Raw genomic sequence first — 56,588 nt, 5'->3', positions numbered from 1 at the left:
CGTCATTCGGGAGGCGACAGGAGGGCTGCGCCGGTCGTGCCCGGTGCCGCCGCGGAAGGGAGTCGCCATGCCGGACGGTCACGCGTGGGTGCGCGCCGGGTCGTCGACCAAGCTCGATACGAGCCTCGCGCACGAGGCGCGGGTCTACGACTACTTGCTCGGCGGCAAGGACAACTACCCCGCCGATCGCGCGCTCGGTGACACGATCGCCACGCACATTCCCGGCATCCGCGACATGGCCCGCGCCAATCGCGCCTTCCTCGGCCGCGCGGTGCGTCATCTGGCCCGCGAGGCGGGCATCGATCAGTTCCTCGACATCGGCACCGGCCTCCCCGCCGCGGGCAACACCCACGAGGTGGCTCAGCGGATCGATCCGGCCGCGCGCGTGGTCTACGTCGACAACGACCCGCTCGTGCTCGCCCACGCCAGAGCCCTGATGGCGAGCACACCACAGGGCAGGATCGCTTTCGTCGACGCCGATCTGCGCGATCCGCACTCCGTCCTGGACGCGCCCGCCCTGGCCGAAACCTTCGACCGGGACCGGCCGATAGCGATCCTGCTGGTCGCGATCATGATGTTCTTCCGCGACAGCGACGACCCGTACGGCGCCGTCGGGCGGCTGCTGGACGCGGCGCCGTCCGGTAGCTATCTCGTGCTCACCCATTCGACCGCCGATTTCGACCCGCGGGCCATGGCGCGCGCGGCGGCCGCCGCCGAGCGGGCCGGCATCGGATTCCAGCCCCGGAGCCGCGCGGACACCGAATCCTTCTTCGCCGGAACCGAACTCGTCGAGCCGGGCGTAGTACCGATCGCCGCCTGGCGTCCGGACTCCGATGCCATCCCGGCCGAGCCGCGGTCCGCCTGGTACTGGGCGGGCATCGGGCGCAAACCCTGAGCCCGGAACGGCGGCGTTTGAGCCGCTGCCGTTCGGCAATCACGTCCGGGAGACCCGGCGGCCAGGGACGGCGAGGTGGTGGACATGGTCGAAGACGTCGAGAAGCGCTGGCACGATCCGCGTGGCTTCCGCCGCGCGGCGACCTACGTGGCCTCGGTGCTCGCCACCGCCGCGCTGGTCTTCCTGCTGGCCCTGCTGTGGGCCGCCCAGCGGGAGTGCGCCGGCGCGGACCGGCTGCTGTGTAACGACGCGGCGCAGGTCGCCATCGTGCTCGGACCGTCGGTGGTGCTGCTGATCGGCGGCATCGGCGCTTTCGTCGAAACCTACGTCCAGTGGCGCCGCGGGCGGACCTGGCCCATCTGGCAGGGCGCGGGCTGGTTCCTGTTCATCCTGATGGTGGTGTATCTCGGCATCGGCGGCGGCGCGGTCGCGAGCTGATCACTCCGCGACGCGCACGACCACCTTGCCGAAGTTGCGGCCCTCCAGCATGCCGATGAACGCCTCGGGAGCGGCGGCCAGGCCGGACACGACGTCCTCGAGATACCGCACGCGCCCGTCGGCGACCCACTCTCCCATCTCGCGCAGGAAGTCCGGGTACAACTCGCGGACGAACTCGGTCTGGATGAATCCGCGCACCGTCAGGCTCTTCGTGAGGATGCGGCCGTAGTAGGCGGGCAGCCGGTCGGGGCCCTCCGGCGCGCCGGCCGCGTTGTAATTGGCGATCAACCCGCAGACGGGCACCCGCGCGTAGGTGTTCAGCAGCGGATAGACCGCGTCCGCCACCGCGCCGCCGACGTTCTCGAAATAGACGTCGACGCCGTCGGGAACCGCTGCCGCCAGCTGCTCGGCGAAATCGGGGGCGCGATGGTCGAGCGCGACGTCGAAGCCGAGTTCGTTCAGGTAGGCGACTTTGCGCGGGCCGCCCGCGATGCCGACCGTGCGCGTGCCGCCGATCTTGGCGATCTGGCCGACGGCCGAGCCCACCGGTCCGGTGGCCGCGGCGACCACGAGCGTCTCACCGGGTTGGGGCTTGCCGATCTTGCGCAGTCCCGCGTACGCGGTGAAGCCCGGCATGCCGAGCACGCCCAGAGCCGTCGAGACCGGCGCCTTCGCCGGATCGAGTTTGCGTACGCCCCGGGCCGGGGCGACATCGTGGGTCTGCCACCCCGAATAGGCCAGCACCACATCGCCTTTCGCGACCGACGGGTCGCGGGACTCGACTACTTCGGCGACCGTGGCGCCGACCATGACTCCGCCGATCTCCACCGGTTCGGCGTAGGACTTCGCCGAGCTCATCCGGCCCCGCATGTACGGGTCGAGCGAGAGGTACAGGGTGCGCAGCAGAACTTCGCCCTCGGCCGGAGCGGGGAGTTCCGCGGTCTCGGTCCGAAAATTCTCCGGGGTGGGCGCACCCACCGGCCGGGAAGCAAGCACGATTCGCGTGGACTCGACCATGCGCCCACCCTAACCGGGGCGTGAGCGCCAGGACGCCCGCGCCCGGTCGTGTCCGATGATCACCAAGACGGCGATTTCGGCCCCAGGAACAAGCCGCCGTTCACCTCCAGTGTCTGGCCGGTGACCCAGCGCCCGTCGTCGGAGGCGAAGAAGGCCACCGCGTCGGCGATGTCCGCGCCGCCGCCGACACCAAGGAGCACATCCTGGTCGTCGCGCGGGAGCTGTCCTACCGAGAGGGAATTCACGCGACCGGCGTGGATCGCGTCGCGGCCGAGGCGAACGTCGCGCCGCCCACCCTGTACCGGCTGTTCGGCTCCAAGGACGATCTGGTGGCCGCGCACCTCGAGCGGGAGGACCGCCACTACTGGGAGTGGTTCCGCGCGGCGGCGACCGGGGAGGGCCCGCGCGAGCGCATCCTCGCACTGTTCGCGGCGCTGGCCGAGCAGGTGCGCCCCGAGACCTGTCGCGGCTGCCCCTTCCTCATCGCGCTGGGTGAATTCCCGGATCCCGACCTGCTCGGCCACAAACACGCCGTCGCGATGAAGAACTGGGTGCGCGCCGAGATCGGTGCACTGGTCGGCGAACTCGCGTCCACCGTGGCGATCCCCGATCCACAGGCGCTGGCCGACCAGCTGATGCTGGTGATGGAAGGCGTCTACGCCACGACCCAGGCGTTCGGCGCGACCGGCCCGGCGGCCTGCTCCCTGCCGCTGGTCGAGGCGCTGCTTCCCCGCGCGTCCGCCTGAGCCGCTCCGGAAGCAGGACGAAATGCTCTGTGCGGCAGCGGGTTCGAGGCGTGAGCGTCCGGGACATCGACTCGAGCGACCGGAGCATTGGCGCGAGCGCCGCGGCTTCGTAGCGTCTTGACCATGACCTTGGAAATCGGCACCATCCTGCCCACCTCGACGCCCGATCCCGCCCATCCCGTCCTGGGTGACGTGCGGGCCGCCGCTCGCCTCGCCGAGCAGATCGGCCTCGACTCGGTGTGGTCCACCGATCATCTCGTGGCCAGCGCGCCGATCCTGGACAGCGGGGTGGTGCTGGCCACCGCCGCCGCTGTGACCGACCGCATCCGCATCGGTTTCGGCGTGCAGCTGCTCGCACTGCGGCCGGTCGCCTGGGCCGCCAAGCAGATCGCGACCCTGCAGTACGTCTCCGGCGACCGGCTGATCGTCGGTGTCGGCACCGGCAACCCGGCGCACGGCGACGTCGGATGGCGCGCGGCGGGCGTGCCCTTCGCCGAGCGCGGCCGCCGCACCGACGAGGCGCTGCGCGTACTGCCCGACCTGGTCACCGGGCGACCGACCGTCCTCCCGGACGGCACCGAGGTCACCCTCGCGCCGGGCGCGTCCATGCCGCCGGTGCTGGTCGCGGGGGACGGTGAGCGAGCTCGGCGCCGTGCGGCCGCCTATGCCGACGGCTGGGTCGCCATCGGACTCGAACCGGGCCAGGTCCGCACCAGCGTGACCGAATTGACCGCGCTCGCCGCTGAATACGATCGAGGCCCGCTCTCCGTGACGATCGTCGCGCCACCCTTGGCGACCGACCCCGGCCATGCGGCGGAGCAATTGGCCGCCTACGCGGAGGCGGGCGCGGAACGCGTCATCCTCGCCCCGTCGGGGCCGCAGTGGCAAGCCGACTACGAGTTCGCCGCGAAGATCAAGGCACAGCTCTGATTTCGACTCTCACCCGGTGCACAGCAATATCAGTCCGAGGCCGAGCAGTACCGCGGCGATGATCGAGTCGAGCACCCGCCAGGCGAGCGGACGGGCGAACAGCGGGCCGAGCAGTCGCGCTCCGAAGCCCAGCGCGGTGAACCACAGCACGCTGGCCAGCATCGCCCCCGCGCCGAGGAACCAGCGCTCCGGGCTCGCGTAGGTGCCGGCGAAGGAGCCGAGCAACACCACGGTGTCCAGGTAGACGTGCGGGTTGAGCCAGGTCAGCGCCAGGGCGGTGGCCACCGTCACGCTCAGCGCCGCGGTGGCTCGCCCCGGTTCGGCGCTGAGCGCGGCGGAGCCGATCGCCCGGCGGGCCGCCAGGACCGCATAGCCGATCAGGAACGCCGCACCCGCGTAGCGCGCCACCACTATCACTTCCGGCGCGGACTCGACGACCACGCCGAACCCGGCGATCCCGGCCGCGATCAGCACGATGTCGGACACCGCGCACACCGCGACCACGGCGAGCACGTGCCTGCCGCTGATCCCCTGGCGCAGCACGAACGCGTTCTGCGCGCCGATCGCCACGATCAGCGAGAGGCCGAAACCCAAACCGGACGCGGCCGCCACCGCCGCGGAGGAAATGCTCACGTCCAGCGACGCTATGGCCGCGGACCTTACCCAGGCAAGCTAAAGATTCTTACCTATCATTAGGCTTTCTTGATATGGATCTCCAGCTCGACCAGCTCCGCGCGCTCGACGCCGTGATCACCGAGGGGACGTTCGACGCCGCGGCGGGGCGGTTGAGCGTCACACCGTCGGCGATCAGCCAGCGGATCAAGGCGCTGGAAGACGCGGCGGGCCGGATCCTCGTGCAGCGCACGAAGCCGGTGCGCGCCACCGAATCCGGACTGGCCGTGCTCCGGCTGGCCAGGCAGATCCGATTGCTCACGGCGGACACCGCACGCGAACTCGGCGGCGAGCCCTCCGACGGCCCGATCCGGGTGCCGATCGCGGTCAACGCCGACTCGCTGGAGACCTGGGTGCTGCCCGCACTCGGCCGCGTCCCGCGCGGAGTGTGCTTCGAGATCCACCGCGAGGACGAGGAACACACCACCCGACTGCTGCGGGACGGCACCGTGATGGCGGCGATCACCTCGACCGCGCAACCGGTGCAGGGGTGCAAGGTCGATCGTCTGGGCGCGATCCGCTATCGGCCGATGGCCAGCCCGCAGTTCGCCGACACCTGGTTCGCGGCGGGCGCGACCGCGAAGTCCTATGCCGCGGCTCCGGTCGTGCTGTTCGATCGCAAAGACGACTTACAGGATCGTCTGTTGCGCAGACGCAGTCGCAAACCGCTGGATCCGCCACGCCATTACGTGCCCTCGTCCACCGGATTCGCCGAGGCGGTCCGGCTCGGGCTCGGCTGGGGCATGCTGCCCGACCTGCAGACCCGCGACGATCGAGCGAGCGGCCGTCTGGTCCCAATCGATCCCGGCGTCGTGATCGACGTCCCGCTGTACTGGCAGCAGTGGCGCCTGGACTCCCCCGCTCTGAGCGCCGTCGCCGCCACCATCGCCGCCGAGGCGGCGAGCGTGCTGCGCTGACGGCGACGAAACATTTTCAGCTCTCCACGAGTTGGATGGGCTACTCGCGCCGACTGTCCCGCGGCGACGCCCACGACACCAGACGAGTCGAGTGGCTCGTAATCCTCCGCGCCGGGACGTCGCGGGGTAATTTGATCTTCGCACGCCGACCACAGCTTCAGCGCCATCCCGCAGCCACCCGAGATGCACAGGAGTTCACTTTGGCACGGCACCGTCGCCCGCACCGCTCGCGCACCCGCGGCGCTGTCGCCGTCGCGGCCGCGCTCGCTACCCTGTTCACCGGCATCGGCCCCGATGCGGCCGCACGCCCGATCGGCCCCTACGACGTCGGCGGAGCGATCGAGGTCGAATACGACCAGGCGGGCGGACCGGCGTTCTTCGGCGACCCGGTCACTCCCGAGTCGCCCTCCGCCCGCGGCGGCCGCTACCAAGCATTCGAGCGCGGCTCCTCCATCTACTTCCACCCCGACACCGGAGCCCATCAGGTCGGCGGCGCGATCCGCGACAAATGGGGCACTCTGGGCTTCGAGGCCGGAGCGCTCGGCTACCCCGTGGCCCGGGAAGCGGCGACGCCGTCGAAGCCCGGGAGCTACAGCGTCTTCCAGAACGGCTCCATCTACTGGTCCCTCGGCACGGCGGCGCATCAGATCAGCGGCGTGATCCGCGACAAGTGGGGCTCCTACGGCTGGGAGAGCAGCCCGCTGGGGTTCCCCATCACCGACGAATCCCCCGCCCGCGCAGGCAGCGGCCGCTACAACCTCTTCGGCGGCGGCGCCATCTACTGGTCCGCCCGCACCGGCCCGCACGTCATCTGGGGCGCCATCCGTGATTCCTGGGAAGCCGCAGGCGGCGAAGCCGGCCGCTACGGCTACCCGACCGGCGACGAATACGACTTCGAGAACGGCAAGGCGCAGGATTTCGAAGGCGGCCGCATCACCTGGACGCCCTAGCGGGATTCGATTCGAACCGATCCGGATCGTGCTGACGCCGTGAATTCTCGGCAATCCGGACATCGGGGCGGTTCGTAACGGTTCCGCCGGCGGCCCCAACTCTCGTTGGGGCCGCCGCGGCCGAACCAGCCAGTGCCCGAGTCGTTCCTCAGACCCCGACCTCGACAGGGATACTGCCATATCCCGGCGGCCGCGTCGCATCGGTGATCATCCATCGGTACATACAGGCGCGCGTGCATGTGCATGCGCGCCACTGGCCTCGAAAACCGTGAAAATCCAGGTTGACGAGCTTCGATTGATAACGAATACGCATCAGACGCGCGGTGGAGATGTCGAACTGTTACCTATCGCGACGACCGCTTTTCGACGACTTACACTTGCCGCCAACACATTTCGAGCCTCGACTCGAGGATTGCGTTCAGAGCCTTCGATTTTCCGGGCACCTCGGGCGAATAGAGCCGACCGACCGGTTTTTGAATAGCCCTCGCGAACCCGCGCCGGACGCAGCATTCCAACGACTGCCGACCCGATCGGCAAACTCTCCGCACCGGCGTGGCCGCACGCCGGGCGCGACGACTGGGCGCGTCCTATTCGCCCGATTGCATCTCGGTGAGCAGATCCCGCAGGAAGCGCACACTGTCGACCGGCGACAGCGCTTCCACGCTGAGCCGGTTCATCACCGACATGTACAACTCGACGTCGCGCTGCTTGTCGAAATACAGCGAACTGGTGAGCTGCTCGGTGTAGACGATGTCGGCCAGCTCGGGCTCCGGGAAACGAAGGATGCTGAACGGACCACCGGCAGCCGAGTGCCCGCCCGCGGAATAGGGCAGCACCTGGATCCGGATGCTGGGACGCTCTGCCATCGCGAGCAGATGCTCGATCTGCTCGCGCAGGACTTCCATCCCGCCGACCGGCCTGCGCAGCGCGTTCTCGTCGACGACCGCCCACAGCGTAGGGGCGGCCACTCGGTTGAGGATCTCCTGGCGGCGCATGCGAATGGCGACCCGGCGTTCGGTCTCGTCGGAGTTGCCGAGCTGGATCACCGCGCGCGCGTAATCGGCGGTCTGCAGCAGACCCGGCACGAATTGGGCCTCGTAGGTGCGGATGGTGGTGGCCGCCTGCTCCAGTCCGATGTAGGTCTCGAACCACGCGGGTAGTAGATCGCTGTAGTGCTGCCACCAGCCCGGGTCGTTGGCCCGGCGAGCCAGCTCGAAGTACGTTTCGCGTTCAGCGGGGTCGACAATGCCGTAGAGGCTGAGCAGGTCGCGCAGATCGCGTTCCTTGAACCCGGTCCGGCCCAACTCCAGGCGACTGATCTTGGCGTGCGATCCGCGGATGGCGTCGCCCGCGGCCTCCCTGCTGATCGCGCACCCCTCACGCAGCTGACGCAACCGGCTGCCGAGCGCGATCCGCAGGACGGTCGGACCACGTTCTGCCGCAGGAAAATCCGCGGGGTCGCCGCTGTCGTCGTCGTTGCTCATGCGTGCCTCCGGCCGATCGGGGGTTAGCCGCGGGGCGTAGTGCCTCCACCATCACAGCTCTCTGAACGTCGGCTGCAGATCCTACTCGGACGAACCCGGACAACCGCCCTGACGCGGGCGCGTGCCGGAGCTTCCGTGCGTAGGCATGGATTGGCAAGAGTGACAACGTAATATCATGTCCACAATCTCGCGCGCGGCGGGACGGGTATGCGTAAAGTCGCCCCCGACGATGGCCACGCGGATGACGAGCGCCATGGCGTCGACAGTGGGGTCGACGAAGGTCTCATCCTCGGCGGCGTCGGCCGCAGAACACAGCACCCGTCCCCCACCACGGAGCGCGATATGACATCGAACGACGTGCAGATCACCGATCAGGATATCCGCGACAAGCTGACCGGCGTCCTCGGCTTCACCAGCATCGACCTCGCGACGTCGAAGGACGGCGTGAACTGGTGCTCGAACGCGTTCTTCGCCGAACTGGACGGAGATCCGTTCCGCTTGACGCTCGTGCTCGAGTCCGGCGGGCGGACGCTGGACAGTCTGCGAGCCAATCCGAGCATCGGGGTCAAGATCGTCCCCGACGGTTTCCTCAACCCGTTCGCACAGGGGCTCGGCACCGCCGTGGTGCGAACGGAAACCAATGAGCGGGAGGAGACCTTCCGCTCCGTGTTACGAAAGGAGCCGCGGATCGAACCGTTCTTGTCGACGCCGATCGAGGCGGTGGAGGTGCACATCGACTGGTGGCGGGTGACGCACGTCCAAGGCGGCTGGCTGCCCGGATGTGTCCTGCACCGGCCCGCCGCGTCCTGAGTCACCACTCGCGATCACCTATCCACACCGACCCGGTCGCGGGTCGCGAGCAGCCCCGATCGGACTACGAAATCAGCACTGGCCGAACGCATCCGCGCGGATTGCCCGGCAATTCGGCGGACTCTAGGCTGGTGAGCCAGGCGACGGAACTAGAAAGAGGTCTCCATGTCCGATCCCGCCCCCCGGACCGGTGTCCGCGCGCCGGTCGGCGTGGACACGACACGCGCGAGTATCGCCCGCGTCTACGACGCCACCCTCGGTGGCAAGGACAATTACGAGGTCGACCGCTACGTACGCGACAAAGTCGCCGAAGTCGCGCCGCGCCAGAGCGACGTGGCCCGCATGAATCGCCGTTGGCTGCACCGCGTGGTGCGCTACCTGGCCGGTACCGCGGGCATCGATCAATTCCTCGACATCGGCGCGGGCCTGCCGACCGTCGGCAACACCCACGAGATCGCGCAACAGCAGAATCCCCAGGCGCGCGTGGTGTACGTCGACAACGACCCGGTCTGCAATATTCACGGCCGCGTACTGCTCGAGCGCAACGCGTACACGCATTTCGTGCCCGCGGACCTGACCGAGCCGAACACGCTGCTGTCGCACTCCGAGGTCACCCCGCACCTCGATCTCACCCGCCCGTTGGCGCTGATCCTGTGCGGCATCCTGCATCACGTCGACGACGCTCTCGATCCCGCCGGGATCATGCGTCAGTACATCAATGCGCTGCCCGTCGGATCGTATGTCGCGATCACGCATTTCTACGATCCGGCCGATGGCGACGAAGCGCACGAGATGGCCATCGAGCTACAGCGGCGATTCACCGAAATGGGCTTGGGCTCCGGCTGGTACCGCACCCGCGAGCAGATCGCGTCGTATTTCGGCGATCTGGACCTGCTCGAACCCGGTCTGGTCGAGCTCGACGACTGGTGGCCGATGGGCCCCGCGTTACGTCCGCGGCTGACCGAGGAACGTCTGCTGCTCGGCGGGGTCGGCTACAAATCGGGATCGTCGAACGGCGTGGTAACCAGGCTGCGGCGCCGGGCACACCAGCACGACCTATCGAATTCCGCCGAGCACGACTCGGCTGAGAGGTAACTGCCACAATGTCATACGACGACCTGAACGGACCGGATCTGAACGAAGACCGGTGGCGTTTCCTGGAGGTCCCGCTCGGCGAAGGCCGGTCCTGGTGCTACGCCGACCCGGCCGCCCGCACCGAGGTCGGCGAGGGCACCGTGTCGGTCCGGATCGACGCTTTCACTCGCTCCCATGCCGACGTGCAGATCCTGGACAACCCGAAGCACCTGCTGGTGTCGACCGAGGCGTTCGACCTCACCGGCGGACCACGGACTTTCGCCGTGGAGATGGCGGCGGAGAACATCGGCGCCACCGGTGCGGACTACCGCGACGGGTTCGCCGCGTTCAACGTCCTCGATATGAGCAGCGCCCAGGTCTTCGATCTGATCGCGACCGGCAAGCAGGCGTACGCGATCCACGAACGGCTGCTCGTGCCGGGCGTCGTCCCCGCGCAGGAGGCGTTCACCCACGTGGTGCACGCCCCGCTCGCGGGAGTCGACATCAAGCCCGGCGAGTTCCACCGCTACACCGTCACCCTGGACCGCGCGGCCGGCACCGCGGGCTGGTATGTCGATGACGCCCCGGTGTACCGAGCGCACGTGCCGCAGCTGCCGGAGACGGTGCAGATCGGATTCGGCATCATCACCTTGCATCCGATCCAGGACGGGCACAGCACCTCGTTGCGCGGGCAGGGCCTGCACGCGGCGTGGCGTGATTTCACCGTGGACTGACCGGACCCGCCGACCGCGGCGGAATGTGTCGGAAATGCGTGGTGCCCAGCCGCATTCGGCTGGGCACCGGATTCGCCGCCGCCCGTCGGGCGGCCGTCCGCGCAGATCAGACGCTCTGCTTGCGCGGCCATTCGACACCGCGCTGGCGGGCGTACTCGTCCGACGCGGCCATGTCCTCGTCCATGTCGTACTCGTACTCGTCCAACTCGGCACGACGGCGCGGATCCCACACCATCGCCGCGGCCGACACGGCCAACAACGTGACGACGATGGCCGCGATGACTACATAGAGCACGTCTTTCACCCTCCTGAAGGAAAAATTGAACAGCACCCACAGCCGTGCCGGATACTCAACGCGCACAGCTTCTTTCACGCCGCACGCATAGTAAGCCGCAGTACGGCGAACCGGACATTCCGGCGTCGGTTACCGGCGGGTCGCCCCCCGATCCGAGCCGGGGGACAACCCGTGCCGATTTCCGGGAAACGCCACCGCGAATCTCCAGCGTCGCTTAGGCTCGGCGCAGTCCCGGTGGCTCCGGGACATCCAGCGCGGCCCCGGTATGCCCAAGCCGGCCGCGATCGCTGGTGGTAGCGGTGGGGTTCACCCGATTCGATGAACCTCGCCGTCCCCCACTTTCCATGAATTCCCACGGACATTCGCGCGGAATCACCCGCATCGGGCATCCTTGGAGCTACCGTTTTCGGTCATGGACGACATCGAACTGCAGCCACCGACCGTCGCCTCCGCCAAGCACACCGGACTGGTCCTGGACATCGCCACCCTCGACATCCACAACCCGCTCGCCCGGCCCGGCGAGCTCACCTACCCCTACGTCCGCTGCACCGACCACCGGGTCCTGCGTCTACCCGAGCCGTTGCACCGGTGGGCCACCGAGACCATCGCGCTCAACCACACCCAGCACGCCACCGGCGCACTGCCCTTGTTCCCCGGGCAGGTCGAATTCGGCATCCTCGACGGCACCATGTACGCCGAAGTCCTCTGACCCCCTCGCGGCAAGAGCCCGGCCGATACGGCCGGGCTTTCGTCGTATGAGGGGGATCGGCGCACAGGCGCCGCGAACTGCAAAATGCCTGGTGAGCGTACGTTCCGGGGCTGCCTGTGGCGCGCGTTCCGGACGCACGACACACTGGAGGCCGTGAATCGCATGTCAACCCGAGGGCGCCACCGCGGATCGGACGGCCTGCCGTGACCGACCTCGCTCGCGGTGAGAACCGCCCCGCGCCCGGCGACCGGCTGACGGTGACCGTCACCTGCTCGGCTCCGGTCGACGTCTCGGCGCTGCTGCTGAACTCGGCGGGGCGGGTGCGCTCCGACGCCGATTTCGTATTCTTCAACCAGCCGGTCGCGCCGGGCGTCACCTATCGGCACGGCCGGGGCTCCGGTGACGTGGTGGACATCCAGACCGGCGCGCTGCCCGGCGACGTGGATCGCGTCGTCGTCACGGCGAGCCTGGACGGCAACGGTCCGCCCACATTCGCTGCCGCGGGCTCGCTGCGCGCGAGTATCGCCTCCCCCTCCGGCACGCTGGCCTTCCCGATGACCGGGCTCAGCACCGAGACCGCCGTGGTGTGCGTGGAGGTCTACCGCCGTGGCGGTGGCTGGAAGGTGCGCGCGGTCGGTCAGGGTTATGACAACGGATTGGCCGGTATCGCAACGGCTTTCGGCGTGAACATCGATGACGAACCGGCTGCGTCGCCCGCGCCGTCCGCTCCGGCTCCCCCACCCGCGCATCAACCTGCGCCACCCCCGGCGTACCACCCTGCTCCGCCACCGGCGTACCAACCCACGCCACCACCCGCCTATCCACCGCAACCGGCTTATTCCGCACCCGCCGCCGCGGCGCCGCCGCCACCGATGCCCTCACCCCAGCAAGGAGCGCTGCCGATGCAGAGCGAACTGTTCGCCCCCAGCCACGCCGAAGTCACCGGCGCGGGCATCCAGAAGCAGGGCGGCAAGATGATCAAGGTGGCCGTGAACGGCGAGGTCATGGCGCGTGCCGGATCGATGGTCGCCTATCAGGGCGACCTGCAGTTCCAGGCGCTCGGTGCGGGTGGCATCGGCCGGGCGATCCAGCAGCGGCTGACCGGTGAAGGCGTTCCGCTGATGAAGGTGTCCGGCCGCGGCGACCTGTTCGTCGCCAACGGCGCCGCCGACGTGCACACCATGGACCTGGACGGCACCGACGGCCTCACCATCAACGGCGCCAACGTGCTCGCGTTCGATTCCTCGTTGCGCTACGACATCCGGATGGTGCAGGGCGCCGCCGGATTCGCCAGCAACGCCGGTTTGTTCAACTGTGTCTTCACCGGCCGCGGCCGCATCGCCATCACCACGCACGGCACGCCGGTGGTGCTCGATGTCGACCAGCCGACCTACGCCGACCCGCAGGCGGCGGTGGCTTGGTCGTCGAGCCTGCAAACCGGCATCAAACGCAACGATTCCTTCGGGCTGGGCCGCCTGATGGGCCGCAGCACCGGCGAGGGCATGACGCTGTCGTTCTCCGGACGCGGATTCGTCATCGTGCAGCCGTCGGAGCTGCCGCCGGGCGGCTTCCTCGGGGGCACCGGCGGCGGACAGGAAGCCGGCCAGAGCGGTGGTGTGCTGGGCGGACTGTTCGGATAGCGGCCGGATTCGCGGGCCGCTATCAAGCCTGGAGCGATGCGAGCTCCACGACGGTGATGTCCGACGGTGCGCCCACTCGCACCGGCGGACCCCACGCCCCGGCTCCCCTGGACACGTACAGCTGGGTATCGCCGTACCGCTCCAACCCGGCGACGGTCGGGTTCGCCAAGCCCGCAAGGTAATTGCCGGGCCAGATCTGGCCGCCGTGGGTGTGGCCGGACAGCTGGAGATCCACGCCGTGCGCCACCGCGTCGTCGATCAGAACCGGCTGGTGGGCCAGCAGCACGGCGGTGCGCGACCGGTCGCGGTCGCCGAGCGCCTTGCCGAAGTCCGGGCCCTGCCCGGTTCGTACGCCCTGCACGTCGTTCACGCCCGCCAGGTCGAATCCGGGGAGTTCGGTGCGGGCATTCGCGAGCAGGTGCATGCCGAGCTCCTGGACATGCTCGACCCACTGCTCGGCGCCGGAGAAGTACTCGTGGTTGCCGGTCACGAAGAACGCGCCGTGCCGCGCGCGCAGCCCGGCCAGCGGCTCGACAGCCGAGCGGAGGTGCTCCACGCTGCCGTCCACCAGGTCGCCGACCACCGCGATGAGATCGGGCTGGGTGTCGTTGACCGTCCGGACCACCCGTTCGGCGAAACCGCGCCCCAGGATCGGTCCCAGGTGGACGTCGCTGACCACCGCGATCCGAAAGCCGTCGGCCCCGCGCGGCAATTTCGCCAGCGGCACGGTGACGTGCTTCACGGTGGGTCCGTTCAGGACGCCGTAAGCGCCGAGGCCGACCGTGGTCGCCGCGGCGGCGACGGCGGCTCCGCCCACCACACGGGAAACGAAGACGCGGCGCGGCAGTGCGGCGCCCGCGGATTCGGCCTCCTCGACCGGATCGTCCTTCTGCGGTGACAGTTTCGGCGCGGCAGCGGTTTCGGGCGCGACCGCGGCGACCGCGGGTTCACTCACCGGGCGGTCGCGAGCGAACCGGCGCAGCGCCAGGTACCGGATCGGTTCGCCGACCAGCAGCGCCAGCAGCAGGTACACGAACAACGCGCCCCACAGATAGCCGGGCCAGGCAATGATCCGCACCACCGCGAACGGAGCGGACAGCAGTTCGGCCACCGTCGCGCCCAGCAGCAGCAGCGGCCCCGTCACCACCACGGCGGTGCCGATTCGCCGCGCGCGCGACTCCGTGATGGTCGTGTCCCGCACGAGCCGCCGCCATACGTACCAGTGGGCGCCCACCACCGCGAAGACGACGATTCCGACGAGAACGAGCACGGCTATTCCGACGAGAACAGTCTCAACCACGGCGGCACTCTCTGTGAAGATTGCGGATGCGCGGCATCAACTTACGTCACGGCGCGGCCGCCGCACGAGATGCCGGCTTCCCGGTGCCGGTCATCTCGTTCGCTCCACCACCCCGCGCAAGAACGCGGCTTGACCCGCGTGCTGCAGATCGTCGGAGATCACGCTGACCAGTCGCACCCCGAGCGTGACCGGCGGATCCCAGCGGGGGTCGACCACGCGGTCCAGGTCGCCGTCGCCGAGTGTCCGGACGAAACGCAGCGTCTGCTCGTGCACCGCGTCGAAGTAGCCGGTGAGCAACTCGGCGGGTGCGCGGATCACCGCCACGTCGGCGGCGCCGTCGCCGTAGCCCGTCGCCGACTTGTCGATGGGCAGGCCGAACCGGTCGTACCACCCCTGCGCGGTCCAGACCTGCTCGGTACCGGCCACGTCCGCGAGGTGATCGTCCTGCACCCGGGTCAGGTGCCAGATCAGCCATGCGATCGAGTTGGCGCCCGGATCGGCCCGGTAGACGAGGTCGTCGTCCGCGGATCCGTCGACGGCTTCGTGCACTACTTCTTTGATCCGCTCGAAAGCGTCGGTCAGCACATCGGCACTGGTAGCCATGAGTCGACGGTACCGAGAGCGGGCGCCGAGGACGAGCCCTGCGCGGTCGCCGCGATTCTCGCACGATCGCACCACATTGAACGTGCCATTATTCAACGGTACGATATGTGATGGTGACATTGGTCGATGGCCTCCGAATCGGTCACCGACCGGACGAAGACGTACCGAAGTGAGGAAGTACCGATGATCCACGACCTCGAGACCGGGCGCGCCCGGCGAGCCGTTGTCCGCGTGGCGATGGTCGCCGCGCTCGCACTCACACCCGTCGCCGCTGTCGCGGCGCCCGCGATGGCGCAGCAGCCGACCGTCGCGCAGACGAGTCAGGCCGAGGAGATCCACGGCGGCTGGCACCGCCACGGCGGGTGGGGCCGGCACGGCCACGGCGGTTACGGCGGCTGGGGCGGTTATGGCGGCTGGGGCGGCTACGGCGGCTACGGCCTCTTCGGCAATCCGTACGGCTTCTGGGGCAGCCCGCTCGGCATCTGGCCCGGCGTCGTCTGGATGCTGCCGGGCACCGGAAGCGCGCTCTGAGGACGAGCGCTCCGGACGGTCGGCCAGGTGACCTCCGGCTCCGCGCCAGGACACGGCGCTCGCGTGCGCGTCGGCGTACAGCGCGGATCCGGAATCACCTGCCGCCGAGAGGAAACAGTCCCGGCGACATCGGACAGCCCATGGCCCCGCAACACCGTGGCGGCCTCGAATTGCGCGCACGCGCCGGCACACTCCACGAGCGGAGGACATCTCCCCCCTTCGCCCATCCGAGTCGCGGGAAACCCCAGCACCTTCGCAGCACTCGGCCGACGAGCTCCCTCTCTCCGATTTCATGCCGGGCGTTTCGGAGTATTTGTCTGTTCCTCCGATCGAATTCCGCAGTGCCCCTGAGCGAATCAGCACACATTCTGCAACCTGGACGTATAGTCGGTTGAAACCAATGTTGCCCGAGGATAATTCGCATCCGTCCGGTTCGCGGTGCCGCCACCGATTTTTCGTGAAATTCGCAGAACGATTGCTTCGGGAAAGCCCTGCGGCCAGAATGGGTGGGGCCGAGAACCGGCATCTTGGGGATTCGTCGGCACTCGTGGCCGACACGACTATGTGGGGAAATACGATGAGAGTCAACAGATTCGCCGCCACCGCCCTACTCGCGGTCGGAGCCACCGGAATTGCGACGGGCGTCGCGCACGCCCAGCCCGCCTCGCCCGCGCAGGTCAGCGTGCACGGCGTCGAGCAGGGCATCGGGTTCACCTCGGCGCCCGCCGCCGACGGCACCGGGGTGGTCACCACCCTCGACGCGGGTACCTTCGCTTTGACCGCCGACGCCAGGGCGGTCGAACTGCGCAGCGGCACGGGACAGATCGTCGCGACCCTGCCCCTGGCCTTCCAGGCCGCGGGCGCGACGCACGGCCTGGCGCCCGCGATCACTGACGCAGGCCGCACCCTCACGGTGACGCCGGTGAACGCGCCCGCGGCGACCGAGCGCCTCACCCAGTTCGTCGGTGAGGACGAGACGCTGGCCCGCAAGCAGTACAACGCGGGCATCGGCGCACTCATCGGGGCGGGGATCGGCGCCGTGCTCGGCTTCTTCCTCGGCGGGGTCGGTGCGCTGGTCACCATTCCGATCGGGGCGGGCATCGGTGCGCTGATCGGGTTCTCCACGCCGTAATCGGCCGGCCCGGTGTGCGGCCGCCGATGGACGACCGCACACCGATCGCCGGTCGCATCGCCGGGATTCCCTGGGCGCGTGCACGCTCGGCGCGGCACTCGACCGAGGGGGACGCGGCGATCCGACCGTCGGCTCCACCGCGAGTCGTCCAGCCCCGTGGACGGCAAGCCGAAACGAACTACCCGGCCGCGCGCTGGGGCATGATGGGGTGGCACGAAGACGATCGGAGCGAAGACACAGGATCCGCGAGATGGCACAGCGCAGTTCCCTCTCGCAGCGACGCGCTGCATTGGAACAAGAGTGGTCCCGATGGATACCCACCGGAGCACCACAGGGTGACTCCACGCTGCGCAGCGAGGTCGCGCAATCGTGGCTGCGGTCGCTGCGCACCGTCGATCCGGCGCGCGACCACGCGCCGCTCGCCGAAGCCGACGTGTCCGCCCGCTGGGCCGAATCCCCGTTGCGCACACCGGTATCCGAGCTGACCGACCAGTTGCGCGACATCACCGAGGGCGCGGGCTACGTCGCGGCGATCACCGACGAGACCGGGACCATTCTCTGGTCGCACGGCGGTCCGGTGATGCGCCGCCGGGCCGAACAGGTGAATTTCGCACCGGGCGGTCGCTGGGACGAGGCGCACATGGGCACGAACGCGCTGTCGCTGGCGCTGCGCACCGCACGACCGCACACCGTCTTCTCGGCCGAACATCTGGTCGCCGCCCTGCACGGCTGGGTCTGCTACTGCGCGCCGATCCGCGCCGCGGGCGGTCGGCAGCTCGGCGTGCTGGACCTGTCCACCACCTGGGACCGCGCCCACCCGCTGGCCCTGTCCACCGCCCGCACCCTGGTCAGCGCCATCGAAGCCAAGCTGCACCACCGCATGGCCGCGCCGGGAGTCCGGCTGACCTGTCTCGGCGCGGGCCGCCTGATCCGCGACGGCGCACCTGTTCGCTTGCGCCCGAGGCAACTGGAGATCCTGGCTCTGCTGGCGCTGGAGCCCGAGGGCTTCACCCATGAACGCCTGCACTTCGCGGTGTACGGCGACCGGCCGGTCGGCACGAGCACGCTCAAGTCGGAGATGTCCCACCTGCGCCGCGCCACCGGCGGCGACATCACCAGCCGGGTCTATCAGCTGGTGAGCCCACTGTCCTGCGACGCAGTGGACGTGCTCACCGCGCTCGAGGCGGGCGACACCGCCACGGCGGTCGAGCTGTATCGCGGGCCGCTGCTGCCCGACTCGGACACGCCAGGGATCGTGCGGTGGCGCGAATATCTGGCAGTCGGCGTGCGCACCGCGGTTCTGACCAGTGCAAACGTCGAGCACGCTCTGCGCTACGGCGAGCGCGCACCGCACGACGCCGAGGTGCACGAACACGCGCTGCGCCTGCTCCCCGCGGGCGACGCTCGTCGCGCGCTCGCAGCCGCCCGGCTGCACGGCGCGCTACGCGACTGAATTCTCGCGCACACGTTCGGTGGACGCGCGGGACCACCGCGCGCCTCAACGTTTCCTCAACCCTCGCCCGGCATAGTGACCCGCGTCACGGCCGGACCGCCGTGCGCATCACGTCCGCAACCAGCGAGGAGTACCCGCCATGAGCTACGCGAAGCCGGGAGCCGAGGGCAGCGTCGTCGAATTCGCCACGCGTTACGACAATTTCATCGGCGGTGCGTGGACCGCCCCGGTCGAGGGCCGCTACTTCGAGAATCCCTCCCCGGTGGACGGACAGACCTTCTGCGAGGTGGCGCGCTCGTCGGCCGCCGACATCGAACTCGCCTTGGACGCCGCGCACCAGGCCGCCGACGCGTGGGGCGCCACGTCGGCGGCCGAGCGGGCGAACATCCTCAACAAGATCGCCGACCGGATCGAGGACAACCTCGAGGCGCTGGCGGTGGCCGAAACCTGGGAGAACGGCAAGCCGGTCCGGGAAACGCTGGCCGCCGACCTGCCGCTGGCGGTCGATCACTTCCGCTACTTCGCCGGCGCGGTTCGCGCCCAGGAGGGCGGCATCAGCGAGATCGACGCCGACACCATCGCCTACCACTTCCACGAACCCCTCGGCGTCGTCGGGCAGATCATCCCCTGGAACTTCCCGATCCTGATGGCCACCTGGAAACTCGCGCCCGCGCTGGCCGCGGGAAACGCGGTCGTGCTCAAGCCCGCCGAGCAGACCCCGGCCTCGATCCTGAAGGTCGTCGAACTGATCGCCGATCTGCTGCCGCCCGGAGTTCTCAACGTGGTCAACGGCTTCGGCGTAGAAGCGGGCAAGCCACTGGCCGCCAGCCCGCGCGTGGCCAAGGTCGCCTTCACCGGCGAGACCACCACCGGCAGGCTGATCATGCAGTACGCCAGCGAGAACATCATCCCGGTCACCCTCGAGCTGGGCGGCAAGAGCCCGAACATCTTCCTGCCCGACATCATGGCCGCCGACGACGCCTTCCTGGACAAGGCCGTGGAGGGCTTCGTGATGTTCGCGCTCAACCAGGGCGAGGTGTGCACCTGTCCGTCCCGCGCGCTGATCCACTCCTCGATCTACGACGAGTTCATCGCGCGGTGCATCGAACGCACCAAAGCCATCCGCAGCGGTAACCCGCTCGACGAGGCCACCATGATCGGCGCCCAGGCCAGCAACGACCAGTACGAGAAGATCCTGTCCTACATCGACATCGGCCGCCAGGAAGGCGCCGAGGTGCTCACCGGCGGCGGTCCGCGCAAGGTGCAGGAGTTCCCCGGCGGCTTCTACGTCGAGCCGACGATCTTCTCCGGCCGCAACGACATGCGCATCTTCCAAGAGGAGATCTTCGGACCGGTCGTGTCGGTGACCACCTTCGACTCCATCGATGAGGCGCTGAAGATCGCCAACGACACCCTCTACGGACTCGGCGCCGGAGTGTGGACCCGCGACATCAACGCCGCCTACCGATTGGGCCGCCAGATCAAGGCGGGCCGGGTCTGGACCAACTGTTACCACGCCTACCCCGCGCACGCGGCGTTCGGCGGGTACAAGAAGTCCGGCATCGGGCGCGAGAACCACCGGATGATGCTCGACCACTACCAGCAGACCAAGAACCTGCTGGTCAGCTACTCGCCGGACAAGCTCGGATTCTTCTGATGAGCGGTCCGGTCCATCGCGTCGAACTCACCGGAGCAGCGGAGACACTGCTGCACCGGCTGATCGCCCAGCACGGCCCGGTCATGTTCCACCAATCCGGCGGCTGCTGCGACGGAAGCTCGCCGATGTGCTACCCGCGCGGCGAATTCCGGGTCGGCGCGTCGGACGTGCTGCTCGGGCACCTGGCGGCGGACACCCCGTTCTGGATGAGCGCCGACCAGTACGACTACTGGCGCCACACCCACCTCACCGTCGACGTGGTACCCGGCCGGGGCAGCGGGTTCTCGCTGGAAGCACCCGAAGGCGTGCGCTTCCTCATCCGCTCCCGCCTGCTCACCGACGAGGAGCTCGCCGTCCTCGCGGCGCAGCCGCCGCCCACCGGGGCGGATCTGCCCCACTGACCCGGCGCACCGGCCACTGCGGGATACGGCAGCGCCGGTGCGCCGCCGGGGCTGCTCACCGAACCGCCGCCGCGGTGAGCAGCCCCGCTCCGGTTCCCACCAGGGCGGAAAAATCTCCATGCGGGAATAGTGAAGGAGCGGATACGGTCGTTCGAGGTGGTTAGACAAGCGAACGAGAGGAGCCGCGGTGGCGACCGAGACTGCGACGGCGTCGGTGGGGCTCCGATCCGAGCGCGGCGCCGTGCTCGGCTCGCTGATGCTGGCGACCGCGCTGGTCGCGCTCGATTCGACGGTCATCGCCACGGCGGTGCTCACCATCACCGACAGTCTCGGCGGGTTCGCGCAGTTCCCCTGGTTGTTCTCCATCTATCTGCTGGCGCAGGCGGTGACGGTACCGATCTACGGCAAGCTCGCCGACACCGTGGGCCGCAAACCCGTGATCCTCTTCGGCATCGCGATGTTCGCGCTGGGTTCGCTGCTGTGCGGCGTCGCGACCAGCATGCTCGGGCTGATCGTCTTCCGCGCCGTGCAGGGCATCGGCGCCGGAGCGATCCAGCCGATGACGATGACCATCGCGGGCGACCTGTACACGCTGTCGGAACGTGCCAGGGTGCAGGGCTATCTGGCCAGCGTGTGGGCCATGTCGAGTGTGGCGGGTCCGCTGCTGGGCGGCCTGTTCGCCGAGTACGTCAGCTGGCGCTGGATCTTCCTGGTCAACCTTCCGCTCTGCGCGCTGGCCGGATGGATGCTGGTCCGCAGTTTCACCGAGAGCGCCCCACGGCGCAGACAGAGCGTCGACTACCTGGGCGCGGCACTGCTGGCGGTCGGAGCGGGCGCGTTGATCCTCGGACTGCTCGAGGGCGGCCAGGCCTGGGCCTGGTCCTCGCCCGCCAGCATCGGAATCTTCGCAGGCGGCGCGGGCCTGCTGGTGCTGTTCGGACTGGTCGAACGCAGGGCGCCGAATCCGATTCTGCCGCTGTGGGTGTTCACCCGCCGCGTGGTGATCGCCAGCAGCCTGGTGTCGGTGCTGATCGGCGCCATCCTGGTCGGAGCGACCTCCTACGTGCCGACCTTCACCCAGGGGGTCCTGGGCACCGGCGCGCTGGTCGCGGGCCTGACGGTCGGCGCGCTCACGCTGGGCTGGCCGCTGGCCGCCTCCCAGGCGGGAAAGGTCTACCTGCGCTTCGGCTTTCGCGCGACCGCCCTGCTCGGCAGCGGTCTGGCCGCGATCGGCGCCGCGAGCACAGTGCTGATCACGCAGCACTCGACGCTGTGGCAGATCGCCGCGTCGTGCTTCGTGATCGGCATCGGCATGGGCTTGGTCGCCACTCCGACCCTGATCGCGGCACAGACCAGCGCCGAATGGACCGAGCGGGGCGTGGTCACCTCCGCCAATATGTTCGGGCGCTCGATCGGCAGCGCGGTGGGCGTGGCGGTGTTCGGCGCGATCGTGAACGCGCGGGCCGGTCACACCGATCACCCGCTGCCCGAGGTGCTGGCCTCGGGGATCCATCTGGTCTTCGTCGCGATCGCGGCGATGGCCGTCGTCATGGTCTTCGCCGCGACCATGATGCCGCGGGCGGCGACCGACTGACCCGAACCCCGCCCGGTCGCGGCGCGGGCATCCCGGCTACGGCACCGGGCCGGCGGATGCCGCCGAGTCCGACCGGTGCTCGTGGCGTCCCGGAGTGAGCTCGGTCGGGCGAGTGGCGGGTGCATCGGACGACACGACCCGACGCAGCGGGTTTTCGGAAGCGTCCGGTACCGGAGGTAGCGCAAGCTGGGGCTTCCCAACCGAACCGGAACTTGGAGGTCGCAGTGGCACAGGCCGTATGCGGGATCGTCGGCGTGTTCTTCCTGGGCATGGGTGCGTACGCGCTCGCGGCGCCCGCCGCGCTGATCAAGCCCTTCGGCGTCCAGCTCACCGAACCGAGTGCCCGCTACGAAGTGCGCGCCGTCTACGGCGGCTTCGGCGTGGCGATGGCCGCTGTCCTCGCGGCGGCCGCCGTCGACCTCGGATCGCTACGCGGCGGAATCATGGTCGCCGTCGGCGCGGCGCTTGCGGGCATGGCCCTCGGCCGGGTGGTTTCTGCCGTGCTCGATGAGCGCACGGCTTTCTATCCCACCTGGTTCTACGGCGTGGTGGAGGCGGTCGGCGCCACCGCGCTCTTCCTCGCCGCCTAGCGGGAACCGCCCGTCACCTGATGGCGGGAGTCGTTCGCCGTGCCTGGCTTGCCGAGTTTGTTCAGCGCGAAGTACCCGGCCGACACCAGCACCGCCCACACCACCCCGACGACGATCGCGGTGCGCCCGCTGTCGGTGAACAGCAGCAGCACGACCACCAGGCCCAGGAATGCCAGCGCGAGGACGGTCGTGTACGGCGCGGCGGGCAGACGGTAGTCGCTCGCCGGGAGTTCACCCCGGGCGACCTTGGCGCGGTAGAGCAGGTGGCAGACCAGGATGACGCCCCAGACGAAGATGATGCCGATGGTCGACACCGAGGTGATGTAGGCGAAGGCCTTGTCCGGAGAGATGATGTTGATGACCACGCCGATCACCATCGCCGCCGCCGACGCGGTGATCCCCACCCAGGGCACCGCGTTCGCGCTCAACCGGGTCAGCCGGGCGGGCGCCTCGCCGCGCAGTGACAAGGTGCGCAGCATCCGGCCGGTCGAGTAGATCCCCGAGTTGCACGACGACAGCGCCGCGGTGAGCAGCACGAAATTCACGATGCCCGCCGCGCCGGGGATGCCGATCTGCTGGAAGACCTCCACGAACGGGCTCTTGCCCGCGTGGAAGTTGCGCCAACTGGACACGGACATGATCACCACGAGCGCGCCGACGTAGAACAGGCCGATCCGGAACGGGAGCGTGTTGATCGCCTTGCGCAGGGTCGTGCGGGGCTCGCGCGCCTCCCCGGCGGTGACGCCGACCAACTCCACGCCCACATAGGCGAACAGCACGATCTGCAGCACCAGCAGCGACTGACCGAGGCCGTTGGGGAAAACGCCGCCGTCGGCCCACAGATTGGTGACCGTGGGATTCGGCGCGTGACCGAAACCGATCAGCAGCACGCCGATGCCGAGCAGGATCATGCCGATGATCGCGGTCACCTTGATGGCGGAGAACCAGAACTCGCCCTCACCGAACAGCCGCACGGAGATCAGGTTGGCGGCGAACATCACCGCGAGCACGACCAGCGCGGTGATCCACACCGGGATGTCGAACCAGTACTGCACGTACTTGCCCGCCACGGTGATCTCGGCCATGCAGGTGGCCACCCACACCGCCCAGTACGACCAGCCGGTGACGAAACCGGCGAAGCGACCGAGGAATTCGTGCGCGTACTCGGCGAAACTGCCCGAGATCGGCCGGTAGGTCAGCAGCTCGCCGAGCGCCCGCATGATCACGAAGATGGCCAGGCCCGCCGCCAGGTAGGCCAGGATGAGGCCGGGGCCCGCCTGCTCGATCGCGCCGCCCGCTCCGTAGAACAGACCCGTGCCGATCGCGCCGCCGATGGCGATCATTTGAATGGTGCGCGGGCTCAGGCCCCGGGCATAGCCTTCCGAGTCGCCGCTGTCCGCCGGAGCCGACGGTCCGGCGTCCTGAAGATGACGGTCGGAGGCTGTCATACCGCGGTCCTTCCCCTCGCTGGGCGGCGACGCGAGGACTCCGGTCGCCGGCCGGTGCGCCGAACACACGACGTCGGATCGTCGCGCGTCCGGCCTGGATCAGCTCGTCACGCTACCGCCCCGGTGAGACGCGTCGTCCCCGGGCCACTCGCCGAGGCCACCCACACCTATCGGATGGGCGTTCCGGCATGCCATCATCGGGTCCCTACCGAAAGCAATGTGTCATGACCGAAATGCCCGCCGGGCGCTCGCGAGCAGTGCGCTATGCGATCCGCACCACCGTTGTCCTGATCGCGATCGTCGCCGTCCTGCTCGGTGCGGCGTTCGCGACGACGGCGGTCCTGCACATCCCGTCGCCGCCGACGCTGTTGCGACTCATGACCGACCCGCCCTCCGCGCAGGGCGCGCTGTTCGAGAGCCGGACGGTGGCCGCCTCCCCCACCCCGCGTCCCCTGCCGATCGCACCGCAGCCGCTGCCCGACCGGGTGCCGTGGAAGGGCTCGCACCTTTCGATCGCCGATTTCCTCGACACCACGCACACCAATTCGTTCCTGGTCTTGCGCGGCGGGGCGCGCACGCACGAGTGGTACCGCGACGGCGTCACGGCGACCACTCGCCAGTCCTCCTGGTCGGTGGTGAAGTCGATCGTGTCACTGATGACGGGCCGAGCCATCGCCGCGGGAAAACTCGGCGAACACGACCGCCTGGTGCAGATCCTGCCCGAGCTGACCACCGGCGGCGCGTACGACACCGTCACGGTCCGCGACCTGCTGGACATGGCCTCCGGTGTCGACGTCTCGGAGAACTACAACAAGTACATGCCGCTGACCGGCACCGCGCGGATGTATCTCACCGAGGATCTCGCCGGATTCGTCCGGGACCACCACGGCCTGCGGTTCCCGCCGGGCAGCGCGGGTGAATACCGCAGCATCGACACCCAACTGCTGGGCATGGCGCTGGCCCGAGTCGAGGGTTTGCCGCTGGGTGCGCTGTTGGAGCGCGACATCTGGGCGCCGATCGGCGCCGAGGACGACGCGCTGTGGAATCTCGATCACGCCGGCGGCCAGGAGAAAGGGTTCTGCTGCCTGAACGCGACGGCTCGTGACTTCGCCAAGATCGGCCAGCTGGTGCTGAACGGCGGCCGCGTGGGCGACGCGCAGATCGTGCCGCCCGAATGGATCGAACGCATCCGCACACCGGCCCCGCATCGGGTGGGCGACTGGCCCTACGGCGCGCAGTGGTGGCACCCGACCGGTGGGGACGGCGCCGACCTCACCGCTGTCGGCGTATACGGCCAGTACGTCTATGTCGACCCGCCCAGCGGCACCGTCATCGTGAAGCTCAGCGACCACGGGACCACGCAGGACGAGCAGGAGATCATCGAGGTGTTCCGCGCGATCGCGCGCGGCTGAGGCGGCCGGCGAAATACACCGGGGACGCCGGGCGTTGGGACTGGAGATCGGCACTCTGGAGGAGATAAATGATCGACGTCCCGCTGTCCGTACTGGATCTCGCGCCGGTGCAGTCCGGCCGCACCGTCGGCGAGGGGCTCGACGCGACCACCGAATTGGCCAGGCGCACCGAGGCTTTGGGCTACCACCGCTTCTGGGTGGCCGAACATCACAACATGCCCGGCATCGCCAGTTCGGCGCCGAGCGTGCTGCTGGCGCACTTGGCGGCCGCCACCTCCACAATCCGGGTCGGCTCCGGAGGAGTGATGCTGCCCAACCACGCACCGCTCGTGGTCGCCGAGCAGTTCGGCACCCTGCACGCACTGCATCCCGGACGGATCGACCTGGGCATCGGACGCGCGCCCGGCACCGACCAGGCGACCGCCCGCGCGCTGCGGCGGACCGCCGACGGCCTGTCGGCGGAGTCGTTCCCACAGGAACTGGCCGCGCTGCTCGGCTACTTCCGCGGGTCCGATCCAGGCGGCATCGCCGCGACGCCCGGCCGCGGCGAGGAGCCGGAGATCTGGCTGCTGGGTTCCAGCGGCTACAGCGCCCAGGTCGCCGCGGTGCTCGGGCTGCCGTTCGCCTTCGCGCATCACATCAGCCCCGACAACACCCAGCCCGCGCTGGCGCTCTACCGCGAGCACTTCCGGCCCTCCGAACGCCTGGCGCGCCCGCACGCGATGGTGGCGATCGCGGCGATCTGCGCCGACACCGACGAGCGCGCCGAGACCCTCGCCGGTCCGCGTGACCTGGCCTTCCTGAACCTGGTGCGCGGCACGCCGCAGGCCCTGGCCACGCCGGAGGACGCGGCCGCGTTCCGCCCGTCCGAGCACGAGCGCGCCTTCATCCGGCAGCGCCGCGCCGGGCAGTTGCTCGGCTCGCCGGAAACGGTGCGCGCGCAGCTCGCCGACCTGCTGCGCCGCACCCAGGCCGACGAGCTGATGATCAACACGTTGGTCTACGACATCGACGAGCGTGCCCGATCGTTCGAACTGCTCACCGAGAAGGTCGCGGCCTGAGGCCGCGGGGTCAGTGCAGCCGGAAGCCGTGGTTGGTCAGCGACTCGCGCAGCCGGTGCCTGCCGTTGAGTGCCGCCGCCGAGGCCAGTCTGGCCAGCACACGCTCGGTCCAGGAATGCGAGAGCTGTTGCTCGGCATAGAATTCCGCGATCCGGGTCTCGTACTCGGCCACGTGCGCCCGTTGCGCGTCGAGGTCGTAGGTCTCCCGGTGCAACACGGCCTCCTGCGGCAGGCGCGGCTTCACCCGCGCGTCCTCGGCCGGGTCGGGGTGGCCGACCACCAAGCCGAAGACGGCGAACACCTGCGGCGGCAGGCCGAGTTCGGCGGCGACCGCTTCCGGCTTGTTGCGCAGCGCACCGATGTAGACGGTGCCGAGTCCCAGCGATTCCGCCGCCACCACCGCGTTCTGCGCCGCGAGCGCGGCGTCGATGAATCCGACATAGCTGGACTCGAGGTAGTCCGCGCCCTCCAGCGGCGCGCTCCGGTCGGCGGCGAGCTGGCGCAGGCGGGCGAAATCGGCCGTCCAGACCAGCAGCACCGGCGCCTGCGCGATGTGGGCCTGATCGCCCGCCAGCGCGGCCAGACGCGCTTTGCGCTGCGGGTCACGGACCGCGATGACGCTCCAGACCTGCAGATTCGACGACGTCGGCGCGGACTGCGCCGCGGAGATCAGCAGACGCAGGGTGGCGTCGGGCACCGGGTCGGACAGGTAGCGGCGCACCGAGCGGTGCTCGTGCAGCACCTGCAGGACTTGGTTCCACTGCGCGGGTTCGACCGGTCGCGGGTCGCGGTAACGCTGCTGCACGGCGTGGGTCGGTGTAGGCACGGACTGCGTCATGGTGGTCATCTTTTCGTCAGGGCGGCACGCCGTCAGCGGTTGCCCGCAGCTCGAGCCGAACACAGGTAGGGTAAGTAAGGCAATCCTAATTATTTTCATCGGAGGTTCTGTTGGCACGTCCTCGCACCACCCTCACGGTGCAGCGCACCGAATGGCTGACGCCACACCTGATCCGGGTGCACCTCGGCGGTCCCGGCTTCGCCGCGTTCCGGCCCAGCGAGTTCACCGACTCCTATGTGAAGTTCATCTTCGCGCAGGACGGGAACGAGGTCCTGCGCACCTACACCGTCCGATCGGTGGACCCGGTCGCCGAGGAGATCGCGGTGGATTTCGTCTTCCACGGAGCGGAGGGCATCGCGGGACCATGGGCCGCCGATGTTGCGCCGGGCGCGACCATCGACCTGTACGGTCCCGGCGGCGCCTACGCTCCGCGCCCGGACGCCGACTGGCATCTGCTGGCCGGTGACGAGGCGGCGCTGCCCGCCATCGCCGCGGCACTCGAGGCTCTGCCCGCCGAAGCGACCGGCCTGGCGTTCGTCGAAGTCGCCGGTCCGGACGACGAGCTGCCCGTGAAGCAGCCGGACGGCATCGAGCTGACCTGGTTGCACCGTGGAGTCCGGCCACCGGGCGAATTACTCGCCGAAACCGTCCGCGCGGCACCGTGGGCGCCCGGGCAGGTCCAGGTGTTCATCCACGGTGAAGCCAAGTCGGTCATGCAGGATCTGCGCCGCTATGTCCGTAAGGATCGCGGCGTCCCCGCCGAGTGGGCGGCATCGATCTCCGGGTACTGGCGTCGCGGCCGCACCGAGGAAGGCTTCCGGGAGTGGAAAGCCGAACTGCGGGCGACCGAGGAAGCCGACGGCTGAACCGTCAATCGCCCCAGCCGCTCATCGCCACGATCGCGTCCCAGGTGAGCGTCGGGAGTTCGGGGTGGCGCTGCTGGATGATCACACCGGCAAGGCTCGCGGGCGGCGCCTTCCGCGGATCAGCCAAGGCCTGGGCTTCGATCGCCGCGCCGAGCGCACGGCTACCACCCAGCCGCGGATACGCGGCGTGCACCAGGTCGGCGAAGCCGGGCGGCAGGTCGGTGGGCGCACCGCCCACGTCGAGGCCGATCCCGTCCACCGCGATCCACGTTTCCGGCGGCCTGCGACGGCGCCAGACCGGCGAGTCGGTGAAGCCGGAGGTGTGCGCGGCGATGGCGTCCCAGATCGTGTCCACCCTGGTGTCGGTGACGCCGTTGTCCTCGAGGAATCGCGCGGCGCGATCGGCGCCGTCGACCTCGAACCTCTGCTCGCCCTCCGCGCTGTCGGCCAAGCCGATGTCGTGCAGTGCGCAGATGAGATACATGGTCTCCTCGTCGTAGTCGGCGCCGGGCCGCAGGCCTTGCCGCTCGGCGACCGCACGTCCGAAGAGGAAGCCGCGCACGCTGTGGTTGCGCAGCATCGGGGAGAGTTCGGCGGCGATGAGTTGGTTCACCTTGTCCGCCAATGAGGTAGCTGGGAAGTTCAATGAAATATTCTGTGCTGCAGCGGGTTTCGCCGCGACGACGTAAGCGCTCGCGGCAATGCCCGCGCCCAGCGCGGCACGACGAGACATGGACATGGTCGTACTCCTGGTGAGTGAAGGGTGTGATCAGCTCGCGGGCGCGCGGAAGCGCCTGCGGTAGTCGCTCGGCGAGGTGCCGAGCAGGTCGAGGAAGGTGCGGCGCATCGTTTCCTCGGAGCCGAATCCGCTACGCCGGGCGACCGCCGTCATCGGCTCGTCGCCGGATTCGAGCAGCGCCTGCGCGGCTTCCAGCCGGACCTGCTTGACGTAACGCCCCGGCGTCATGCCGATCTCCTGCCGGAACAGGCGGCTGAGATGGCGTTCGCTCAGCGCGGCGCGGGCGGCCATGGCCGCCAGGCTGTGGTCGGCGCACAGGTCGGCGACCACCGCGTCGACCACCTGGCGCAGACCGTCGGTGCGCGGCGTCGGAATGCTCGTGCGGACGCTGAACTGCGACTGGCCGCCGGGCCGGTGCAGGAACACGACGAGATGTTTCGCCAGCGAGCGCGCGAGTTCGGCGCCGTGCTCCTCCTCCACCAGCGCCAGTGCCATATCGATGCCCGCGGTGACGCCCGCGGAGGTGATGATCGGGCCGTCGCGCAGATAGATGGCGTCGGCGTCGACCCGGACGAGCGGAAACCGCTGGGCCAGTGCGGCACACGCCAGCCAATGCGTGGTAGCGCGCCGCCCGTCCAGCAACCCGGCCTCGGCCAGTACGAACGCGCCGGTGCACACCGAGGCCACCCGCCGCGCCGCGCCGCCGACGGCGCGCACCGCGTCCACCAGCGCGGCCGGAACGTCGTCCTCCGGCGGATATCCCGGCACCAGCAGCGTGTCGACCTCGCCGCTCAGCTCGCCCAGCGCCCCGTCGACACCGAGCGGTACGCCGACGTCGGTGCGCACCGGAGTTCCGTCGGGCGAGGCGAAGCGAATCCGGCGCCCGGCCCAGTGCAGCACCTGCACCGGCCCGGCGACGTCGAGCATCAGCACCCCGTCCGATACCGCGACCACGACGTCACCGCTTGCCTCCATGAACCCAGTCTCGAGCCGCCGGGACGGGTCCGCAAGGACACTTAACCCACAGATCCGGACATGCGGACGACGAAGGCGCGGGAGGGCAACGGCAGGAAGCTGGGTCCGCCGATCCACCCCTGTTGACGCGGCGTTCTCAGTAGCATTGACGCACAACAGATTCGGTGACATACGACGAAGGGGGCGGGGTGGATCCGTTCACGGTGATCGTGACCGCGTTGATCGCGGGCGCGGCAGCAGGCGGACAGGACGCGGCATCGGAGACGGTGCGGGACGCGTATCAGGCGATCCGGCGCCGCATCAGCCGCGGCGATGCGGACGCACAGGCGAGGGCCGCGTTGGAAGCGAACGAAACATCACCCGGCAGCGACGTCGCGGCCTTGGAAGCCGCAGTGGTCCAGGCGGGAGGAGTGGACGACAGCCAGTTGCAGGCGCTGGCGGCCCAGCTGCTGAGGGCATTGCCCACCGCGGAAACCGATCGGGCCCGGCATCATATCGACCTGCGTCACGCCAAGGGCGTACAGCTGGGCGACAACAACACGCAGAACAACACCTTCCACTGACTGCGGCCAACTTCGACGGGCCGCGCACGATCCGCCGGCGCGAAGCGCTGACCAGAGGTTCCGGTGAAAAATCAGCTCCCGATTCAAATCGGCGAAAGAAATATCCAGAACAATTTCTGGACCGAACGCAAAAGATCGCTTGTCGTGATCGGCACAGCCCTGCTGATCATCATATCCGTGTCGGCGGCCGTCACAATATATTTACTGCTGCCGGATCGCGCCGTATCCGCCCAGCACGCACTCGACGCCGACCGCGAGGAACGAGACCGCACCACACCTCCGGTTCGAGTGGAGGGCGTGAGCGGCCCACCGGGCGGTCCTGCGTCACTGGCTTCACCGAGCGTCATCGACCTGGATGGAGTGACCCTGGACAGGTCGAACGTGCAGAATCTCGTCCCCGACGGTGTACCACTGGGACAACTCATGACGCATCCTCGTGAACCGAAATTCTCTTCGGGATACAGCGAAGGTTCGCTCTACTACAAGCTGACCGGACAGAACTACACGCCGGTCCAGATCTCCAGCATCACCGCCAGAATACTGGAGAGAAACCGGCCGCCATCGGGAACTATCGTCCCGTTCTTTCCACAGGGCGCGACGGAAGCATTGACAATGGGATTCGACTTGGACTCCAGTGATGTCGTCGAGGCGAAGGCGTTGGACGAGTTCGGCCGATTCACCGAGCTCGATTACCTGAAAACACATGCGGTCACCCTCGCACTGAACGAGACGCTGGCATTCGAGATAGAAGTCCGCGCGCGAGAATGCGACTGCAGATTCGTGGTGGACGTCGGGTTCGCAGACGGCCGCTCACTGACGATCGACGACGGGGGAAAGCCATTTCGATTCGTCACCTTCGCAAGCTCATACGAGCGTGCATACGTCCCGATGTACGACATGGTGGATGGCTCCTTGGCACCGAAGACGAAACTCCGGCGATGCCGGTACCTCAACGAATGCCAGCTGCGGTATCAGCAGGTGTACACCAAGTAGCCGGCGCCGGGTCGCGGAGTTCGTCAGCCGGTCCGGCACGCCACCGGCGAGGAGAACATCCCGCACTCGACCGCCGTCGACACTACGTCAGCAGGCCGACGATGGTGGCGGACAAGAAGCTGACCAAGGTGGCGCCGTAGAGCAGGCGGAGGCCGTTGCGGGCGATGACGGTGCCCTGTTTTTCGCTGAGGCTGCGTACGGCGCCGGTGACGATGGCGATGGTGGAGAAGTTCGCGAACGACACCAGGTAGGTGGACACGATCGCGACGGTGCGCTCGGACAGTCCGGCATTGTCGCTGTTCAGTTCCTGCATGGCGACCACCTCGTTGGAGACCAGCTTGGTGCCCATGAATCGGCCCGCGGCCGCCGCCTCGTCCCAGGGGATACCGGTCAGCCAGGCGAGGGGCGCGAAAACGTGCCCCATCACGTCCTGGAACGTGGTGCCGTGGAACACGGCGGCGAAGACTCCGTTGACCATGGCCAGCAGGGCGATGAATCCGATCAGCATGGCCGCCACGGTGAAGGCGACCTTGAAACCCACCAGGATGTACTCGGTGAGCATCTCGAAGAACGATTGCGGTTTGCGGCTGTCGGCGATCTCCTCGCCGAGCAGTCGGGCATCGTCGGCGGCAGTGACCGTATAGGGGTTGATCAACGAGCACACCACGAAGGCGCCCAGCATGTTCAGCATGATGGCCGCGATCACGTACTTCGGGTCGATGAGCAGCATGTAGGCGCCGAGGATGCCCGCGGAGACCGTCGACATCGCCGAGGCCGCCAGGGTGTACATCCGCTGCGGCGGGATGTCGTCGAGCATGGCGCGCAGCGAGATGAACACCTCGGATTGACCGAGGATGGCGGAGGCGACGGCGTTGAAGGATTCGATCTTGCCGAAGCCGCTCACCCACGCCAGCAGCAGGCCGAGGCACTTGATGATCCACGGCAGCACCCGCAGGTGCTGCAAGATGCCGATCAAGGCGGAGACGAGCACGATCGGCATCAGCACCGCGAAAAGGAATGCGGGTCCGCTGCTGCCGACGCTGGGCAGGTCGCCGAAGACGAAACCCGTCCCCTGGGCGGCGTAGCCGAGGATGTGGGCGAAGGTGTCGCTGACCGCGCGGATCACGGTGGCCCCGATCCCGGTTTTCAGCAGGAGGAAACCGACCGCGACTTGCACGATCAGCAGGACAGCGATTCGCGGTAGCCGTCCGGCGGCGGCGCGGCGGTCGGTGCTGGGCAACCAGGCCAGCAGCAGGAAGCACACCAGCCCGACCGACCCGATCAGATGATGCACGCGCACCTCGGTTGCCCTGGCGTACAACAGCTATTGGGAGCACCTCTCATGTCGGTCTATGGTGCGGTGTCTCCACAGCTGAGAAGCCATGCCGGTCGGCCGGCACACCGGCCGTGAGCCGCCCGGGAGCATCTGGGCCCCGGGCGGCTCGGATGTGGCGACTGCTCGCGCGCTACTGTCGCGGCGCGCGCAGTGCCTCCTCCACGAACTTCGTGGTGTAGGTCTCGGACAGGTCGATGCGATCGCGCACGGGACGCACGTTCTTCGAGTACTTGCCGAGAATGTCCAGCACGTTCTGCGCGCCTTCGGGTTTCATCAACCCGTCGCCGTTGAACATGCCGATGGAGTCGCGGATCGACTGGACGTAGAGGTCCTTGCCCGCGCTCGCGTACTGCGGCGGCATCTTCTCGGCGATCTCCTCGGGCGTGTGCGTCCGGATCCATCGCAGCGTCTGCACGAACGCGGCGGCGAGTTTGCGCACGATGTCCGGGTGGGCGTCGATCGTCGCGCAGTTCATGTACAGCGACGTCGCCGGGTACAGTCCGCCGAGTGCTGCGCGGGTGCCCGCCTCGGTGCGCATGTCCACCAGAATCCGCGCCTCGCCGGAATTCACCATCTGCGCCACGGTCGGATCGGTGGTCATGCCCGCGTCGATGCCGTTGTGATTCATGCCCGCGATGAACGTTTGTCCGGCACCGACTTTCACCCGGGTGTAATCGGCGGTGGTCATGCCCTCCTGGCCGGTGAGCGCCTGCGTGAGGAAGTCGGTCGAGGAACCGAGCGAGGTCACGCCCAGCTTCCTGCCGCGCAGGTCGGCGACCGAGGTGATGTCCGTGTCCGCCTTCGACACCAGCTCGACCTCACCCGGCACATCGGACATCTGCACCACCGAGCGGATGCACTGGTCCTTGGCCTGCAGGTCGATGGTGTGGTCGTAGAACCCGACCACACCCTGCACGTCGCCGGTGAGCAACGCGGTTTCGGCGGTGGCGCCGGACTGCTCGCCGAGCAGCCGCACGTCGATGTCGTTGCTCTCGAAGAAGCCGAGTTGCCGGGTGAGCACGGCGGGCAGATAGATGACCTTCTCCAGCCCGCCCACCATGATGGTGATCTGCGGGCGGCCGTCGGCCATCGGGATGGCGCGGGAGTCCCGGCATCCGGTGGCCAGCAACAGTGCCGTGATCGCGACGGCCACCAGGGCCAAGTGCTTGCGATACCTCATGATCAGATCCCGTGGTTCGAGGTCGCCTGCGACGGACGCCATTTCAGCAACCGGTTCTCCGCCATGCCGATCCCCCACTCGGCGATCAGCGCGATCACGGTGATGATGATCATGCCCGCGTAGATACCCGCCGAGTCGAAGGTGCCCTGCGCGTTGCTGATCAAAAGACCCAAACCCTTACTGGCGCCCGCGTATTCGCCCACGACGGCGCCGATCAGCGCGAAGCCGAAGGCGGTGTGCAGGCTGGACAGGATCCAGGTGGTCGCGCTGGGCAGAACGATCGACACCAGCACTTGCCTGCGGCTCGCGCCGAGAATGCGGGCGTTGTTCATCACATTGCCGTCGACCTCGCGCGCACCGGTGAACGCGTTGAAGAACACCGCGAAGAACACCAGCACCACCACCGTGGCGACCTTCGAGCTCAGACCGAGACCGAACCAGATGATGAACAGCGAGGCCAGCACGATGCGCGGAACGGCGTTGAGCGCCTTGATGAACGGCGCGAGCACTTCGGCCCAGTACCGGCTGCGGCCGAGCAACACGCCCAGCACGACGCCGGCCACCGTGCCGATCACGAAGCCGAGCACGGCCTCCTGCACGGTGGTGTAGATCTGCAGCCAGATCGAACCGAACTGGGTTCCCTCGGTGAACCATTCGACCAACCGCGCCCAGATCAGCGACGGCTTGGAGTAGAAGAAGGGGTCGATCCACACCGTGGCGGTGAGCTCCCAAGCGCCCAGCCACAGCGCCACCAGCGCGGCGCGCAGGCCCCAGGTGCGCACCCGTGCGCGCCGCGCGGCGGTGCGCACCCTGGCCAGGATCTGCTCTTCGGTCTCGTTCTCCACCACGGGCGTGGTCACGGCGTCGGGCACCAGCACGTCATGCGACACGGGAGGCTCCTTTCGCGCGGGCCGCCTCGACCTGGTCGCGCAACGTTTCCCAGATTTCCTTGTAGATGTCGCGGAACTCGGTCGTCAGCCGGACATCCTCGACGCTGCGCGGCCGCGCCAAGCCGACGGTGAAGTCCCCGCAGACGGTGGCCGGGCTCGCCGTCATGACGACCACCCGGTCGGCGAGAACGATCGCCTCCTCCAGATCGTGCGTGACGAAGATGACCGCCGCGTTGGTGCCCGCCCAGACCCGCAGCAGCTCGTCCTGCATGAGCTGACGGGTCTGCACGTCCAGCGCGCTGAACGGCTCGTCCATGAGCAGGATCTCCGGCTCGTTGACCAGCGTCTGGGCCAGCGCCACGCGCTTGCGCATGCCGCCGGACAGCTGGTGCGGGTAGTAGCTCTCGAACCCGGCCAGACCGACCGTGCGCACCCACCCCGACGCCTTCGCGCGCGCCTCGGACCGCGACGCGCCGCGCAGCCGCGGGCCGAGCGCGACGTTGTCCAGCACGCTCTTCCACGGCAGCACCGCGTCCTGCTGGAACATGTAGCCGATGCCGTCCGGGATGCCCTCGACGTCCTTGCCGCGCACCAGCGTCCGGCCTGCCGAGGCCGGCTCCAGGCCGGACACCAGCGACAACGTGGTGGACTTGCCGCATCCGGTCGGGCCGACGACGGCGACGAATTCGCCGGGACGCACCGCGAGGTTCAAATTGCGCACGGCGGTGTGGATGCCACCGCCGGTGCCGGGGAAGCGCTTGGTCGCGCTCCGCAGCTCGATGAGTGATTGCGTCATTGCTTCCTACTCCTGCGAGATCGGGTAGGGCGAACGTACGTGGCCCCGGTCACACGCCGGAGCTTGTGCGCACAACCGCCACAAACGCGGGATTCGCAGGTTTTGCGCATTCTGCTCACGCTCCCGTAGGCGGTGGTCTGCGCCTATGCTGCGCCCATGGCCACTGAGGGCGCGCGGGCCGTGCGGTTGCGGACCCAGGTTCTGCTGTCGCAGATCCTGGTCGTCGCGCTGACGCTCGGTGCCGCGTTCGCGGTCTTCGGCTACCTCAGTGATCAGCGGCTGCGCGACGCCTACGGCCAGCGCGCGCTGGCCGTAGCGCGCACCGTCGCCGCCGACCCTGTGGTGCGCGCCGAGGTGGCCGGATACGCGCCCGGCGTGATCGCCGACGATCCCGGCGTGCGCCGGGAACTCGCCGCCGGTCCGCTGGAGCGGCTCGCGGTGGACGCGACGCGGCGCAACGGTGCGCTGTTCGTGGTGATCACCGATGACGCGGGCGTCCGCCTGGCGCATCCGGACGCGGGCCGGCTCGCCGAGCACGTCAGCACCGACCCGTCCGAGGCGCTCGCGGGCCGCGAGTCGATCACCGAGGAGCGCGGCACCCTCGGGGACTCGGTGCGCGCGAAGGTTCCGGTTCTGGCTCCCGAGTCCGACCGGGTGGTCGGCGCGGTCAGCGTGGGCATCGCCACCGACGCGGTGCACGATCAACTGCTCGGCGATCTGCGTACCGCCGGTGGGCTGGTCGCGGTGGCCCTGCTGGTCGGCATCGCCGGATCGGCCCTGCTCGCCCGCCGGTGGCGCGGGCTGACGCTCGGACTGGAACCGGGCGAACTGGCCGAACTGGTCCGTAGTCAGGCCGCGGTGCTGCACGGCATCGGCGGCGGGGTGCTCGCCGTCGACGCGTCCTGGCGCACGACCTTCGTCAGCGACGAGGCGCGCAGGCTGCTGGGCATCGCCCCGGACATCGGGCGGCCGGTGGACGAGGTCGGGTTGACGCCGCGGGTGCTGGAAGTATTCCGCGACCTCGACGAACAACCCACCTCGGCGACGGTCGGCGCGAACATCGTCATCGTGTCGGCGCGCCGGGTCAGCCGGGACGGGCGCGATCTCGGCGCGGTGCTCACGGTGCGCGACCGCACCGACGTGGAATCGCTGACCCGCCAGCTGGACGCGGTGCAGTCGATGAGCACGGTGCTGCGTGCGCAGCGCCACGAGTTCTCCAACAAGATGCACCTGATCAGCGGCCTGTTGCACCGCGGGCGGGTGGAGGAGGCGGCGCGGTCGGTCGACGAGCTGATCGGGGCGGGCCCGCTCGGTCCGGCGACACCGGGCATCGACGCCATCCACGACCCGTACCTGCAGGCATTCCTGGCCGCCAAGGCCGCGCACGCCAGGGAGAACGGCGTCGAACTCGTACTCGGGCCCAACACCTGGGTCGAGGGCGGGCTCACCGATCCGGTGGACGTGACCACCGTGCTCGGCAATCTGCTGGACAACGCCATAGAGGCCGTCCGCACTCGGGACCGGACGGTGCGGCAAGTGGAAGTCGAATTGGTGCAAGAGGATTCGACCCTGCACATCGCTGTGGTCGACAGCGGCGACGGGGTCGCACCCGCCCTGGTGGACACGCTGTTCACCGAAGGCGTCTCCACCCGCGACGACCGCGGCGTCCCCGGCGGGCGCGGGGTCGGCCTCGCCCTGATCCGCCAGATCGCCCGCTCCCACGGCGGCGACGTTCGCCTGTCGAGTCCCGGCGGGGGCGAGCCGCCACTCACCGGCGCGGAATTCATCGCCCGCATCCCCGGAGTGCTCGTGGAGAGCGAGGTGTCATGGCCGCGCCGACCCTGACCGTGCTGGTGGTCGACGACGACTTCCGGGTGGCGAACCTGCACGCCGGAATCGCGGCGTCCATCCCGGGTTTCACGGTGGCGGGCACCGCCAACACCCTCGCCGCCGCGCGGGAACTCGTCGGGGCGGAGCAGATCGACCTGGCACTGGTGGACGTCTATCTGCCGGACGGATCCGGCATAGATTTCGTGCGGGAGATCCACTGCGACGCGATGATGCTCACCGCGTCGACGGAAAGCGACGCCGTGCGAGCCGCCGTCGCGGCCGGCGCGGTGGCCTACCTCGTCAAACCGTTTCCGCACACCGAACTGGCCGCCCGGCTGGCCGCCTACGCCCGGTACCGGCGCATTCTCGCAGCGCCGCAGGTCGATAACGCCCGGGTGTCCGCCGCGCTGCACGCGTTGCGTCCCGCCACCACCGCGAGCCCGTCGGCAACGGTGTCCTCGCCGACCAAAGAGGCTGTCCTGCAAGCGATTATCGACGCGGGCGCTCCACTGTCCGCAGGTGAGGTGGCCGGCGCCATCGGCGTCTCGCGCGCCACCGCGCAGCGCTACCTGGCCGCACTCGTGGCCTCTGGCACCGTGCGCATGAGCCTGCGCTACGGCAGCACGGGACGGCCCGAACAGGAGTACTCCGCCGCACCGCGGCGCTGAGCGGATGGTCATCGCTAACCGCAGCCGCCGGTATTCCGCGGTGGGTGTCACCAGTTCACCGGGGCGGGCTTGTCCAGTTCGGTGAAGGTGCCCACGCCGGTGGTCTCCGACATGCGGTGTCGACTTCCCTCGGCGGGCGGCGGGAAGGGCCGACGCGCGGATGGGTACCGGGCGAGTATTCGCGGACACTCCCCACCGAGCAGGCAGAACGAAGGACCGGCGGATAGACGCGTCTTCGCGGCGGCAGTCGGCAGTCGGCAGCCATCCGGGTGACCCCGCTCGCCAGGCGGCAGCGCGCAGCCATTCGCCCGCCGCACTACCCGCTGGTCGGCGTGGCGACCTGGTCGTGGTGTCGATGACCTGCCCTTCGGACGCGCGCGCTCACAAAGCTCGGGCCGCGCCTACGGGTCGACCAGCGAGGACCAGTGACCCCCGGGCGCAGTTGTCGACCCCCGGAGCGCAGTTGTCGGCGCGGTAGCGTCGGGCCATGAGCATTCTCGAGGTCGCCGTCCTCGGCTACGGCTTGGCCGGGTCGGTCTTCCACGCTCCGCTGATCGCCGCGCAGCCGCGGATGCGGGTGGCGGCAGTGGTCACCTCCTCGGCCGAGCGTGCCGAACGCGCACGCGCCGAGCACCCCGGTGTGCGGGTGGTGTCGCATGCCGAGGAATTGTTCGCCACACCGGGCGACATCGACCTTGCCGTGATCGCGACACCGAACAGCACGCACGCCCCGCTGGCCAGGCAGGCGCTCGAGGCCGGGCTGCCGGTGGTGGTCGACAAGCCGTTCGCGGTCACGGTGGACGACGCCGAGGACCTCGTCGCACGCGCGGAGCGTTCCGGCCTGGCGCTGTCGGTCTTCCAGAACCGGCGCTGGGACGGCGACTTCCGGACCGTGCGCGAGCTCGTCGAGACCGGGAAGCTGGGCCGGGTGCGGCGTTTCGAGTCGCGGTTCGAGCGCTGGCGTCCGGTACCGAAGGGCGGCTGGCGGGAGGTCGGCACGGACGAGGAGGGCGCGGGCATCCTGCTCGACCTCGGCAGCCACCTGGTGGACCAAGCCGTGGCCCTGTTCGGACCGGTGGCTTCGGTGTATTGCGAGCTGGACCGGCGGCGCGCGGGGATCACGACCGACGACGACGCGTTCGTCGCGCTCACCCACACCGGCGGAGTGCGCTCCCAGCTGTGGATGAGCGCGGTCGCCCCGCATCTCGGACCGCGTTTCCGGGTACTCGGATCGGAGGCCGCGTACGTCACCTACGGGCTCGACCCGCAGGAGGACGCGCTACGGTCCGGTCGCCGCCCGGACGGCCGTTCACCCTGGGGCACAGTCGATGCCGACCGGTGGGGCGTGCTGGGCGCGGAACCGGACTTCGCCCCCGTGCCGACCGCGCCCGGCGCATACCCCGCGTTCTACTCCGCGATGGCCGCCGCGCTACTCGACGGCGCACCCGTCCCCGTCGACCCGCGCGACGCGATCACCACCCTGCGCCTGCTGACGAAAGCACGAGAGTCGGCGGCCAGGGGTGTGACCGTCACCGCCTGACCAGGGCTGGCCACCCCCGCCCCGAGTCGATAACGTCGGTCCCCGGAATCGGCCGGTCCGGCCGCTCGGCGGAGAGGAGACCCCCCATGGGTGCAACGGCTTTCGCGGTTTTGCTGCCGCTGGCTTTGGCCCTGGTGATGTTCGGGCTCGGATTGACCTTGACCACAGCGGATTTCGCGCGCGTCCTGCGGTATCCGAGAGCGGCGGTGATCGCGCTGGTGTGCCAGATGATCGTGCTTCCCGCGCTGTGCCTGGGCATGATCTACCTGTTCGGACTCGAAGGCGCGCTGGCCGCGGGCATGCTGTTGCTCGCGGCGTCGCCGGGTGGAGCGTCGGCGAACCTGTTCAGTCACATCGCCGGAGGCAATGTGGCGCTGAACATCACGCTCACCGCGATCAATTCGGTGCTCGCGGTGTTCACCATGCCGGTGGTGGTGGCGCTGTCGTATGCCTTGTTCCTGGAGGACGAGGGTTCGGTCGGGCTGCGGCCGGAGAAGTTCGCCCAGGTGTTCGCCATCGTGCTCGTGCCGGTCGCGATCGGCATGGTGGTGCACCGGCGGTTCCCGGAGTGGTCGCGCCGGATGCGCGGCGCGGTGAAGATCCTCTCCGTCGTGGTGCTCGCGCTGGTAATCGCGGCCGGGGTGGGCTCGAACCTGGACACGCTGACCGAGCACATCGGGAAGCTGGCCTCGATCTGCCTGTCGTTCGCCGTGCTCAGTCTGGCGATCGGCTACTTCCTGCCCAGGCTGTTGCGGGTGGAAACCGGTCAGGCGATCGCCTCGGCCATGGAGATCGGCGTGCACAACGCGGCGCTCGCGATCGCCGTCGCCGCTTCGGTGCTGCACAACGACACCATGGCCGTCCCCGGCGCGGTGTACGGGGTCCTGATGAACATTCCCGCGGCGATCGCGGCGTATCTACTGGCCAGGCGGGCGCGGCGGGAGCAGCCGGTGCCGGTGCCGAGCATGGCTGATTAGCGGAGGCAGCAGGCTGCCCGGAGGCGGATACGCCCGATCGGTAGCCTCTCGGAGGGTCGTCGCCATCCGGTCGACGCCATCGGAAGGGAGCCAGCTGCGCGATGCAACCGCTCGGCACGAACGATCCGGCGCGGATCGGTGACTACCGTCTGCTCGGCGTGCTCGGCGCGGGTGGCATGGGACGGGTCTATCTCGGACGGAACGCGGGCGGGCGCACCGTCGCGGTCAAGGTCATCCGTCCGGACATGATCGACGCGGAATTCCGCCAGCGCTTCCGGCGCGAGGTGGCCGCCGCGCGCCGGGTCGGCGGGCAGTTCACCGCACCGGTGCTCGACGCCGACGTGGACGCCGATCCGCCGTGGTTGGCCACCGGTTACGTGGCCGGATTCGCGCTGGACGACGCGGTCGACCGGTACGGGCCGTTCAGCGAGAACTCACTGCTGGTGCTGGCGCACGGGCTGATCGAGGCAGTGGCTGCCGTGCACCGGGCCGGAGTGGTGCACCGCGACCTCAAGCCGTCCAATGTGCTGTTGGCCCTCGACGGTCCCAAGGTGATCGATTTCGGCATCGCGCGCGCGATCGACGACAGCAAGCTCACCACCACCGGAAAGGTCATCGGCTCACCGGGATTCATGTGTCCCGAGCAGGTGACCGGCGATCCGATCGGCCCGCCCGTCGACGTCTTCGCCCTGGGCGGGGTTCTCGTGTTCGCGGCGACCGGCCACGGACCGTTCGGCGTCGGCGACACGGTGCAGATGCTGTGGCGGGTGGTGTACGAGGAGCCGCAGCTCGACGACGTGCCGGAACGACTGCGCCCCCTACTGGCGGCCTGTCTCACCAAGGACCCCGCAGCGCGCCCGACTCCGGACCAACTGCTCACCCAGCTCACCGCACTCGGCATCCCCGACCGCGGCGGCTGGCTGCCGGCCCCGGTGGTCGAGGAGGTCAGCCGCCGCGCGGTCGAGTTGCTGAACCTGGACTCCGGCGCGTTCCACCGCGGAGACGGCCCCGCATTCGCTGATCCGGGGCGCACCGCCGACACGATGGCCCACCCCAGCGCGCCTCCGAGCCCGCAGCACGACCACGGACGATCGGTGCCCACGCAGCTGCGGTATCCGGGCTCGCCGCAGGCGTCACCCACGTTCACGGGACAACAGACGTATCCTCCCGCTCATCAGGGTTCGCACCAGTTCGGTTCGCTCGCCGGCGCTGCACCCCCTCCCCGCCGCACCGGCCGCGTGCTGGTCATCACCGGCGCACTCGTCGTCTGCGTCGCAGTCGCCGTAGCGGCGTTCGTGGTCGGCGCCCAACTGCGGAACGACAATTCGACCGATGCGATCGCACAGACCACACAGACCAGCGGCGATCTTTCGACGACTACCGCCACGCAGGCCGATGACCCGAATCCGACCACCAGCAGCAGCCCTTCCGGCACGAGTGTTCCGGAGGCTTTCCTCGGCGAATGGAAAGGCGTCGCCCGCGACCCCTTGGCGTCGTTCGACATCGTGCTGACCATCCGAGACGGCGCCGTCGGCGAAGAAATCGCCCAGTCGTCGAACACCGGCAAACTGACGGGTCAGCGCTGTGAACAGGCGGAGACCCTCACCAGCGCCGCCGAGACCGAGCTGTCCTTCGTCGCGCGGCTCTCCGGCGGTTCCCCCGCCTGCTTCGGCAACGGCTCCACCTCGACGGTGACCTTGCGGCCGGATGGCTCGATGTCGTACAGCACCCCCGGCGTTCTCGGCAATATCGAAGGAATCCTGCGCAAGAGCTGAGGGCGGACACCGCCGCGCCGGGTGCCGGGAGCGGGAACGCGGGCCGCGAGCGCGGTCGTGCGCGGGCGGTTAAGGTGCGGCGGTGGACAGAGCGGAATTCTTCGAGCGCGGTGCTTCCATCGCCGATCGTCTGACGACGACGCAGGCGCAACCGCCGTGGTGGCTGGTGGCGGCGGCCGCGGTGGCGGCGCTCGTACTGGTGGGATACACATCCATCTGGCGGTTCACCCGCAATATCGTCACCATCGCGCACGAAGGCGGCCACGCCATGGTCGCGCTGCTCACCGGCCGCAAGCTCAACAGCATCCGATTGCATTCGGACACTTCTGGGCTCACGGTATCGAGCGGGAAACCCTACGGGCTCGGGATGATTCTCACCACGATGGCGGGTTATCCGGCACCGGCGCTGCTCGGTCTCGGATTCGCCGCCCTGCTGGGCGCGAGCCGGATCACGCTGATGCTCTGGACGGCCATCGCCCTGCTCGCCGCGGTGCTGATCAAGATCAGGAATATCTACGGCGCCCTCACCGTGCTCGGCCTCGGAGCGGCGGTCTTCGTGGTCTCCTGGTTCGGAACCGACACGCTGCAAGCCGGTTTCGCGTATCTGGGCGCATGGTTCCTGCTGTTCGCCGGGACGCGTCCGGTGATCGAACTGCAAAGGGGCCGTTCCCGGCAGCAGCGTGCCCGCTATCACGACGTGGACTCCGACGCCGATCAGCTCGCCCGGCTCACCCGGCTGCCCGGCCTGCTGTGGGTTCTGGTGTTCGGCACGATCTCCGTCGGTTCGCTGGCAGTCGGCGCGTGGCTGCTCATCTCCGCCATCGCCGAGGTCTGCCTGCCGGGCGCGCCCTCGGGCTCCTGCTTTGCCACACGCTGACCGCCGAGCCCGCGCTGCGGGCCGGGATCGGCTCGGTTAGGCTCGAATCCCGCCTTGTGCCATCGCCTTACCGGCGGCGGCACGTCGCCGAGCGCACCCAACGTCGGGCTGTACCGGCGCGGAACGCGATTCCACGACCTCCGGAGCCAGCATGGCAACCATCCTCGCGCCGAGCACTTCCGCGCGCCGCCTTCTTCCGACACTGACGCTGATCGTCGCGGCATTCCTCGCCGTGATCCCCTTCGGTCCGGCGACCGCTTCGGCCACGCCGGTCGGCGCGGCCTGCGGTACACCGTTGGCACCGGCCGAAACGGCCGCGATCGTGGCACTGTCCGACACCGGGGCGCTGACCGGTTCGTCGCTGCGGCGGCTGGAGCAGGCCGTCGACCGGCACCGGCGGATCACCGAGATCCTGGTCGGCCACCGCGATCTGCGCGGTGTGTTCGCGCTCGGGCTCGACGCGGTCGAACGAGCCGCCGTCCTGCCGCTCCAGCGCGACCCCGCGTCGTTCGACGACCCGGAATGGGCACACCGGATCAGTCTCGAGCTGCTGTCGCGGTTCCTGCGCACCATGCACGCCGAATTCACCGGCGCGCCCGCCGAGCCGCACTGGGCGCACTACTTCGACCTGACCCGCCGCTGCGAACTGTCTCCCGCACGGGTCGCGATGGCCGGTTACAACGCGCATCTGACCGTCGATCTGTCGTATTCCGTCGCGGCGGTCGGCAGCACCGCCGCCAACGCGGCCGACTATTTCCGCATCGTCGACGCGATCGCCCAGCAGGGCGCGCTGATCGTCGAGCAGACCAAGGTGGTCTACGGCGGTGACCTCGGGCCGCTGTGGCGCTTCTACTTCCTCGGCGAGGGCTTGGACATGGTGCTCGGCCCGGGCGCCGGGACCGGCCCACTGCTGCGCCTGGCGGACGCGGGCGCCAATGTGATCATCTTCGGAAACGGGTTGGCCCTGCAGGATCCCGCCTCGGCGCCGGCTGTCAACGCTGAGATCGACGCGCTGTGGCGCAGTATCGATCTGGGCTTCGAAACCCTGTCCGGCCTCGGTGGCCTCTAGCGGCAAGCTCTACCCCGTCGCGCGCCGCGTCGATGCGGGTCGACTGCGCGCATACGGCTCAGCGCCGGATTCGCCTGACCACTCACCTCTCCAGCGCCGCTACGGCTTCCCGGACCAGGTCCTCGGGGGATAGCGTCCCGTCGACTGTGCTGCCGTCCTCGTCGGGCTCGAGCGGCTCCAGGGTGGCCAGCTGGGAATCGAGCAGGCTCGGCGGCATGAAATGCCCGCGCCGTCCGGCCAGGCGGCGCTCGAGTTCGCCGCGCGGGAGGTCCAGGTGCAGGAAGAACGCATCGGGAGCGGACGCGCGCAGCCGGTCGCGATAGATCCGCTTCAGGGCGGAGCAGGTGACGACGACTCCCTGGCCGGATCGCTCGGCGAGCCATCCGGCCAGGGCGTCGAGCCAGGGTTCGCGGTCGGCATCGTCCAGCGGCGTCCCGGCCGCCATCTTCGCGACGTTCGCGGGCGGATGGAACTCGTCGCCTTCGGCGTAGTCGACGCCGAGCGCTTCGGCCAGGCGGGTGCCGACCGTCGTCTTACCCGAACCCGACACCCCCATCACGACGATCGGTACATAGTGCACTCGAGCATTCCTCCCATACGTGGCAGATCTCGTGCTCGTGGACTTGTCATCGGCTACAACCTAGCGGCAGGCCACTTCGTCGACCCGTGCAGTGACCAGCCGCGCCGGCGCGGCTACATTTCAAGGACCGCGACTTCGCGATGTTACCGGCGTCTCCAAATCACCTCTGCGCCAATGACTTCCGAAGCTGCGCGGACGACTGGACGGGAAGTATCGACATGTTTGCGACGACACAATGCACGCACCTGGTCCGACATCCGAACCGCGACCGCACGCTCGACCCACGGACGGTCGGCGGCGGGCGCGGGCGCTGAGGGGGGCGGCGTGCCGACCACGCGTTCCGCCGATCTCGTCCCGGCCACCGAACATATCGTGCGACACCTGCTGGACATCATTCCCCGGCGGCACGTCACGAGCGGAAATCTGCTGCGTGAGGAAATCCGCGCCACCGTCGCGAACTGCCTCGACCTGGTCGCGTCCGGCGGCCCCGAGTCACCGGACCGCACGGTCCGCATTTTCGAGGCCGCTACCCGGTGGGCCGGCGTCGGAGTCCCGATGGACACCGTCCAGCACCTCGTCCACGAGGGATTCCGCCTCTATCTCGACGATCACCTACGAGGATCGCCCGCCGTAGGCCACGACGACATCCGCGGGCTCTTCGACGCACTCCACGCCGTCACCGCGACGGTATCGCTCGCCTATCTGTCCGTCGCACCCGCCGCCGAGCAGACGGCTCCGCACGCCGCGGCCGTCGCGCTGCTCAGGGGGCACCACCCCGGAAAGGTCTACCGGGAGTACGGCATTCCGGTCGCCGACCGCTACAGCGTATTGACCGTTGCGCTCGGCCGAGCCACCGAGGAACATCCCGGTCGACGGCCCGGAGACGGGCACGCCATCCGGCAGCGCATGCAGATCTGCCTCGCCGTGCACTGCGGAAGACACGTGCCGGCCCTGCTCAGCGCGATCGGCGGGACGATCCTGGTGCCGCTGTCGCTGGTCGCCGAGAACGAACTCGACGACTTGGTCGCCGCGCTGTCCGCGGCGGTGCCCGCTCCGCTCACCGCTGCCGCCATCGCCGCCGAGCCGGACCGGATCCCCGATGCCGCCGACCAGGCGCACGAACTGCTCGACATGGTCCGGCGCCTGCAGCGCCCGCCGGGCCTGTACCGCTTCGACGACCTGGCCCTCGAGTACCAGCTCACCCGGCCGGGCCCGGGCCGCGACCGGCTGGCCGCCCTGCTCGACCCGCTGGAGGAACATCCGGAGCTGTTCGAGACCCTGCGCGAGCACGTCCGCAACGACTTCAACCGCAGGCGCACCTCCCGGACGATGTACCTGCATCCGAACACCGTCGACCATCGCCTCAAGCGCATCGGCCGCCTCACCGGCTTGGACACCGCCCTTCCGCAGGTGCTCTACCGACTACGCGCGGCGCTGATCGCGCGCACCTATATCGAGCCGAATTCCCCGCTCCCGCCGACCGGCTAGGGTCGGAAGACATGGAACTACGCATCTTCACCGAGCCGCAGCAGGGCGCGAGCTACGACACCCTGCTCACCGTCGCCAAGGCCACCGAGGACTTGGGATTCGACGCGTTCTTCCGCAGCGACCACTACCTGAGCATGGGCGGCGCCGACGGGCTGCCCGGCCCGACCGACGCCTGGATCACCCTCGCCGGACTGGCCAGGGAGACCAAGCGGATCCGCCTGGGCACCCTGGTCACCGCCGCCACCTTCCGGCTGCCCGGCCCACTGGCGATCCAGGTCGCGCAGGTGGACCAGATGTCCGGGGGCCGGGTCGAATTCGGTTTGGGCAGTGGCTGGTTCGCCGAGGAGCACGCCGCGTACGGCATCCCGTTCCCCACCGACAAGTTCGCCCGGCTGGAAGAGCAGCTGGCCGTCATCACCGGTCTCTGGGCCACCAAACCCGGCGACACCTTCAGCTACGAGGGCAAGCACTACCAGCTCACCGACTCCCCCGCCCTGCCCAAACCGGTGCAGGACCCGATACCGGTGCTGATCGGCGGGCAGGGCGCCACCCGTACTCCGCGGCTGGCCGCGCAGTACGCGAACGAGTTCAACATGCCGTTCTCCTCGATCGAGGACAGCGCGCGGCAGTTCGGCCGGGTGCGCGCCGCCGCGGAGGCCTACGGCCGACCGGCCGACGACCTGGTCTACTCCAACGCTCTGGTGGTCTGCGTCGGCGCGAACGACGCCGAGGTGGCGCGCCGAGCCGCGGCCATCGGGCGCGAAGTGGACGAGCTGAAGACCAACGGCCTGGCCGGTTCGCCCGCCGAGGTGGTGGACAAGATCGGCCGGTACGCCGAGATCGGCACCCGCCGCCTCTACCTGCAGGTGCTCGACCTCAGCGATCTGGCCCATCTCGAACTGATCTCCGCGCAGGTGCAGTCGCAGCTGTGAGTCGCTCAGCCCAGCGGACGGTTGGTGGGCACGATGACGAAGCTCGGCGCCGACGGATCCAGTTCGAGGTGCTGCGGCTTCAGTGCGGTGTTGTTGAGCATGGGCCGGAACGCCAGCGCCTTCGGCGAGTTGCCCGCGAAGACGTCGATCCGCAGCCGATGGCCGGGTCGCAGTACCGCCTGCGTCGGAATGACCGCGATGTCCAGCGCCACCGGTTCCCCCGGGACGACCGGCTGCACGCTGTCCAGGGTGATCGGATTGAACGGTTCGGTCAGGTCGCCGGTCGGTGTGCGGCTGCTCTTGCGCTCGTCGACGGCGCGCAGTGAGGCGGTCAGCTGCCCGGTGGTCAGCACCTTCGACGTTCCGTCGGGCCCGACGTCGTTGACGGTCACGTTCCAGTAGCCGTCGGTGGCCTCGTGCACGGTGTTCAAGTGCACGTTGATCGGGCCCGAGATCACCGTCGGCTCGGTCATCGGGGCACTGGTGAAGGTCAGGGCGTTGCGCTCGGCGATGCGCGAGTCCTTCGCGCACACGTCGACCACCGCGGCCATTCCGGCCGAACCCTGCGCGGTGTCGCGCGAACATGCCACGGCGAGGCCGGGCGACACCGTCAAGGTCTGCCGTTCGTTCGGCACGGTCATCGTCAGCGATCCGTCGTGCACGGCCTTCCCGGTGGTGCCGCTCGGAGCGGCCGACAGGTACACGCGGCGATGGTTGAGGTCCTTCTGCGGGAACTGCCCGAGGGTGATCCAGCCGCCGCCCTGTTCCCACACGGTGATCGGCCCGAAGTCGCCCAGGTCGTGGTCGACGTCCTTCAACCACTTGTCGAACCACACCCGTTGCAGCACGTCGAGCCGTGGCGGCGCGCCGGGAATGCCGGTTCCCGCACCGGGATTCGCGTGATAGGTGTCGCCGACGACCAATTGCTTGCGCCCCGCGGGCAGCGGAATCGCGTTGTACAGCTTGGTCGCGCTGTTGGCGAAGATGTCGTGCCAGCCTCCGTAGACGAAGGTGGGCACCGTGATGCGCTCGGGATGCCCCTGGATGCCGCGACGGAAATAGCTGTCCTCGTCCAGCGCGTCGGCCAGCGCGGGCGGCACGTGATCGAGCGAGGGCGTGAGCAGCGCCTGGGCCAGCAGATCGACGTTGCTGGCCGGATCGGACATCCGCTCGTGCAGCCACGCCCAGTCGAAGGTGCCGTTGAACATCGACTGCACGTCGGGTATCAGCTTCAACTGGTTGACCGTGTTGAGCCACATCGGAAGGAACGTCGTCCCCACGCCGCCACCCGGAGCCACGACATCGCGCATGAGATCACTCCCCGGCTCCACGGGGAAGATCGCCTGCAGCGGCGCGGGGGCGTTCTCGGCGGCGCGCAGCTGGTTGATTCCCGAATACGAGCCACCGCTCATCCCGATCCGGCCGTTCGACCACGGCTGGGTGGCCGCCCACTCGATCACCTCGCGGGTGTCGAGCTGTTCCCGCTCACCGAGGGTGTCCCACGCCCCCTGGGAGAAACCGGTGCCGCGCACGTCCACGATGACCTGGGTGTATCCGGCACGGATCAGGTTGCGGTCGAGACCGAGCACCGTCTGCACGGTGCCACCATCGACCGCGTGCAGCAGATCGCCGAAACCACTGACCGGCGTGCGGGAGAGATTGACGCGGTTCACCAGCCGCACCGTCAGCGGCTGCAACCCGGGCGCCGCGAGCGCCGAGTCGATCAGATTGGTCATGAGCTTGGTGTACGGCGTGAGGTTCACGATGGTGGGCAGCGGCTGCTGCTCCACCTCGCCGCCCCGCTTCACCGGCCGGTAGACGTTGGCCTTCAGCACCACGCCGTCGCTCATCCGGATCGGGACGTCCCAGTCGATGTGCACGTCGGCGTACGGTTGGGGTCCGTCGTGCAGCGCGGTCCACCGCACGCTGTGCGCGTCGGGCGACGGCTCCGCCGCCGCGGGCACCGACCCGAAGCCCGCGGTCGCCAGCACCGCGGCCGCGGCAACCACCCGGATCGCCCTGATCATCGTTCGTCCCACCACACGCCCCGATGCCATCTCGCTCCCTCGACCGGTGTCCGGACCGACCATCGATCGCCCGATTGAGCGCCAACGTAGCAACCATTCGGCGAATCTCCGGGGAGGTCCGGTCGGGTCGGTTTGTCGCGGCCGGACAGCCGGTGAACGCCGCGCGCGCAGGGCCGATCCGGCTTATGGTGGGGCTCATGACGCCGCTGCAGCGCTACGTCGCGGAGGAGATCGCCACCGATCACGCCGATGGCATACTCACCCGGCGAGAGGCACTGCGCAGGCTGGGCCTGCTCGGGCTGGGCGCCACCGCCGCGGCCGCCCTGCTGGCCGCTTGCGCGGGCGGCGATACCGGGATCACCGATTACGGACCCGCACCCACGGCGCCCTCGACGCCACCGGGTTCCGCCGCCGCCCTCCCGACGACCGCCGTCACCTTCACCGGACCGGGCGGGACGCCGCTGCAAGCCGCGTGGGCGGCGGCGCAGCAGCCACGGGGCGGGGTGCTGGTCGTCCACGAGAACAAGGGCCTCACCGACCACATCCGTTCGGTGGCAGGACGATTCGCGGGCGCCGGATACTCCGCGCTCGCGCTCGACCTCCTCTCCGCGCACGGCGGCACCGCCGCGTTCACCGATCCGGCCGCGGCGACCGCCGAGCTGAGCCGCATTCCGCCCGAACAGCTCGTGGCCGACTTGCGCGCCGGGCTCGACGAACTCCAGCGCCGGGTGGAGGGAAAGAAGCTCGGCGCCACCGGTTTCTGCTTCGGCGGCGGCCTGACCTGGTTGCTGCTGGCCTCCGGCCCGTCGCGGCTGGCCGCCGCGACGCCCTTCTACGGACCGTTCCCGGACAACGGCGATCTGTCCGCGTCGAAAGCCGCCGTGCTCGGCGTCTACGCGGCGAACGACGCGCGCGTGAACGCCTCCCGGCCCGCCGCGGAAGCGGCGCTGGCCCGCTCGGGCAACCCGCACCAGATCTTCACCGCACCCGACGCGGACCACGCTTTCTTCAACGACACCGGCCAGCGGTACAGTGCCACCGCGGCCACCGAAGCCTGGCGTCGCGTAATCGACTGGTACGGAACCTATCTCGGCTGATGACTCCCGGATCCGGCCTCTCCCGCGACGTCCGAACGCCCCTCCGGGGCGCAGGTGACGACCGGCGATCACGACGGGCCGTCCGGGTTGCGGATGTGATCGGGAGCGGACGCGCGCCGCGATTGCGTGCGGCGATCGCCGTGCTCCTGGTCGCCGCGGCGATGTCGGCATGCGGCGAGGAGAACCCCGCCGGACCGAGTAGCGCTCCGACTGCGGCGACCGGCACTCTCGCGCCGAGCGATCCCGCCGGGCGGCCCGACCTCGATGCCGCCGAGGTAGTCGCCGGGGACATCGACGTTCCGTGGGGCCTGGCCTTCCTGCCCGACGGCGCCGCGCTGGTCGCCGAGCGGGACTCCGGACGGATACTGCGCATTGCCACGGGCCGTGCACCGGAGCAGGTGTACCAGGTGCCCGGCGTGACCGCGCGTGGCGAAGGCGGACTGCTCGGGCTCGCCATCGCGCCGGATTTCGCCGAAAGCCGTTATGTCTACGCCTATTTCACCGCCGAGACGGACAACCGGATCGTCCGGTTCCGGCTCGACGGGCAACCGGAGGTGCTGGTCGACGGGATCGCCAAGGCCGGTAACCACAACGGCGGACGGATCGCGTTCGGGCCGGACGGCATGTTGTACGCCGGGACCGGCGATGCCGGGCAATCCGAGCGGTCACCGGATCCGGCGAGCCCGAACGGGAAGATCCTCCGATTGACTCCCGAAGGCCGCCCCGCTCCGGACAATCCGACTCCCGGCTCCCCGGTCTACAGTCTCGGCCACCGCAACGTGCAGGGTCTGGCCTGGGACCGGGCCGGGCGGTTGTTCGCCGCGGAGTTCGGGCAGAACCGAGTCGATGAGATCAACTTGATCGAGCCCGGCCGCGATTACGGCTGGCCCGACGTCGAGGGCACCGGGGGCGCCGACCGGGGCTTCACCGATCCGCTGCTGACCTGGACCACCGCCGAGGCCTCACCGTCGGGCATCGCCATCACCGGTGACACCCTGTACGTCGCCGCGCTGCGCGGCAGACGGCTCTGGACGGTGCCGCTCGAGGACGGCCGTCTGGGCACGCCCCGAGCCGAAATGCGCGACCGGTACGGCCGGTTGCGCACCGTGGAGGTCGCACCGGACGGGGCATTGTGGCTCACCACCTCCAACACCGACGGCCGGGGCGATCCAGAGGGCGGCGACGACCGCGTACTCCGCTTCCCGGCCCGCTGATCCGGGACTGGGTCGAGCACCTGAGGCGGTCCCGGCCCCCCTCGGCCGCACTGTGACGAGCACCATGCCACCTATCAGTTGTGCACAACCTAATTGCTCACTACATTATTGCTCATGACCGATCATCTCTCCCTCGACGAGCAGCTGTGCTTCCCGCTGTACGCGGCGTCCCGGGCGATGACCGCGGTCTACCGCCCGAAGCTGGACCGGCTCGGGCTCACCTACCCGCAGTACCTGGTGATGCTGGCGCTGTGGGAACGCGACGAACGCAGCGTCGGCGACGTCTGCCAAGCCCTCGATCTGGATTCCGGCACACTCTCTCCGCTGCTCAAGCGGCTGGAGGCGGCGGGCCTGGTCGAGCGGCAGCGGTCGGCGGCCGACGAACGCCGCGTCGACATCCGGCTCACCGAGCGCGGGCGGGCACTGCGCGCCGAGGCGGGCGACATTCCGGCCCAAATGGCGGAGGCCAGCGGCCTGTCCATGGACGACGTCGTCATGTTGCGCGGCATCCTGCACCGACTGACCGATGCGCTGAAGTCGCAGCTCAACGAAGGAGAGTAGACATGCAGATCCTCTACACCGCCGAAGCCCTGGCCACCGGCGACGGACGCAACGGCCACGCGCGCAGCACCGACGGCAAGATCGACGTCGAGTTGTCGGCGCCCAAGGAGATGGGCGGCAGCGGCGAGGGCACCAATCCCGAGCAGCTGTTCGCGGCGGGCTACGCGGCGTGCTTCCATTCGGCGCTGCGCCTGGTCGGCAAGCAGGCCAAGGCGAACATCGATGACTCCGCCGTCGGCGCGAAGGTCGGGATCGGCCCGAACGACGCCGGTGGTTTCGGCCTGGCGGTTACCCTGGAGATCTCGCTCCCCCATCTGTCCCGGGAGGACGCGCAGGCGCTCGCCGACAAAGCACACCAGGTGTGCCCGTATTCCAACGCGACCCGCGGCAACATCGACGTCCAAGTCCTCGTCGCCGACGACTGATCGAGAAGGAGCGGATATGCGTGCCGTAGTCATCGAACGGTTCGGCGAACCGAAAGACGTGCTGACCGCCGTCGAACGCCCGGTACCGGAACCAGGGCCGGGCGAGGTGCGGCTCGCGCTCATCCTGTCCCCGATCCACAATCACGACCTGGCCATCGTGCGCGGCGTGTACGGTTACCGGCCCGAACTGCCCGCCATCCCGGGCAGCGAGGCGGTGGCGCGCGTCGACGCGGTGGGCCCCGGGGTCACCGATATGTCGGTCGGACGGCGGGTGACGGTGTCCGGCGCGCAGAACGTCTGGGCCGAGTATTTCGTGGTCCCGGCTCGCCAGGCGATCCCGCTGCCCGACACGGTCTCCGACGAGACCGCGGCCCAGCTGCTGGCCATGCCGTTGAGCGCGCTGATGCTGATCGAAGACCTCGAGCTTCGGTCCGGCGAGTGGCTGGCGATCAATGCCGCCAACGGTGCGGTCGGCAGGCTCGTCAACGTCTTCGCGCGGCAACGCGGTCTGCGCGTACTCAGTCTGGTCCGCGGCCAGGCCTCGGTCACGGCACTGCGCGAACTCGGCTACGAGCCGGTGCTCGACACCGAGAGCGAGGGCTGGCGCGGCCAGGTGGAAGCGGCGACGTCGGGTGCGCCGATCGCCCGTGCGGTCGACCAGGTGGGCGGACGCGCCGCCGCCGACGAACTGGCGTTACTCGCGCCGGGCGGTCAACTGATCTCCTTCGGCGCGCTCTCGGGGCAGCCGCTGTCGCTCGATCCGGGCAGTCTCATTTTCGGCCAGACCGTGGTCAAAGGATTCTGGGGCGCCAAGCGGATCGAGGAGATCGGGGCCGACCACCGCGGACAGCTCATCGGCGAACTGATCGACCTCGCCGCCCGCGGCCTGCTGCGACTGGACATCGAAGCCGCCTATTCGCTGGAATCGGCGGCGGACGCCGCGGTCGCCACCGAGACACCGGGCCGCGCCGCCAAGATCGCTTTGCGTGCTCAACCGGCCTGACCGGCATCGAGCACGGCCATCGCGGCATTGTGCCCGGGAATGCCGCTGACCCCGCCGCCCCGGATCGCGCCCGCACCGCACAAGAACACGTTGCGGTGGCCGATCGCCACGCCCCAGCGGGCGGCCGGGTCGGCCGGGTCGGCGTCCTCCGGGAGGTAAGGAAAGGCCAGGTCCCGGTGGAAGATGTGGCCACCGGGCAGGCCGACCTCACGCTCCAGTTCGATCGGGGTCTTCGCCTCCAGGCAGGGCACGCCGTTCTCGTCCCTTGCCAAGCAGTCCGCGATCGGCTCGGACAGTACCGAATCGAGTTGGGCCAGCGTGGCTTCCACCATCTGGTCTTTCGCCGCCTCGTGATCGGTGGCGAACAGTTTCGCCCGAGCGTGCAGCCCGAACAGCGTGAGGGTGTGCGCACCCCGCTCGGCCAGGTCCGGAGCCAGGATCGTCGGGTCGGTCAAGGTGTGGCAATAGATCTCCGCGGGCGGCGCGGACGGGATGCGGCCGATCGCGGCCTCGCCGTAGGCTCGGTCGAGCTGGGCATACGACTCGCCGATGTGGAAAGTCCCGGCGAATGCCTCGCGGAAATCGACTTCGGCGTCGCGCAATCGCGGGAGACGTCGCAGCAGCATGTTCATCTTCAGCTGAGCGCCTTCGGGTTTCGGCGGCAGCGGCTCGCCGAGCAATCCGGCGAGCGTAAACGGTGCGACGTTCGCCAGGACGTAGCCCGCGCCGACCTTTCCGTCCGCGTACCCGACTTCAGCTGTCTCGCCATCGGTTTCGATGTTCGTCACTTCGCAGCCGGTGACGATCTCCGCGCCTGCCGCGCGGGCGGCCTCGGCGAGCGCGTCGGTGAGCGCGCCCATGCCGCCGACCGGCACGTCCCAGTCGCCGGTCCCTCCGCCGATCACGTGATAGAGGAAGCAGCGATTCTGTCGCAGCGACGGATCGTGCGCGTGGGTGAATGTGCCGATCAGCGCATCGGTGAGCACCACGCCGCGCACGATGTCGTCGGCGAAGGTGGACTCGATCGTCTCGCCCAACGGCCGCTCGAACAGCGCCTCCCAGGTGGCCGCGTCGTCCACGATGTGCCGTAGCGCCTCCTTGGACGGAAGCGGGCGGGTGAGCGTGGGGAACACCCGTCGCGCGAGCTGGTTCGTGGCCGCGTAGAACCGCTGCCAGGCACGGAATTCTCGATCCGACCCGGTCAGCCGCGCGAAGCTCGCCCCTGTCCGCGCCTGCGCCGAAGACACCAGCAGACCACGGTCGCCGACCGGCGTGTAGGACGAGATCGCCCGCCGCCGCGTCTCGAACCGCAAGCCCAGATCCTGGACGATCACCCGCGGCAGCAGGCTGACCAGATACGAGTACCGCGACAGCCGCGCGTCGATGCCCGCGAACACCCGCGCCGACACCGCCGCGCCGCCGGTGTGCGACTGCCGTTCGAGCACCAGCACCGACCGCCCGGCCCGTGCCAGATACGCGGCGGCCACCAAACCATTGTGGCCGCCACCGACGATCACGACATCGTAGGAGGAGCGCGTCGGCGTCATCCGTTCTCGATAGCACGAATCGGCGCCGGACGACAGCAACGCTGCCGACAACGAATGAGAATCCACCGGAACCGGTCACGGGCCACAGCGCTCACCGGGTGCGATGGTGCCACCGGGAACACCAGGCCCCACGCCCGTGCCCGGGATCTGCGCCGGACGGCAAAAGTCGCTGAACAGTTGGTCTGCGGGATCCGCTGGGGACCGTGGCCGTCGAGGGTGGCATGAACCCAGCCCGCTCACGCGGCCACAGCCGGGGTTCGACGGTCGGTGACCGTGTCGCGGGGTCCGGAGAGGGCCCCGCGACCAGCCACCAGCTGCGCCGGCCTCCGCACCCCGTCAGGCGGCGTCGAGTGCCGCGGTGATCTTGCGTGCCATCGCAGCCACCGCGGGGCTGGTCTCGCCCTTACGGGGCCCGGCGGCAGCTTCGACGGCGACCAGGACGGTGTCACGGAAGTTGGCGGCCTCACCCGGATGCTGCTTGCCGAGCAGGCTCATTGCCGCGGTCAGGCTCGGCAGCACCCGATCGGCGAGTTCGGCGACGGACTTGCCTGGCAGGTGGATGTCCTTGGACTTGGCCGACAGCACGTGCCCGACCAGCCCGGTCGCCGAGGTCAGGGCGATGGAGCCGTGCGAGATGCCCTTGTGCGGCGCACCCGAGGCGGCCATCAGCGACACCGCACCGTAAGCGGCGGTACGCAGGGTGCTCTTGTCCTGGTCGGTCAGGGTGATGGTGATGGACATGGCGTCTACTCCTCGAAATCGGTTGTGGCACCGACTGGAACCGTGTCGGCGCCGGTCGTTTTGTTCGATGTACACACTGTCGCCGGGCCGACTGACACCGACCTGACACACACCTGACACCTCCACTGACACCGCGATCGGCCCACAACGGGCAAACAACCCGGGCGGTCATACGGCCTGAGATCGCTGCGGCTCAGCACATCCTGCAATGCCGTGCGCGGGCGTTCGGTCAGCCCTCGGGCTCGGTTCTTATCGGCTAGCCGACACTTCCCCGGCGTTTGGCTGCTCAACGCACGATTTCGGTCGATTGCCATGCATTTTGATTCGTCCGCGTTCGCGTCGTTGCCACTGCCTCAAATCTGTAACGTGTTGCGGCATAACGTCGAATACATCCCATGTAATCAACGCCGAACAACAATTGGAGCTAAGTATGCGAACCTCGGCTCGGGCAATAGCGATGTGCCTGGCAGCTCCCGCTGTGGCAGTCGCCCTCACGGGGATGGCCACCGGAACGGCCGCCGCCGAGCCCGGCTGCTCAGGATCGATGAACGGCCCATGGTCGTACAAC

The 56,588-nt window shown here is 69.1% G+C and carries 57 protein-coding genes (1 of these 57 running past the window's edge); 38 read left to right on the top strand and 19 right to left on the bottom strand.

Features of this window, described 5'->3' with window-relative positions; all coding sequences use genetic code 11:
* Nucleotides 1-67: 67 nt before the first annotated feature.
* Nucleotides 68-895 carry an SAM-dependent methyltransferase gene (locus tag ON19_RS38335; RefSeq protein WP_043704707.1) on the top strand — a complete coding sequence of 276 codons (828 nt, stop codon included), beginning with the start codon at nt 68-70 and terminating at the stop codon, nt 893-895.
* Between the two features lie 84 nt (nt 896-979).
* Entirely contained in the window at nt 980-1,333 is a 354-nt protein-coding gene (locus tag ON19_RS38330; protein ID WP_043704705.1) for a hypothetical protein, read from the top strand.
* Here ON19_RS38330 and curA read toward each other — a convergent pair whose 3' ends face one another.
* Both curA and ON19_RS44610 read right to left on the bottom strand, forming a co-directional pair.
* A complete protein-coding gene (gene curA / locus ON19_RS38325; protein WP_043704467.1) occupies nt 1,334-2,350 on the bottom strand; it encodes an NADPH-dependent curcumin/dihydrocurcumin reductase in 1,017 nt (338 codons plus the stop codon).
* 59 nt (nt 2,351-2,409) lie between these two features.
* The gene (locus tag ON19_RS44610; RefSeq protein ID WP_043704466.1) at nt 2,410-2,595 is read right to left on the bottom strand and encodes an SDR family oxidoreductase; all 186 of its coding nucleotides are present in this window, start codon (nt 2,593-2,595) and stop codon (nt 2,410-2,412) included.
* Nucleotides 2,596-2,604: 9 nt separating this feature from the next.
* Between ON19_RS44610 and ON19_RS38315 the strand changes: the two genes are divergently transcribed.
* Nucleotides 2,605-3,096, top strand: coding sequence for a TetR/AcrR family transcriptional regulator (locus ON19_RS38315; protein ID WP_218006557.1), 492 nt, complete (start codon nt 2,605-2,607; stop codon nt 3,094-3,096).
* A 123-nt stretch (nt 3,097-3,219) separates the two neighbouring features.
* Nucleotides 3,220-4,026 carry an LLM class flavin-dependent oxidoreductase gene (locus ON19_RS38310; RefSeq protein WP_043704463.1) on the top strand — a complete coding sequence of 269 codons (807 nt, stop codon included), beginning with the start codon at nt 3,220-3,222 and terminating at the stop codon, nt 4,024-4,026.
* A gap of 9 nt (nt 4,027-4,035) precedes the next feature.
* On the opposite strand, the gene ON19_RS38305 is transcribed toward ON19_RS38310, so the two are convergent.
* Nucleotides 4,036-4,659, bottom strand: coding sequence for a LysE/ArgO family amino acid transporter (locus tag ON19_RS38305; protein ID WP_218006556.1), 624 nt, complete (start codon nt 4,657-4,659; stop codon nt 4,036-4,038).
* Between the two features lie 74 nt (nt 4,660-4,733).
* On the opposite strand from ON19_RS38305, the gene ON19_RS38300 reads away from it, so the two are divergent.
* Nucleotides 4,734-5,615, top strand: a complete 882-nt coding sequence (locus ON19_RS38300) for a LysR family transcriptional regulator ArgP (protein ID WP_043704460.1) — start codon at nt 4,734-4,736, stop codon at nt 5,613-5,615.
* Between the two features lie 200 nt (nt 5,616-5,815).
* Complete coding sequence (locus ON19_RS38295) at nt 5,816-6,565, top strand: LGFP repeat-containing protein (protein ID WP_043704457.1); 750 nt, start codon at nt 5,816-5,818, stop codon at nt 6,563-6,565.
* A gap of 587 nt (nt 6,566-7,152) precedes the next feature.
* Here the strand turns inward: ON19_RS38295 and ON19_RS38290 are convergent.
* Nucleotides 7,153-8,049: a Sco1979 family transcriptional regulator gene (locus ON19_RS38290; RefSeq protein WP_043704455.1), complete on the bottom strand. Its 897-nt coding sequence runs from the start codon at nt 8,047-8,049 to the stop codon at nt 7,153-7,155.
* Between the two features lie 342 nt (nt 8,050-8,391).
* Between ON19_RS38290 and ON19_RS38285 the strand changes: the two genes are divergently transcribed.
* The 3 genes from ON19_RS38285 to ON19_RS38275 all read left to right on the top strand — a co-directional run bounded on the left by ON19_RS38285 (nt 8,392) and on the right by ON19_RS38275 (nt 10,667).
* A complete protein-coding gene (locus ON19_RS38285) occupies nt 8,392-8,859 on the top strand; it encodes a pyridoxamine 5'-phosphate oxidase family protein (RefSeq protein WP_157230089.1) in 468 nt (155 codons plus the stop codon).
* 165 nt (nt 8,860-9,024) lie between these two features.
* On the top strand, nt 9,025-9,954 hold the full coding sequence (locus ON19_RS38280) for an SAM-dependent methyltransferase (RefSeq protein ID WP_083899995.1): 930 nt from the start codon (nt 9,025-9,027) through the stop codon (nt 9,952-9,954).
* A gap of 8 nt (nt 9,955-9,962) precedes the next feature.
* On the top strand, nt 9,963-10,667 hold the full coding sequence (locus tag ON19_RS38275) for a DUF6081 family protein (protein WP_043704453.1): 705 nt from the start codon (nt 9,963-9,965) through the stop codon (nt 10,665-10,667).
* A 106-nt stretch (nt 10,668-10,773) separates the two neighbouring features.
* Here ON19_RS38275 and ON19_RS38270 read toward each other — a convergent pair whose 3' ends face one another.
* Nucleotides 10,774-11,040 carry a DUF1634 domain-containing protein gene (locus tag ON19_RS38270; RefSeq protein ID WP_043704452.1) on the bottom strand — a complete coding sequence of 89 codons (267 nt, stop codon included), beginning with the start codon at nt 11,038-11,040 and terminating at the stop codon, nt 10,774-10,776.
* 334 nt (nt 11,041-11,374) lie between these two features.
* Between ON19_RS38270 and ON19_RS38265 the strand changes: the two genes are divergently transcribed.
* Nucleotides 11,375-11,671, top strand: a complete 297-nt coding sequence (locus ON19_RS38265) for a hypothetical protein (protein ID WP_043704450.1) — start codon at nt 11,375-11,377, stop codon at nt 11,669-11,671.
* A gap of 203 nt (nt 11,672-11,874) precedes the next feature.
* Nucleotides 11,875-13,311 carry an AIM24 family protein gene (locus tag ON19_RS38260; RefSeq protein WP_043704449.1) on the top strand — a complete coding sequence of 479 codons (1,437 nt, stop codon included), beginning with the start codon at nt 11,875-11,877 and terminating at the stop codon, nt 13,309-13,311.
* Between the two features lie 22 nt (nt 13,312-13,333).
* On the opposite strand, the gene ON19_RS38255 is transcribed toward ON19_RS38260, so the two are convergent.
* Both ON19_RS38255 and ON19_RS38250 read right to left on the bottom strand, forming a co-directional pair.
* Complete coding sequence (locus ON19_RS38255) at nt 13,334-14,611, bottom strand: metallophosphoesterase (protein ID WP_043704447.1); 1,278 nt, start codon at nt 14,609-14,611, stop codon at nt 13,334-13,336.
* Nucleotides 14,612-14,701: 90 nt separating this feature from the next.
* Entirely contained in the window at nt 14,702-15,214 is a 513-nt protein-coding gene (locus tag ON19_RS38250; RefSeq protein ID WP_043704445.1) for a mycothiol transferase, read from the bottom strand.
* Nucleotides 15,215-15,397: 183 nt separating this feature from the next.
* Here ON19_RS38250 and ON19_RS39625 point away from each other — a divergent pair, with 183 nt between their 5' ends.
* The 7 genes from ON19_RS39625 to ON19_RS38215 all read left to right on the top strand — a co-directional run bounded on the left by ON19_RS39625 (nt 15,398) and on the right by ON19_RS38215 (nt 22,572).
* Complete coding sequence (locus ON19_RS39625; RefSeq protein WP_157230088.1) at nt 15,398-15,745, top strand: hypothetical protein; 348 nt, start codon at nt 15,398-15,400, stop codon at nt 15,743-15,745.
* Nucleotides 15,746-16,322: 577 nt separating this feature from the next.
* Nucleotides 16,323-16,877: a DUF8020 domain-containing protein gene (locus ON19_RS38240; RefSeq protein ID WP_043704443.1), complete on the top strand. Its 555-nt coding sequence runs from the start codon at nt 16,323-16,325 to the stop codon at nt 16,875-16,877.
* 250 nt (nt 16,878-17,127) lie between these two features.
* On the top strand, nt 17,128-18,330 hold the full coding sequence (locus tag ON19_RS38235) for a sigma-54-dependent transcriptional regulator family protein (protein WP_043704441.1): 1,203 nt from the start codon (nt 17,128-17,130) through the stop codon (nt 18,328-18,330).
* Between the two features lie 139 nt (nt 18,331-18,469).
* On the top strand, nt 18,470-19,987 hold the full coding sequence (gene exaC, locus ON19_RS38230) for an acetaldehyde dehydrogenase ExaC (RefSeq protein WP_043704440.1): 1,518 nt from the start codon (nt 18,470-18,472) through the stop codon (nt 19,985-19,987).
* Complete coding sequence (locus tag ON19_RS38225; protein ID WP_043704438.1) at nt 19,987-20,388, top strand: DUF779 domain-containing protein; 402 nt, start codon at nt 19,987-19,989, stop codon at nt 20,386-20,388. The genes exaC and ON19_RS38225 overlap by 1 nt, the downstream gene beginning before the upstream one ends.
* 187 nt (nt 20,389-20,575) lie before the next feature.
* Nucleotides 20,576-21,982, top strand: coding sequence for an MDR family MFS transporter (locus ON19_RS38220; protein WP_043704436.1), 1,407 nt, complete (start codon nt 20,576-20,578; stop codon nt 21,980-21,982).
* 224 nt (nt 21,983-22,206) lie between these two features.
* Nucleotides 22,207-22,572 (top strand): DUF4345 family protein, encoded by a 366-nt coding sequence (locus ON19_RS38215; protein ID WP_043704433.1) that lies wholly within the window; start codon nt 22,207-22,209, stop codon nt 22,570-22,572.
* Here ON19_RS38215 and ON19_RS38210 read toward each other — a convergent pair.
* Entirely contained in the window at nt 22,569-24,020 is a 1,452-nt protein-coding gene (locus ON19_RS38210; protein ID WP_043704694.1) for an amino acid permease, read from the bottom strand. The two genes, ON19_RS38215 and ON19_RS38210, sit on opposite strands and share 4 nt — an antisense overlap.
* Before the next feature lie 224 nt (nt 24,021-24,244).
* On the opposite strand from ON19_RS38210, the gene ON19_RS38205 reads away from it, so the two are divergent.
* Together ON19_RS38205 and ON19_RS38200 are read left to right on the top strand one after the other, a co-directional pair.
* On the top strand, nt 24,245-25,432 hold the full coding sequence (locus ON19_RS38205) for a serine hydrolase domain-containing protein (RefSeq protein WP_227954881.1): 1,188 nt from the start codon (nt 24,245-24,247) through the stop codon (nt 25,430-25,432).
* A 68-nt stretch (nt 25,433-25,500) separates the two neighbouring features.
* Complete coding sequence (locus tag ON19_RS38200; protein WP_043704431.1) at nt 25,501-26,493, top strand: LLM class flavin-dependent oxidoreductase; 993 nt, start codon at nt 25,501-25,503, stop codon at nt 26,491-26,493.
* A gap of 10 nt (nt 26,494-26,503) precedes the next feature.
* On the opposite strand, the gene ON19_RS38195 is transcribed toward ON19_RS38200, so the two are convergent.
* On the bottom strand, nt 26,504-27,331 hold the full coding sequence (locus tag ON19_RS38195) for an NADPH-dependent oxidoreductase (protein WP_043704690.1): 828 nt from the start codon (nt 27,329-27,331) through the stop codon (nt 26,504-26,506).
* 110 nt (nt 27,332-27,441) lie between these two features.
* On the opposite strand from ON19_RS38195, the gene ON19_RS38190 reads away from it, so the two are divergent.
* Complete coding sequence (locus ON19_RS38190) at nt 27,442-28,197, top strand: siderophore-interacting protein (RefSeq protein WP_043704430.1); 756 nt, start codon at nt 27,442-27,444, stop codon at nt 28,195-28,197.
* Nucleotides 28,198-28,201: 4 nt separating this feature from the next.
* Here ON19_RS38190 and ON19_RS38185 read toward each other — a convergent pair whose 3' ends face one another.
* Nucleotides 28,202-28,936 (bottom strand): HD domain-containing protein, encoded by a 735-nt coding sequence (locus tag ON19_RS38185; protein ID WP_043704429.1) that lies wholly within the window; start codon nt 28,934-28,936, stop codon nt 28,202-28,204.
* 30 nt (nt 28,937-28,966) lie between these two features.
* Nucleotides 28,967-29,911, bottom strand: coding sequence for a GlxA family transcriptional regulator (locus tag ON19_RS38180; RefSeq protein ID WP_043704427.1), 945 nt, complete (start codon nt 29,909-29,911; stop codon nt 28,967-28,969).
* A gap of 164 nt (nt 29,912-30,075) precedes the next feature.
* On the opposite strand from ON19_RS38180, the gene ON19_RS38175 reads away from it, so the two are divergent.
* Both ON19_RS38175 and ON19_RS38170 read left to right on the top strand, forming a co-directional pair.
* Nucleotides 30,076-30,474 (top strand): Het-E N-terminal domain-containing protein, encoded by a 399-nt coding sequence (locus ON19_RS38175; RefSeq protein ID WP_157230087.1) that lies wholly within the window; start codon nt 30,076-30,078, stop codon nt 30,472-30,474.
* Between the two features lie 63 nt (nt 30,475-30,537).
* A complete protein-coding gene (locus ON19_RS38170; protein WP_157230086.1) occupies nt 30,538-31,467 on the top strand; it encodes a hypothetical protein in 930 nt (309 codons plus the stop codon).
* Between the two features lie 82 nt (nt 31,468-31,549).
* On the opposite strand, the gene ON19_RS38165 is transcribed toward ON19_RS38170, so the two are convergent.
* The 4 genes from ON19_RS38165 to ON19_RS38150 form a co-directional block, all read right to left on the bottom strand.
* Nucleotides 31,550-32,788 carry a NupC/NupG family nucleoside CNT transporter gene (locus ON19_RS38165; protein ID WP_265336396.1) on the bottom strand — a complete coding sequence of 413 codons (1,239 nt, stop codon included), beginning with the start codon at nt 32,786-32,788 and terminating at the stop codon, nt 31,550-31,552.
* A gap of 145 nt (nt 32,789-32,933) precedes the next feature.
* Nucleotides 32,934-33,983, bottom strand: coding sequence for an ABC transporter substrate-binding protein (locus ON19_RS38160; protein ID WP_043704686.1), 1,050 nt, complete (start codon nt 33,981-33,983; stop codon nt 32,934-32,936).
* Nucleotides 33,984-33,985: 2 nt separating this feature from the next.
* Nucleotides 33,986-34,873: an ABC transporter permease gene (locus ON19_RS38155; RefSeq protein WP_043704422.1), complete on the bottom strand. Its 888-nt coding sequence runs from the start codon at nt 34,871-34,873 to the stop codon at nt 33,986-33,988.
* On the bottom strand, nt 34,863-35,669 hold the full coding sequence (locus ON19_RS38150; protein WP_043704420.1) for an ABC transporter ATP-binding protein: 807 nt from the start codon (nt 35,667-35,669) through the stop codon (nt 34,863-34,865). Before ON19_RS38150 ends, ON19_RS38155 begins: the two co-directional genes overlap by 11 nt.
* A gap of 156 nt (nt 35,670-35,825) precedes the next feature.
* On the opposite strand from ON19_RS38150, the gene ON19_RS38145 reads away from it, so the two are divergent.
* The 7 genes from ON19_RS38145 to ON19_RS38115 all read left to right on the top strand — a co-directional run bounded on the left by ON19_RS38145 (nt 35,826) and on the right by ON19_RS38115 (nt 44,405).
* Nucleotides 35,826-37,514 carry an ATP-binding protein gene (locus ON19_RS38145; protein WP_174377772.1) on the top strand — a complete coding sequence of 563 codons (1,689 nt, stop codon included), beginning with the start codon at nt 35,826-35,828 and terminating at the stop codon, nt 37,512-37,514.
* Nucleotides 37,496-38,167: a response regulator transcription factor gene (locus ON19_RS38140; protein WP_043704419.1), complete on the top strand. Its 672-nt coding sequence runs from the start codon at nt 37,496-37,498 to the stop codon at nt 38,165-38,167. Before ON19_RS38145 ends, ON19_RS38140 begins: the two co-directional genes overlap by 19 nt.
* A gap of 487 nt (nt 38,168-38,654) precedes the next feature.
* Nucleotides 38,655-39,707: a Gfo/Idh/MocA family protein gene (locus ON19_RS38135; RefSeq protein ID WP_043704417.1), complete on the top strand. Its 1,053-nt coding sequence runs from the start codon at nt 38,655-38,657 to the stop codon at nt 39,705-39,707.
* Nucleotides 39,708-39,793: 86 nt separating this feature from the next.
* Entirely contained in the window at nt 39,794-40,684 is an 891-nt protein-coding gene (locus ON19_RS38130; protein WP_043704415.1) for a bile acid:sodium symporter family protein, read from the top strand.
* Nucleotides 40,685-40,785: 101 nt separating this feature from the next.
* The gene (locus ON19_RS38125) at nt 40,786-42,459 is read left to right on the top strand and encodes a serine/threonine-protein kinase (RefSeq protein WP_043704413.1); all 1,674 of its coding nucleotides are present in this window, start codon (nt 40,786-40,788) and stop codon (nt 42,457-42,459) included.
* Nucleotides 42,460-42,541: 82 nt separating this feature from the next.
* Entirely contained in the window at nt 42,542-43,336 is a 795-nt protein-coding gene (locus ON19_RS38120; RefSeq protein ID WP_051169776.1) for a M50 family metallopeptidase, read from the top strand.
* Nucleotides 43,337-43,487: 151 nt separating this feature from the next.
* Nucleotides 43,488-44,405, top strand: coding sequence for a DUF5995 family protein (locus ON19_RS38115; protein ID WP_043704410.1), 918 nt, complete (start codon nt 43,488-43,490; stop codon nt 44,403-44,405).
* 82 nt (nt 44,406-44,487) lie between these two features.
* On the opposite strand, the gene ON19_RS38110 is transcribed toward ON19_RS38115, so the two are convergent.
* A complete protein-coding gene (locus ON19_RS38110; protein ID WP_043704678.1) occupies nt 44,488-44,961 on the bottom strand; it encodes a gluconokinase in 474 nt (157 codons plus the stop codon).
* 348 nt (nt 44,962-45,309) lie between these two features.
* Between ON19_RS38110 and ON19_RS38105 the strand changes: the two genes are divergently transcribed.
* Both ON19_RS38105 and ON19_RS38100 read left to right on the top strand, forming a co-directional pair.
* On the top strand, nt 45,310-46,473 hold the full coding sequence (locus ON19_RS38105; RefSeq protein WP_157230085.1) for a PucR family transcriptional regulator: 1,164 nt from the start codon (nt 45,310-45,312) through the stop codon (nt 46,471-46,473).
* 11 nt (nt 46,474-46,484) lie between these two features.
* Nucleotides 46,485-47,405, top strand: coding sequence for an LLM class F420-dependent oxidoreductase (locus tag ON19_RS38100; RefSeq protein ID WP_043704408.1), 921 nt, complete (start codon nt 46,485-46,487; stop codon nt 47,403-47,405).
* A 5-nt stretch (nt 47,406-47,410) separates the two neighbouring features.
* On the opposite strand, the gene ON19_RS38095 is transcribed toward ON19_RS38100, so the two are convergent.
* Nucleotides 47,411-49,462 (bottom strand): CocE/NonD family hydrolase, encoded by a 2,052-nt coding sequence (locus tag ON19_RS38095; protein ID WP_255218463.1) that lies wholly within the window; start codon nt 49,460-49,462, stop codon nt 47,411-47,413.
* A 167-nt stretch (nt 49,463-49,629) separates the two neighbouring features.
* On the opposite strand from ON19_RS38095, the gene ON19_RS38090 reads away from it, so the two are divergent.
* The 5 genes from ON19_RS38090 (at nt 49,630) to ON19_RS38070 (ending at nt 53,732) form a co-directional block, all read left to right on the top strand.
* Nucleotides 49,630-50,529: a dienelactone hydrolase family protein gene (locus ON19_RS38090; RefSeq protein ID WP_043704670.1), complete on the top strand. Its 900-nt coding sequence runs from the start codon at nt 49,630-49,632 to the stop codon at nt 50,527-50,529.
* Between the two features lie 161 nt (nt 50,530-50,690).
* Nucleotides 50,691-51,743 (top strand): PQQ-dependent sugar dehydrogenase, encoded by a 1,053-nt coding sequence (locus ON19_RS38085; protein ID WP_051169792.1) that lies wholly within the window; start codon nt 50,691-50,693, stop codon nt 51,741-51,743.
* Between the two features lie 114 nt (nt 51,744-51,857).
* The gene (locus ON19_RS38080) at nt 51,858-52,304 is read left to right on the top strand and encodes a MarR family winged helix-turn-helix transcriptional regulator (RefSeq protein ID WP_043704404.1); all 447 of its coding nucleotides are present in this window, start codon (nt 51,858-51,860) and stop codon (nt 52,302-52,304) included.
* Between the two features lie 2 nt (nt 52,305-52,306).
* Nucleotides 52,307-52,729, top strand: coding sequence for an organic hydroperoxide resistance protein (locus tag ON19_RS38075; protein WP_043704402.1), 423 nt, complete (start codon nt 52,307-52,309; stop codon nt 52,727-52,729).
* 16 nt (nt 52,730-52,745) lie between these two features.
* Entirely contained in the window at nt 52,746-53,732 is a 987-nt protein-coding gene (locus tag ON19_RS38070; protein WP_043704401.1) for a zinc-binding dehydrogenase, read from the top strand.
* Here ON19_RS38070 and ON19_RS38065 read toward each other — a convergent pair.
* Both ON19_RS38065 and ON19_RS38060 read right to left on the bottom strand, forming a co-directional pair.
* The gene (locus ON19_RS38065) at nt 53,720-55,279 is read right to left on the bottom strand and encodes a phytoene desaturase family protein (protein ID WP_043704399.1); all 1,560 of its coding nucleotides are present in this window, start codon (nt 55,277-55,279) and stop codon (nt 53,720-53,722) included. The two genes, ON19_RS38070 and ON19_RS38065, sit on opposite strands and share 13 nt — an antisense overlap.
* A gap of 336 nt (nt 55,280-55,615) precedes the next feature.
* Complete coding sequence (locus ON19_RS38060) at nt 55,616-56,020, bottom strand: hypothetical protein (protein WP_051169774.1); 405 nt, start codon at nt 56,018-56,020, stop codon at nt 55,616-55,618.
* A gap of 478 nt (nt 56,021-56,498) precedes the next feature.
* On the opposite strand from ON19_RS38060, the gene ON19_RS38055 reads away from it, so the two are divergent.
* Nucleotides 56,499-56,588, top strand: partial view of a hypothetical protein gene (locus ON19_RS38055; protein ID WP_157230084.1) — the 5' end (the start) only. 201 nt of this gene lie beyond the right edge of the window; 90 of the gene's 291 nt are visible here — the first part of the coding sequence; the start codon lies at nt 56,499-56,501; its stop codon lies off the right edge, out of view.

Origin of the sequence: Nocardia abscessus NBRC 100374 (assembly GCF_000308455.1) — a bacterium.
GTDB lineage: Bacteria > Actinomycetota > Actinomycetes > Mycobacteriales > Mycobacteriaceae > Nocardia > Nocardia abscessus.
The sequence above is the reverse complement of the archived record's forward strand: the minus strand, read 5'-3'. Positions and strand labels throughout refer to the sequence as shown.

Excerpts from the sequence above, each read along its gene's own strand:
- ON19_RS38335 (WP_043704707.1), top strand. The coding sequence starts at position 68 with ATGCCGGACGGTCACGCGTGGGTGCGCGCCGGGTCGTCGACCAAGCTC.
- ON19_RS38330 (WP_043704705.1), top strand. The coding sequence starts at position 980 with ATGGTCGAAGACGTCGAGAAGCGCTGGCACGATCCGCGTGGCTTCCGC.
- curA (WP_043704467.1), bottom strand. The coding sequence starts at position 2,350 with ATGGTCGAGTCCACGCGAATCGTGCTTGCTTCCCGGCCGGTGGGTGCG.
- ON19_RS38310 (WP_043704463.1), top strand. The coding sequence starts at position 3,220 with ATGACCTTGGAAATCGGCACCATCCTGCCCACCTCGACGCCCGATCCC.
- ON19_RS38300 (WP_043704460.1), top strand. The coding sequence starts at position 4,734 with ATGGATCTCCAGCTCGACCAGCTCCGCGCGCTCGACGCCGTGATCACC.
- ON19_RS38290 (WP_043704455.1), bottom strand. The coding sequence starts at position 8,049 with ATGAGCAACGACGACGACAGCGGCGACCCCGCGGATTTTCCTGCGGCA.
- ON19_RS38285 (WP_157230089.1), top strand. The coding sequence starts at position 8,392 with ATGACATCGAACGACGTGCAGATCACCGATCAGGATATCCGCGACAAG.
- ON19_RS38280 (WP_083899995.1), top strand. The coding sequence starts at position 9,025 with ATGTCCGATCCCGCCCCCCGGACCGGTGTCCGCGCGCCGGTCGGCGTG.
- ON19_RS38275 (WP_043704453.1), top strand. The coding sequence starts at position 9,963 with ATGTCATACGACGACCTGAACGGACCGGATCTGAACGAAGACCGGTGG.
- ON19_RS38265 (WP_043704450.1), top strand. The coding sequence starts at position 11,375 with ATGGACGACATCGAACTGCAGCCACCGACCGTCGCCTCCGCCAAGCAC.
- ON19_RS38250 (WP_043704445.1), bottom strand. The coding sequence starts at position 15,214 with ATGGCTACCAGTGCCGATGTGCTGACCGACGCTTTCGAGCGGATCAAA.
- ON19_RS39625 (WP_157230088.1), top strand. The coding sequence starts at position 15,398 with ATGATCCACGACCTCGAGACCGGGCGCGCCCGGCGAGCCGTTGTCCGC.
- ON19_RS38240 (WP_043704443.1), top strand. The coding sequence starts at position 16,323 with ATGAGAGTCAACAGATTCGCCGCCACCGCCCTACTCGCGGTCGGAGCC.
- ON19_RS38235 (WP_043704441.1), top strand. The coding sequence starts at position 17,128 with ATGGCACAGCGCAGTTCCCTCTCGCAGCGACGCGCTGCATTGGAACAA.
- exaC (WP_043704440.1), top strand. The coding sequence starts at position 18,470 with ATGAGCTACGCGAAGCCGGGAGCCGAGGGCAGCGTCGTCGAATTCGCC.
- ON19_RS38225 (WP_043704438.1), top strand. The coding sequence starts at position 19,987 with ATGAGCGGTCCGGTCCATCGCGTCGAACTCACCGGAGCAGCGGAGACA.
- ON19_RS38210 (WP_043704694.1), bottom strand. The coding sequence starts at position 24,020 with ATGACAGCCTCCGACCGTCATCTTCAGGACGCCGGACCGTCGGCTCCG.
- ON19_RS38205 (WP_227954881.1), top strand. The coding sequence starts at position 24,245 with ATGACCGAAATGCCCGCCGGGCGCTCGCGAGCAGTGCGCTATGCGATC.
- ON19_RS38200 (WP_043704431.1), top strand. The coding sequence starts at position 25,501 with ATGATCGACGTCCCGCTGTCCGTACTGGATCTCGCGCCGGTGCAGTCC.
- ON19_RS38195 (WP_043704690.1), bottom strand. The coding sequence starts at position 27,331 with ATGACGCAGTCCGTGCCTACACCGACCCACGCCGTGCAGCAGCGTTAC.
- ON19_RS38185 (WP_043704429.1), bottom strand. The coding sequence starts at position 28,936 with ATGTCCATGTCTCGTCGTGCCGCGCTGGGCGCGGGCATTGCCGCGAGC.
- ON19_RS38180 (WP_043704427.1), bottom strand. The coding sequence starts at position 29,911 with ATGGAGGCAAGCGGTGACGTCGTGGTCGCGGTATCGGACGGGGTGCTG.
- ON19_RS38160 (WP_043704686.1), bottom strand. The coding sequence starts at position 33,983 with ATGAGGTATCGCAAGCACTTGGCCCTGGTGGCCGTCGCGATCACGGCA.
- ON19_RS38150 (WP_043704420.1), bottom strand. The coding sequence starts at position 35,669 with ATGACGCAATCACTCATCGAGCTGCGGAGCGCGACCAAGCGCTTCCCC.
- ON19_RS38145 (WP_174377772.1), top strand. The coding sequence starts at position 35,826 with ATGGCCACTGAGGGCGCGCGGGCCGTGCGGTTGCGGACCCAGGTTCTG.
- ON19_RS38140 (WP_043704419.1), top strand. The coding sequence starts at position 37,496 with ATGGCCGCGCCGACCCTGACCGTGCTGGTGGTCGACGACGACTTCCGG.
- ON19_RS38135 (WP_043704417.1), top strand. The coding sequence starts at position 38,655 with ATGAGCATTCTCGAGGTCGCCGTCCTCGGCTACGGCTTGGCCGGGTCG.
- ON19_RS38130 (WP_043704415.1), top strand. The coding sequence starts at position 39,794 with ATGGGTGCAACGGCTTTCGCGGTTTTGCTGCCGCTGGCTTTGGCCCTG.
- ON19_RS38125 (WP_043704413.1), top strand. The coding sequence starts at position 40,786 with ATGCAACCGCTCGGCACGAACGATCCGGCGCGGATCGGTGACTACCGT.
- ON19_RS38115 (WP_043704410.1), top strand. The coding sequence starts at position 43,488 with ATGGCAACCATCCTCGCGCCGAGCACTTCCGCGCGCCGCCTTCTTCCG.
- ON19_RS38110 (WP_043704678.1), bottom strand. The coding sequence starts at position 44,961 with ATGGGGGTGTCGGGTTCGGGTAAGACGACGGTCGGCACCCGCCTGGCC.
- ON19_RS38100 (WP_043704408.1), top strand. The coding sequence starts at position 46,485 with ATGGAACTACGCATCTTCACCGAGCCGCAGCAGGGCGCGAGCTACGAC.
- ON19_RS38095 (WP_255218463.1), bottom strand. The coding sequence starts at position 49,462 with ATGGCATCGGGGCGTGTGGTGGGACGAACGATGATCAGGGCGATCCGG.
- ON19_RS38090 (WP_043704670.1), top strand. The coding sequence starts at position 49,630 with ATGACGCCGCTGCAGCGCTACGTCGCGGAGGAGATCGCCACCGATCAC.
- ON19_RS38085 (WP_051169792.1), top strand. The coding sequence starts at position 50,691 with ATGTCGGCATGCGGCGAGGAGAACCCCGCCGGACCGAGTAGCGCTCCG.
- ON19_RS38080 (WP_043704404.1), top strand. The coding sequence starts at position 51,858 with ATGACCGATCATCTCTCCCTCGACGAGCAGCTGTGCTTCCCGCTGTAC.
- ON19_RS38075 (WP_043704402.1), top strand. The coding sequence starts at position 52,307 with ATGCAGATCCTCTACACCGCCGAAGCCCTGGCCACCGGCGACGGACGC.
- ON19_RS38070 (WP_043704401.1), top strand. The coding sequence starts at position 52,746 with ATGCGTGCCGTAGTCATCGAACGGTTCGGCGAACCGAAAGACGTGCTG.
- ON19_RS38065 (WP_043704399.1), bottom strand. The coding sequence starts at position 55,279 with ATGACGCCGACGCGCTCCTCCTACGATGTCGTGATCGTCGGTGGCGGC.
- ON19_RS38060 (WP_051169774.1), bottom strand. The coding sequence starts at position 56,020 with ATGTCCATCACCATCACCCTGACCGACCAGGACAAGAGCACCCTGCGT.